The organism is Companilactobacillus sp. FL22-3 (assembly GCF_054881455.1).
Genome location: NZ_JBTYYZ010000002.1, coordinates 1 through 57,671, shown reverse-complemented (window position 1 = coordinate 57,671; position 57,671 = coordinate 1). Strand labels below are relative to the sequence as shown.

Sequence of the window (57,671 nt, the reverse complement as noted above, 5' to 3'; positions counted from 1 at the left end):
CTTTGGCGTGACTGTCTTCAAATCATTAGCATTGAGAAAATGGGCTAATTGATAACGATGAATGATACCAGGTGTATCAATCAAATAATGACCATCATCCAAAGGAATATCAATCTGATCTAAAGTTGTTCCAGGGAATCTTGAAGTAGTGATCAAATCTTTTACTTCTGTTCTGGCACTGATGATCCGGTTGATTAAAGTCGATTTACCAGTATTCGTTGTTCCGACGACATAAACATCTTTTCCATCACGGTATTTTTCAATCAAGTCCATCAACTTATCAACATTAGTACCTTTAACGGCTGAGACCATGATCTGATCAACTGACTTGATTCCATTCTCTTTACTCTTTTGTTGTAACCAGTTCAAAAGTCGATTTTGGTTAACGGAATTTGGCAAAAGGTCAACTTTGTTACCGACTACTAAGATCTTCTTATCGCCGACAAAGCGTTGAAGACCTGGGATAACACTGCCTTCATAGTCAAAGATATCCACCACATTTACGACCAAAGCATCCTCATCGCTGATTGAATCTAGCAATTTCAAGAAATCATCGTCAGAAACATCTACATCAGTGATTTCATTGTAATTACGCAATCTGAAGCAACGTTTACAGAATAATTCTTTAGTTTCATCCCCGTCGTCTTCAAGATATTTTTTCAAAGTCGAAGCTTGAACATAACCAGGTTTGTCTTGGTCTGTGGTTTGAATTTGTGCACCACAGCCCATGCAGTACAATGTTTCATTATTTTCTGTCATTTAATGAATCCTTCCAATATAAGTTCTTATCATGCTTTTGCATTGTTTTTAGAATCGGACGTTCAAAAAATCTATTGATACGGGTCTTTTTGGCATCAGTCTTCACCAATGGTCTGACTAAAACAGTCTTTAACCCAGCCATGTTACCAGCTAAGACGTCAGTCATTACTTGGTCGCCCACAAACAAAACTGTTTTGGGGTCGATTCTTTCTTCTCTAAGATGTTCCATGATCACGAATGGCAATGGTTTAACAGCCCGGGCCACGATGCTGACGGGTAACTCGTGAACTGCTTTTTCCACACGTTCATAACTGTTGTTAGAAACGATCATAACTTCAATTTCATTTAGGGCCATTTGATTAAGCCATTTACGGAGTGATAAATCATATTCATTACTGTTCCAGGGCAAAAGTGTATTGTCCAAATCTGTCATGATAGTTGTAATACCGAGTTCTTTTAAGTCTTTAACTTCGATATCTGTGATCTTATCAAGCATAATATACGGTTTAAACATCAATTTAATCCTCATCTCTGCTAATTAGTAAAAAAACGTAATTTGGGGTTATCCAAATTACGTTTTAAAAAATTAAGCTAAAGCTTTCTTAGCTGTATCTACTAAACTTGTGAATGCCTTTGGATCTTCAATAGCGATTTGAGCCAACATCTTACGGTTGATGTCAACGTTAGCTAACTTCAAGCCATGCATCAATTTGCTGTAGCTGATTTCGTTCATTCTTGCAGCTGCATTAATTCTAGCAATCCAGATCTTACGGAAATCGCGCTTAACTTGGCGACGATCACGGAATGCATAACGGTATGAAACCATGATTTGTGTATGTGCTGCTTTAAAAGTGATATGTTTTGAACCACGATATCCCTTAGCTAATTTTAAAACTTTCTTACGACGTTTGCGAGTTACTGTTCCACCTTTTACACGTGGCATAATGACTCCTCCTTTTGATTAAAAAAAATAATTGAATTAGTATGTAGCTAACATTTGTTTGATACGTTTCATATCACTTGAGCTGACCATACCTGGCTTAGCCAATTGGCGACGTTGTTTCTTTGTCTTACCGTGGAAACGGTGACTTGTATAAGCGTGCATTCTCTTCCAACCACCATTAGCAGTCTTCTTAAATCTCTTTGCTGATGCGCGGTGTGTCTTTTGTTTAGGCATTGAAAATCCCTCCACTATTTCTTCTTTTTGTTATCTTTTGCATTAATTGGATCAAGCATTAAGAACATACTACGACCGTCCATTTTAGGCTTAGTAGTTACCGTAGCAACATCCTTAGTCTGTTCAGCAACACGGTCTAGGACTTCCTTACCTATCTCTTTATGAGTGATAGCTCTACCCTTAAAGCGAAGAGAAACTTTGACCTTATCACCTTTAGCCAAGAACTTGCGAGCATTATTAAGCTTAGTATTAAAGTCGTTTTCTTCAATAGTAGGACTCAATCGTACTTCCTTAAGGCTAACTGTTTTTTGTTTTTTACGAGCTTCACGATCTTTCTTTTGAAGATCAAACTTATATTTACCATAGTCCATGATTCTGGCAACAGGTGGTTTAGCACCCGGTGACATTAGAACTAAGTCCATATTAGCTGCTTCAGCTAAACGTTGTGCTTCAGCTTTTGGCTTAACACCAACTTGATCACCATTTTCAGAAATTAATCGCACTTCTTTAGCACGTATTTGATCATTTATTAACAAATCTCTTGCTATGAGTAGTCACCTCCGGAGTAATTTAACCCACAAAAAAAGTGGGCTGCACAAGCCTGCCCACTATAATTATCTACGTAATCGTATTAACCTAGAGGCAATTGCATAGGTGAGAAGCGGGCGCTTCTGCTTAATCTCAACAGTTATTAACTATATCAAGAAAGTACTAGACTGTCAATACCTCTTGATAACTTTAATTTAATAACTGTCAAAACAATCAGTAGGTATAATTTAGCACCATTTTAGTCAATTGCCAAGAATTTAGACTTCAGAATATTTGATTAAGCTGTCAACTGCACTTAAGACAGCCTGAGAATTACTTGATTGTGGTTGCCAATTTAAAATGTCTTTGGCTTTTTGATTAGATACGTTTCGATTTACCCTTAACATTAATTGACCTTCTCTGGCCGTCTTATTAAAAGGTGCCGCTAAATTGATGATCCAATTTGGTAACCGTCTAGACGAAACCTTGTCTGATAATTGTGGTCTAGTTTGACGAATTAAATCGCCCATTTCTTGCATAGAGATCTGTCCATCTGCTGATGCGATAAACCTTTGGCCAGTGGCAGCGGGCGTTTCCATAGCTTTAATTTGCATACTGGCAACATCGCGGACATCAACCACATTTAACGGTAAATCCGGTAACCAAGTGTTCTTGCCGCTTAACAAATTTTTCAAAAGATTAAAACTACCTGATACGTGGGAATCGAGTGATGGTCCAAAAATGGCTACGGGATTAACAGTCACTAATTCCAGTTTAACTTTAGGATCCAACACATAATTCCAAGCCGCTTTTTCAGCTAAAAGTTTCGATTTCTCATAAATCGATAACCCAGCTTGATTTTCATCAGTCCAATCTTTTTCAGTTGTCACTCCACTAAATTTGCTGAAACCGACCCCACCAAAATTGGCCGTCATTACAACCCGCTTTACATCATTATCATTGGCCGCTTTAAGCACCCGGATAATTCCATTTAAGGCTGGACTGATAGCTTGAGACTCATTTTCAATTTTGCCAAAGAAAACTGGTGAGGCAACGCTGAAGACTCCTTCACGGTCCCGCATGGCTTCATTCCAATTCTCATCACTTGATAAGTCAGCTTTGACAAATGATAAATTATTAATATTTTTAACTCCATTATTTTCCAAAACTTCAATGATTCTTTGACGTCCTGAATCCTTACGAATTGTGGTTTTAACGTCATATCCTTGATTCAATAGTTGCATAATGATTTGTAATCCTAAAAAACCAGTTCCACCAGTTACTAATACCTTCTTCATAACTATACCTCTTGAATTATTCTTAAATATCATTTATCGTGATCATAAACCTTAAACCATGGTTTAAAGCAATAGGAAAAGGAAATTATTTTATGGAAAAAACATATTCAATTAAAGAAGTCGCTCAATACTTTGGTTTAGCGACCTCTACGATTCGTTATTATGATAAGCAAGGCCTTTTACCCTTTGTATCCAAAAATAATGCTGGTTATCGGGTTTTTTCGGAATCTGACTTTGGCTTTATTAAAACCATCTGTTGTCTAAAAAACACCGGCATGCCCATAAAAGATATCAAACAATATATTCAACTTTGTATGCAAGGTACTAGTTCCATTGATCAGCGCAGGAAAATGTTAAAACAACATAAGCAAAATGTTGAAGCTCAACAACAAGTTTTAAAGGATAACCTGCGAGAAATCGATACAAAAATTGAGCGTTATTCTGACCATAACGCCCAAAATATCATCAGTGCCCAAATTAAATTCGTTAAGCACGAAAAAAGAGATCTCAATTTAAGAGATCCCTTCATATGATAGAAGATATTTATAAAATAGCTGAAAGATGATCGGCGATAAATTGTCTTTGCAGACGCTTCCCCTCAACACTCTTGAGTGGAACGTCTTTTTTTATTTGTTGATAAATAGCTTCGATCTCCTGGGGAACTTTTTGATGCTGTGTTTGGTAACATTTGACCAAACCATGCGACAATTTTGCCACGACTTCAAAATAAACTTTATCATCGTTGTTGCCCATCAAGGATCTTGCACAATCACCAATCAATTCTTTTAGCTCCAAATTCTGCTTGATTGCCTGGTTCTTATAAGCTAAGCCCAGACTTTGAATCAAGTTATTGCTTTTTGCATCCATGATTATCATGCCTTCTTTGAGTACACATTCAATCATCCCTATTATAGACGCTTCCAAGCTTTTTGGTCAAAAATCTTCTTGATCAGCCGATACCCCCATCTGCCTTAACTGGTTTGAAGAAATGATCAATGATGTTAGAAACTCGACTCAAGTCAACGTTGCCTCCAGATACCATTGCGACAATCTTTTTGTTCTTCAACCAACGTTGGTCGATCTTGCGCGATTCCAAAGCTGCTACTGGCAATGCTCCTGCCCCTTCGGCTACCACTTTGGTTCTTTGCAACAAGTCTTTCATGGCTTGAGCAATCTCCGATTCATTGACCAAGACGATCTCATCGACTAACTGACTAACGATTGGGAAAGTAATATCTCCAGGAACTGCAACATCCGTACCATCAGCTAAAGTAAAGTCATCGTGATGTTTGGTAATGTGACCGGCTTCAACAGAAGCATACATTCCGTGAACGTTCTCTGATTGAACTCCAACGATATGAATATTAGGATTAAATGATTTCAAAGCGATGGCGATTCCCGAAATCAGTCCGCCGCCACCAACAGGTACGATCACGGTATCCACATCCCAAATATCATCCAGAATCTCCAAACCAATCGTTCCTTGACCAGCGATAACATATTTATCGTTGAAAGGATCGACAATTGTCTTGCCTTCCTTTTGAGCCCGCAGCTTCATCCATTCGTGAGCGTCGTCAAAAGTTGCCCCATGAATATCAACTTCTGCGCCATATCCACGAGTAGCATCACGTTTAGCTTGAGGTGCTTCATTGGGCATAACTACAGTGGTGTCGATTCCCAATAGATGTCCTGTCAAGGCTACTCCTTGGGCGTGATTACCTGCTGAAGCGGTGATAACGCCACGTTGACGTTCTTCTGGAGTTAAGTGATTAATTTTGTTGTTAGCACCTCTAAATTTGAATGAACCTGTCAGTTGCATATTTTCTAATTTCAGAAAAACATCCCCGCCAACGACATTTCTACTCAAAAACATTGATTGTACTAGTGGCGTTTTCCGAGCATATTTACCGACGATACTTTTAGCCTCTTCGATATCTTGGATATTGACAATGCTATCGATACTACTTTTAATCATTATTAATACCTCCCCGCCTTAGTAAATCTTAAGAGATCTACTTAACTTTTAAATCTGTAAATGGCAATTCCAATGAATCAGCAAGACCTTGATTGGTTATCTGTCCTTGATAAAGATTGACTCCAGAGGCCAATGCGTCGTCAGTTCTAATCGCTTCATCAATGCCTTTTGCCGCAATTTCCAAAAGATAACTGATATTGCCCTTTGCTAAAGCCATCGTTGCTGTCCGAGGAACTGCACCAGGTTGATTTGGAACTGCATAGTGAATAATTCCGTCTTTTACAAAGATTGGATCATCAATCGTAGTTGGATGATCGATTGTTTCCACGGTTCCGCCTTGATCGATTGCGACATCAACGATCACACTACCTGGTCTCATCGACTTAACCATATATTCCTTGACCAACTTAGGTGGTCTCGATCCTGGAATCAAAATCGTAGAAATAAAGATATCGGCATCTTTAATCTCACGAGCCAAGTTTTCTTCATTTGACTTCACAGCTCTGAACTTTTGACCGGCAAATTTATCTTCCAAGAATTTGAGACGGTTATCTTTTAATTCAATAATAACTACTGAAGCTCCCATTCCTAAAGCCAGTTCAGCAGCATTGACGGCAGCATTACCACCACCAAAAATAACTACTCGGCCAGCATCGATACCCAGAATTCCCGGTAGTAAGATTCCTTCTCCTTGATGTTGAGCTTCCAAATAGTAAGCTCCCATGATAACGGAACGACGGCCCGCAATCGCACTCATTGGTGCTAGTAATTCCAATTTGCCGTCTTTAACAATCGTCTCGCCACCAATGGCCGTTGTTTTGGCCTTCATCATCGCTTCAACAGTTGGTTTCGAAGAAGCTAAGTGCTGAAAGCCCCAAATGATTTGTCCTGGTTTAAAATATTGATACTCTTCAGCATCTGGCTCTTTGACTTTAATGATCAATTCAGCCTTCCAGCCATCTTGATGACTAACCAATTTACCGCCAGCAGCAACATACTCTTCATTTGTAAAGCCAGCACCGACTCCAGCGTCTTTTTCAACGAGGACTTCATTACCAGCATCTACCATCTTACGGACATTCTCTGGAGTTGCTGCGACACGTCCTTCTCCTTCTTTTTGTTCCTTAATTACAGCAATTTGCATTTTTAAGCACTCCTTTGTGAAGACTATAACTATCTGATTACAGCTAAATGGTAACGCTTACATATATGCTTGACAAGCGACTTAAGCCTTTCACAATCTTCAATAATTTGTAGAACCAGACCTGGCAAGCGACTTCATTGAAAAAGTTTTTTTAATTTCACAATTATCATTTTTCAAAAATAATCAGATCTCAAATATTGTTATATGATATTTAAACATCTGTTCATCAAGTGTGAACAAAGCTGATATATCAATCTTCTCAAACTAAAAATCTTTATATCTTTTCACAGGTGCTTTTCTTAGTTTAGTTTTATTTTGATTTTTGATACTTTTTATAAGAATAATTTGATTCAAAAAAATCCCAGTGAAGCGACCTTTTTCGTCAAGTGATTTTATAAGAAAATATACATCATTGATATATTTGACATAATAGACTAACAGGAATAGATTTAATGTGAAAGTATAAACAAAGTGAAGGGGGGGACTTTAATGCAACTTACATATTCTCATGTTCTACAACAAGGAAAAAGGATTGTGGATGTGCTGCAATATGTACATTGTTAAAATCACAAGGATTTAAAGTAAATACTTCAAAGTTTAATAGTTTATATTATGATGGTTTTGTTGGAATTAACGTTAAACGAATGTGTGAAATTCTAAAAGGTTTTAATATTAATACCACTTTGTTTAAAGTTAATAGTTTTAGCCAAAAAAGCAATTTATCAGTTTTAGGATTTCCATGTATTGCCTTATTGAAAAATAATGATGGATCAAATCATTATGTGCAGAGATGGAATGGACGTATTATCACCTTCATTTTTGATAAAAATTTGCTTAAATGGAATATCTAAGAATAATGGTGAATATCAACTGGGATTGATTGAAAATGTTATAAAGCTTTTTATTAAAATAGGACAATTCAAATCCGCTGATCGATATATTACGATGTTGCATGACGAATATCCAGAATGTATGGATGATATTTATTTCACGTATTTAATAAAAATTCAAAAAATAAAGATTCAAGTAAGGAATACTTTAGTAGAAATTCTACAGAATCGAAAGAAAACGGAAAACACTACAACCCAATTTAGTTTGATAAATGATAAAGGTTTGCATATTGATGCATTAATAGAAAATTTGCTGTTTATGAATGAGAAATACATGTCCGCATGCAAATTTGATAAATACCTAAATAAATATAACTACCCAAACTATTTTGATTCAAGTGCTTCTCAGTTTATGAATTATATTAATATGAAATTAAAGGATGATGGTAATAATGACTAGAAAATTTGGTAGAAAAATTAACTACATTCCGTTGTTAATATCACTAGTTATTGGAGTATGTATTGGCATGGTTTGTTATTTGATTTCAAGAGATCTTTTGATAGGATTTATCTTTGGGCTATTAAGTATTATAATTACTTCCAGTATTATCTCTTTGAATATCCAAAAGTATTTTGACTACTGGGAGATTTCCAAGAATGGTATTCAATATTGCGATTACAATAGTCTAAAAAAAAGAATACTGGCCATATTTTTCCCTGATTTCATTAAAACTATTTCAATTAATATTAATGATATAAGTTCAATTTCTCTTGAAGTCAATAAAGGTCTTTCTGATCCAAAAGGAATAGGCCCTGATGGTGCTATAGCTGCGAGTTATTATGTTGTTGGATCAGCACTGAATGAATTTACTGACAAGTACTTTTTCGATATTATTCTTACTAATGGTCAAAGGATTTATCTATCGGCATTTGATGATATCTATGATATCGATAAAACAATCTCGGATATTACCAATATTAGTGGAAGAAAAATAAGTATAAAGAATAACATGCATCTTTGATGATGTTTTTAATGAAGTACTCTAAATTCGTATAGACTTATTGCTTAGAGGCATCATTCAAATTCCTTTCATTGTGAAGCTGTAGAGGGTAGAACATCTAAAGGACAGAGTGATGTCTTTTTTGATGTTCTAAAATAACTATATTAATAAATGGTATACAAAAATAGAGTTGATGGCAAAGTGCCTATCAACTCTATTTATCGTACAGCCTTTAATGATCAATTCACTGGGAATCTTTGTTAATTTACTCTTTGTTTACTTATCTGTAACATCTTTACGACTGTAGTTAGCAATGTCTGCAACAACACTGTCAACGAACATCTTAGCGTTTTCTGATTCAGAATCATCTTCACCATATTTTCTAACAGAAACTGTGGCGTCTTTAGCTTCTTCATCACCGACAACGACTGTGTATGGAATCTTCATTGTTTGTGAGTCACGGATCTTATAACCCATCTTTTCATCACGGTCATCGACTTCGGCACGGATATTCTTAGCACGTAATCTAGCAAGAATGTCATTAGCATATTCTGCATGCAATTCTTGGTTAACAGGAATGATACGTACTTGTGTTGGAGCTAACCATGTTGGGAAAGCACCCTTGTACATTTCAATTAGGTAAGCGATAAATCTTTCCATTGTTGAAACGATACCACGGTGAATCATAACTGGTCTGTGATCTTGACCATCGGCACCAACATATGTTAATTGGAACTTCTCTGGTTGCATAAAGTCTAATTGGATAGTTGACAATGTTTCGTCATTTCCAAGAGCAGTCTTTGTTTGAACATCAAGCTTTGGACCATAGAATGCAGCTTCACCTTCGGCTTCGTAGTACTTGAGACCTAGATCATCCATCGCAGCTTTCAACATTGATTGTGATTCGTTCCACATTTCATCGTCATCGAAATACTTTTCAGTATTAGCTGGGTCACGATAACTGAGACGGAATGAGTAATCGGTAATATCGAAGTCTTTATAAACTTCAACCATCAATTGCAAAGTACGCTTGAATTCTTCTTGGATTTGGTCAAGTGCAACGAAAGTGTGACCATCGTTTAGAGTCATTTCACGAACACGTTGTAGTCCACTTAATGCACCTGATTTTTCATATCTGTGCATCATACCAAGTTCAGCGATACGTAGAGGTAGGTCTCTGTATGAACGGTTGTGATGTTTGTAAATTTGAATATGTGAAGGACAATTCATTGGACGCAGTTCAAGCATTTCGCCGTCACCCATGTCCATTGGTGGGAACATGTCTTCACGGTAGTGTGCCCAGTGACCTGAAGTCTTATAGGCATTCAAGTTCATCAAGATTGGTGTGTAAACGTGTTGATAACCCCAAGCAACTTCCTTATCGATGATATATCTTTCGATCACACGACGAATTGTTGCACCATTTGGCATCCAATATGGAAGACCTGCACCAACTTCAGGATCAACGAAGAACAAGTCAAGGTCACGGCCAATTGTTCTGTGATCACGTTCTTTGATTTCTGCACGGCGCTTCAAGTCAGCTTTTAGGCCGTCTTCTTTGTAGAAGGCTGTACCATAAATTCTTTGAAGCATTGGGTTACTTGACTTACCTTGCCAGTAAGCACCAGCAACAGAAAGCAATTCGAAGTGTTTAAGGTCTTTAAGACTTGGAAGAACTGCGTCAAAACCAAAATCAACAAAACCATCAAGTGTATAAACGGGAATTTGAACTGAGTCGATAGCTGAAACAAGTGATGACTTGTAAGGATCATCCTTGAACATTGCTTCAAGATCTTTCTTATCCATCATTGATCTTTCGATCTTGTCGTTGTTTTTGATGATCTTGTTCATCAAAGCAGTGATTTCTTTCAGTTCATCAACGCTGATTTGACCTGACTTGCTGTCAGTATCAACATAGAAACCATCGTCGTTAGCTTGCTTTTCACCAAAGTGAAGGTCAGCTTTGAAGTTTTTAGCAGCAGCTGCAAAGATTAAAGCAGCAGTATTTCTAAGAACCTTTTGAGCATCCTTTTCATCTTCACCTGTGATAATTTCGATCTTACCATCTTGTTTAATTGGACGTTCAAGATCAACTAGAGCATCGTTAAGTTTACCAGCAACAGCTTTTTTACCGAGTGATGTGCTAATTGATTTAGCAACTTCCAAGGTAGTTGTGCCTTCGTCAAACTCCTTAACTGAATCATCTGGGAATGTTAATTTGATTTTTGACATAGACTATTTCCTCCTAAAATTTGATAACAAAAAAATACGTCCCTGAAGTATATCCATATTCTCAAATATGTACATACTTCAGGGACGTATTTCTACGCGGTTCCACCCACATTAAAACTGTAAAACAAATAAACAGTTTTCACTCAAATGGTTATAAAGTAACCGTCAAATATACAGTTTTATGTGAAAGTGGTAGCTTCAGTAATGGGTAAGCTTTCAGTAATCGTACCCTCCCTGAATAGAACCGAAGTGTTATCTTTCATTGGTTTCATTGAAACATTTATTTCTTTAGATTGCAAGTCATTTAGAAAATCTTCTGTTACTTCCATCAACAATGACTTCTCTGGATAAGTATCTGACCCGCTCCATGATCCGCTTAGCCTTAACGGGCTCTTCTTCTCCCCGTTGATTAATGGCCAAATGTTTTTCTAATTCCTGCATTGAAAAGTTGGATGAAAAGAAGGTTGGCAAATTCTCTTGCATCCGATATTGCAAGATCACACCCAAAACTTCATCGCGAATCCAACTAGACATCGAATCAGCTCCGATATCGTCGAGCATCAAGATTTCAGCGCCCTTAATCTGATTGACTTTATCCAAAACACTATTGGAACCGATTGAGTTTTTCATTTCAACCGCAAAAGTGGGAAAATGCATCATGGTCGTATGAACATCGTCTTTGAACAATTCATTAGCAATAGCCCCTAATAAATAAGTCTTTCCAACGCCAAAGTCACCCGCCAAGTATAACCCTGGCACGAAATTCTTTTGGTGCAAATATTGGTCGATAAAGTCCAAAGCTTTGGCCAGTGCTTCTTGGCGGCCGTCGCCATCGTAATCGTCCAATTTGGCATTGCGGATATCGGCAGGCATATCCATTAAAACAAACCCAGTTTCATACTGCGAGCGCTTCTTTTGATTGACGGTTTTTTCGTTAGGATAATAAGCCACTTCGATATTGTGATTATTGACGATCAGCTTAGGATAATAACCTTTGGACAATTCGCTGCTGTGATTCTTGTGATTATAAAATTCGTAGATACTAGCAGCACTAGTAGAAATCGCATCAGGATTGATCTGATCACTATTTTGCTTCAAAAATTCTTGGACGTCAGGATCCTTTAAGGCACCATTAAGCAAGCGACGATAGTCTTCCGTCAAATTCTTTGAATTCATATATTCTGCCAATCTGTTACCTAAATTTTCCATACTTAGTTGTCCTTATTTCTTAATTTTTTCAAACGTTCTTGGAGATCATCACGATTAACATTACTTGTCTTATTCGGTAATTTTGGCTTAACCTTGCTCCAGTCAGTTGCCTGTTCCACCCGGCGATTATTGTTGTTATTATACCGTCGCTTAGGATTTCGAGGTCGATTTTGGAAGTCGCTGATTCGTTGCAATGCCTGTTCAGGTGTCTTAACGCCATTTTGACTCCAATCATTAGCCACCGTTTCCATTAGGGGCAAACTTAAAGCTGGTGAATTTTGCAAAATATAGTAAACCAAGATATTCAAAACTGGAGCCGACAAGAATGCTTTCATCGACATATTACGTAAAGCTCTTGACTCAACACTACCGACGAACCCGCCATTTTTTTGCTTTTGGGCCGTTAAGAAGTCTGCCGGAACCATTGACTTGGCTTGTTGAAGTATCAATTGATCAGCTTGATTGAACTTAGTGACACTTTTATCTGCGGTCGATTCTTGAGCTTCAGTCTGAGCTTTAACTTTGATATTAGCATTTTTCTCAAAGAGATCTTGCACATGTTTTTTCAGACGTACTGGATCGATCTTTTCATTCACAATATCAGTCGTTGCATTGATTGCGCTAATGATCTGCATCTCGTCCAGCCCATAAAAAGACCGGAGACTCAAGATCAACTCTTGATTTTCTAGCAAATTGTCTTTACTGATCTTGGCCGACTGAGCGATACGATCACCAATCAATTCCCAATCTAACGGTTGAACCTTTTCGGCTGAAATTGCTGGTTTATTGGCCTTAGAAGTAACTTGAAAATTGTCACGCGCCGACTGTACTTCACTCGGAGTATTGATCAAGTCATTGTCGCTTAACTGAAATACTTCTAAAAAGTCCTTCGTGATCTCTTGAGAATTCTTCAAAATGAGATCTGACTGAGCATATTTATCGGCCAATAAATGATACTTTTTATCGCCAACTTGTTCGTACAAAAAGATACTCAACAAGTCATCTTTGAAAAAATGATTGGGAGTTAAAGGTTCAAATAACTGGTAAATATAATAAGTCCCTAGGTCATCCTTTTTTTCAAAAGTTCTGATCAATCCTAAAGCTTCATCTTTGATTCGAGCCTCATAAAAACGTTTTTGATCGATTCCCAAAAGACTGAATAATTCAGCATGCGACTTGCGTTGGGTAACCAATTCCTTATTCGGCAATTTTTCCCACAACAATAAATAGAGACTAAAGGCTTCAGTTCCTAAAATCGGTAAATATAAATCCGTCAAAACGTGACGATCGTCATCATTGAGATGGCCATTAGGCAAACACCAATAGCCAACTAGTGGTGTAAACTTTTCTGATTGAAAATTACTTGTTGACACTGGCATCCCTCTTATTTCTTGTCAATTTTATTTCCATTAGCCATCATCTCTTGAACTTCTTGCATGAAACTATTCATGTCTTTAAATTCACGGTAGACGCTGGCAAAACGAATGTAAGTTACATCGTCGACTTTAGCTAAAATCTTCATAACGTGTTCACCAATTACTTGTGAACGAACTTCACTCTCACCATTGGCTCTGATTTCATTTTCAACTTTGTCAACGATAGAATTCATTTGATCCATTGTTACTGGACGTTTTTCGGCTGCCCGAACGATTCCATGCAATAACTTCTCACGGCTGAATTCCTCACGGTTGCCGTTCTTTTTAATCACTAATAAAGGTGATTTTTCCAACCTTTCAAAGGTGGTAATTCTCGTACCGCAATATTCACATTCACGGCGACGACGAATAGCACGCCCTTCATCACTGGGGCGACTGTCGATAACTTTTGATGAATCATGATGGCAATGTGGACAAATCAAGATTCTAACCTCTTTTCTCAATTAAAGTTGCGATATTAACTTTTCGATTTCATTTTCAAGATGTGCTAAGTCAAAAGAATTATCAATCACAAAATCAGCTCGACTGCGTTTCTCATCCATCGACATTTGTGAATTGATTCGTTCTAAGGCGACTTTTTTAGTTAAATTATTTCGGGTCATTAACCGTTGCAACTGTACTTCTGGTCTTTCGTAAAGACTAATTATACCGTCAAAGTAGGTTTGATAACCACCCTCAAACAACAATTGAATTTCAAAAATAGAAATTGTCGAGCTGTTTGACCGTTTGACTGCCGCAATAGTCTTTAATATCTTCTCTTTGATCAATGGACGAGTAATCTGGTTCAATTTCTTTAGTTCTTGATGATCACTAAAAACAATTGCTCCCAATTTGGCACGATCCAAAGTCCCATCGGATTTGAGAACTTCGGTCCCAAATTGAGCTGTAATCTGCTGTAAACCGATTGATCCTGGTACGACTACCTCTCGTGCCACTGAATCAGCGTCAAAGACTTGAAAACCATGTTGGCGAAACATTGCTAAAACGGTTGACTTACCACTGGCAATTCCCCCGGTTAATCCATATATTTTACTCATTTGACGATCTGACATTTAGGACAAAAATGCGTCCCACGACCTCCAACTTTAATCTTTTCAATCTCTGTTTTGCAACGGGGACAAGGTGTTCCCTCTTTACCGTAGACTTTAAGACTATTCTGCATATTACCTTTGTGACCAGTCGCATCGATATACGAACGAACTGTTGAACCTCCGTTAGCAATAGCTGATTCCATCTCTTGATTTGAAGCAACAATAATAGCCTTGATATCCTCATCATTGAGGTGATTGGCTGGCGTTTGAGGATGAATCTTAACTTGCCACAATACCTCATCGACATAAATATTGCCCAAGCCACTCAAGCCTGACTGATCCAACAAGACCGTCTTAATATCTTTTCTATGACGCATAATTCTTGGCTTAAGTTTTTCAAAGGTAAAGTCAGGCGACAATGGCTCTGGTCCTAGCTTCATGATTGACTTGTTGGTCGACAATTCAGCCGTGGGCCACAGTTGCATGCGACCGAATTTACGCACGTCATTATAAATCATTTTTTCGCCATTATCCAAGCTGAAAATTGCATGAGAATGCTTATCAATCGCACTGGGATCAGCTGAAATACGGTAACGTCCTTCCATTCGTAAGTGACTGATTATCGTATAGCCATTATCTAAATGAATCAATAAAAACTTTGCTCGCCGACCAACATCAGTAATCGTTGCCCCAGTCACAAATTCACTAAACTGTTTGACATCACCCGTGATCAGATTTTGATAACGGATCTCTACATGAGTGATTTTTCGTCCTTTAACTTGAGAATTCAAACCACGTCTAACTGTCTCTACTTCCGGCATTTCTGGCATATTATCGACCTACTTTGCTTCGTACCAAGTATTGCCATGGGCTGTTTCAACTTTCAAAGGAACATCTAGTTTGACCGCTGAGTCCATCACACTTGGAACTAATTTTTCTAACGTTGCAATTTCAGATTTTGGTGCTTCAAAAATCATTTCATCGTGTACTTGTAATAACAAATTAGCTTGGAGCTGTTCTTTTTCTAACATCTTTTGCATATTGATCATGGCAACTTTGATAATATCGGCGGCACTACCTTGAATTGGCGTGTTCATTGCCGTTCTCTGGGCAAAATTTCTGATATTGAAGTTGCTGGAATGAATGTCAGGCAAATAACGACGACGATGCATGATCGTTTCCACGTAACCATTCTCACGCGCATATTTAACAATGTCGTCCATGTACTTCTTAACACCAGGATATTGTTCAAAATAAGATTCAATGAAAGCTGCCGCCTGTTTACGACTGATTCCAATATTTTGTGACAAACCATAATCACTGATACCGTAGACGATACCAAAGTTAGTAGCTTTAGCTTGGCGACGCATATCAGGGGTCACCTCATCAGTACTGTTCAAACCAAAGATCCGCATGGCAGTATGCGCATGGATATCATAATCTTCACGGAAGGCTTCTTGCATGTTCTCATCGCCCGAGATATGTGCCAAAACTCGCAACTCAACTTGTGAATAATCGGCAGAAAAGATCTCCCAGTCATCGTGTTGAGGTACGAAAGCTTTACGGATCTGCTTACCTTCATCGATGCGAATTGGAATATTTTGTAAGTTAGGATCGATTGAAGACAGCCGTCCAGTTTGGGTCAAAGTTTGTAAATAAATCGTATGGATCTTGTTGTCAGGTTGGACAAACTTCTGTAAACCAACAACGTAGGTTGATTGAATCTTCGAAATTTGACGATAATCTAAGACCATCTGGACGACTGGTGACTTATCCTTTAACTTCTCTAGGACATCCACTGAAGTTGAGTAGCCAGTCTTAGTCTTTTTGATTACTGGTAATTTCAAATCTTCAAACAAGACCACACCTAATTGTTTAGGTGAATTGATATTAAATTCTTTGCCGGCAGCTTGATAAATTTTTTGTTCAATTTCACTCAAACGGGTCGCAAACGTATTCTCCATCTCTTTAAGACGAGAAACCTCCACGGTAATCCCTTTGATCTCCATATTGGCTAAAACAATAGACAGTGGCAATTCAATCTCGTCATACAAGCTATCCTGGTCATTATCCTTTAGTTCTTTTAACATTTTGTCTTTCAAACTTCTAATAACCTGAGCCTTTTGGGCTAAGAAATTCAATAAGACTTCCGTATCTTCGGGAACCGCCTTTTTGACACCTTTACCGTAAAATTCTTCTTCAGAAGGTAAACTGACATTGTAATTCTTGGCAACTAACCCGATATCTTGCTTGTTGTCGTTAGTATCTAGCAAGTAGGCGACTAACAACATATCAAAGCTTACCCCTTCCAGTTGGCAGCCATAACGGTGCAATAACGCAATCGTTGCTTTATTATCGAACAAGTACTTCTCTTTGGTAGAATCAGCTAGCCAAGACTTCAAATCAGCATTTTCAAGAATCGAAATATCATTTGTTCCATAACAATTCTTACCATCAGAGACAACTAAACCAACGATGGGAGCCAAGTGATAATTTTCGCCAAAGCCTTCAACAATCAACGTCTGTGGTTGAGTATTATTGGCAATTTTCTTTGCTGCTGCAGCATCCAGTGGCAAAACTTTAATATCAGCTAAATCTTCTGCAGTATTCTCTTGAGGAATATCCATCCGATTTAAAAAGGTCTTAAAATTCATCTTTTGATAAAACTGGATCAGTTGTTCCTGATTGTCGCCATGATATTCTAAATCAGCTAAAGTTAAGTCCACTGGAGCGTCTAAATTAATTGTGGCCAACTTCTTACTTAAAAGCGCTTGGTCATGGTCATTAATTAAATGCTCTTTTAACTTGCTCTGCTTCATATCGTCGATATGCTCATAAATTCCCTCAATACTGCCGTACTGATTGAGCAATTTGATGGCTGTTTTTTCACCGACTTTTTCAACCCCAGGATAGTGGTCAGAACTATCGCCCATTAAGCCTTTCATATCGATGATCTGCTTAGGCGTAAGACCGAGTTTTTCTTGAACATGTTCTGGAGTATAAGCTTCCGTCTCAGTTACCCCTTTAACATTAACTTTGACAGTGATTTTATCAGTTGTTAACTGAGTCAGATCTCGATCGCCAGTGATAACCGTCACGTCGAAGCCATCCAATTGGGCCTGATGCGACATCGTCCCAATGATGTCATCAGCTTCATAATTAGGCAATTCGTAAGTCTTAATACCGCGATAATTCAACATTTCTTGAATCAACGGCAATTGTTCCATTAACTCTTGGGGCGTCTTAGCACGAGTACCTTTATAATCTTTAAACATTTCCGTTCTAAAAGTAGTCTTTCCAGCATCAAAAGCAACTAGAGCGTGCGTGGGCTGCTCCTCTTTTAGAACGATCTCTAACATATTATTGAACGCATAGAGTGCATTCGTATGGATACCCTCGCCATTGACAAATTTATCCAAAACGTTATGCATGGCGAAGAAGGCCCGAAACGACACACTATTTCCATCTATTAAAAGCAACTTTTTATTTTTTGACATATATTCTCCAATAAAAACGAAATTAACTAAATCTATTTTAACAAATCCCTACCACTTGTAACAGCTTCGTCAAGACGAAAAAGGTCCAGATTCCTTTAGAACCAAGACCTTTAAGTTAATTATTCGTTTTTTCATATTTATAGTGGATATAAACAACTGAACTCAATATCATCAATGATAAAACAGTCAAAACAATAAAGTCAATTTTTGTACCTAGAATAGTATTAACTACTGCATTGTGGGTTCCGCTCGTTAGTGCAACTGCTGAAATAACCACTGACAAAACATTGGTTCCTAACGACCCAGCATATTGTTGCATCATACTGTACAAAGAATTTTGATCGGCCTTTTTTGCACCTTGAACTTGCATACTGCCATCTGACAAGGAGACACCAAAGCCCATACTAAAACCGATTCGAACTAAAATATAAATCCAAATGATTCCCGCCATCGTTAAATCGGCACTGAAAAGCCAGAAACAAATGGAGCCTAAACTTACCAACAATCCACTGATCAAAAGTGGTCGATAAGCTCCGTTTTTGTCATACATCCAGCCAGCAATTGGCCCAACTGCCGCCCCAAGTAATGAACCTGGCAACAACATTAAACCGGCTTGAGCAGAATTTAATTTCAAAACGGTTTGTGCAAAAATCGGTAAGACAAATGACAATCCAATATTGATGAATTGCAAGCTAAAATAACCGAACAATCGAATTCGTAAGACAGGTATCTTTAGAATTGAAAAATCGATCAATTGGCGTTGGCTCTTGCGATTATACCAACCAAACAACAAACCGATCACCAAACTGATGACTATCCATTGCAAGAATTGACGAGAATTCCAACCATATCTTCCTGCTTGGTCAAACGTGAATAGGATAATTGAAAAGATTGCCGCTAAGAAAATGACGCTCAAATAGTCAAAAGAGATTCCTTTGGTTCCACTATTAGTCCCCTGAATCGTCAGGACACCGATCACAAACAATAAAACGATCAATGGCAAGACGCCAACGAAGATCTCCCGCCACGACCATAAGCCGTTGACGACACCACCATAAGTTGGCCCTAAAGCTGGTGCTAAAGAGATCACGATTCCCGCTAAGCCAGTATAAACGCCTAATTTTGAGACCGGAATCTCTTCAAAAATCAAACTGAACATTAAGGGCGTTGATAAACCAGTCGCAACCGCCTGCAATAATCTGCCACTCATTAAAATACTGAAATTGGGCGCGAACATGCAGATCAAAGAACCGATGAAACAGCACAAGGTCGCAAAGATAAAGATTTTTAACGGTGGAAACTTTTTCAAAATATAAGCCGTAGTACTCATCACGATCGTCGTCAACAATAAATAGCCCGTCGTCAACCACTGAACGGTACTCAAACTGACATGCAAGACTTTTACCAAGGTTGGAAAAGTAACATTCATGGACGTTTCGATCAAAATACCAGTAAATGACAACAATCCTACTGCTAAAATCGATAATTTAACTCGAGTCGAAATTGCATCTTTCAAAGCTTTAACCTCTCTTCGTGAAAAAAGGCCATGACAATCTGCTTTGTCATAGCCTAACTCTTACTTATTACTTTACTATTTTCACGATTTTAATTCTAGAAAAAAATACCTTTTGCTGCCAATTGGCTACAAAAGATATTTTCACTAATTATTATTGTTGATTAGGATTTAAAGTACTCAACAATTGTTCATAAGCAGTTTCATACTTTTGAACATCCCCGGCACCCATGAAAATCATCACTGAATTGTGATAATCCAATAGTGGTGAAAGGTCGTCAAGCGTAACAACTTTACCGCCCTTATGAATCTTATCTCCAAGATCTTTACTTGTAATATCGCCGTGGGCTTCACGAATTGAGCCAAAGATATTTGTCAAGTAAACTTCATCTGCTAAGTCGAGTGATTTAGCAAAATCATCCATCAAAGCTAAAGTTCTTGTATAGGTATGTGGTTGGAAAACAGCCACGATCTTTTTGTCAGGATATTTTTGTCTAGCAGCATCAATTGTTGCTTTGATTTCTTGTGGATGGTGAGCGTAGTCATCAATGATAACTTGGTCAGCCACTTTCTTTTCACTGAAACGTCTCTTAACACCACTGAAGGTTTGCAATTCACGGTTGATCAAAGCGTGATCAAGTTTTTCCATATGACCAACACCGATCACAGCTAAGGAATTCAAGACATTGTGTTCACCGAAGAGAGGAACTTGGAAGTTACCGATATTTTCACCATTGATAGAAACATCGAATGATGAACCTTTAACAGTTCGCTTGATGTTTGTAGCTCTGATGTAATCAGATTCATCCAAACCATAGGTATAGATCGGTGCATCGGCTTTGATTGACTTAGCATGTTTATCTTCACCCCAGATGAAGATACCCTTCTTTGTCTTTCTAGCTTCTGATTCAAAAGCATCGACAACATCGTCTATTCCACCAAAGAAGTAATCTGGGTGATCAAAGTCGATGTTCGTAATGATCAAGTAATCAGGTGAATAAGCTAAGAAGTGACGGCGGTACTCGTCAGCTTCAAAGACGAAGAACTTAGCATCTTTGATACCCTTACCAGTACCATCACCAATCAAATAAGATGTCTTGGCAATTCCACTCAAAGTATGTGCCAATAAACCAGTTGTACTTGTCTTACCATGTGAACCGGCAATACCGATCGAAGTATAGTTATCAACCAATTTACCGACCATTTCTGGATAAGTGATCACTGGCAAGTGCATATCGTTAGCTTTTTTAATTTCAACTTGATCATCATTAAAGGCATTTCCTTTAACAATCGTCAAACCTTCGTGAATATTTTCAGCGTCAAAAGGTAAAATTTTGATACCTGCTTGTTCAAGGCCACGTTGAGTAAATGTATATTTATCAATATCCGATCCTTGAACTTCATAACCAAGGTCCTTCAAAATAAGTGCCAATGCACTCATTCCGGTACCTTTAATTCCAACAAAATGATAGACTGTATTTTCCATAATAGCTCCTAATCAAACAAATTCTTTGCTGCTTCAAAATCAAATGCTTCACCAGCTGTACCCTGGTCAAGTACCAGAATACCACGCTTTTGCGGTGCATTTGGAATTCCTAGTTCTCTGGCTGAACAGATCATGCCATAACTATCGACCCCACGTAATTCACCAGGCCAAATTTCGTTGCCATTTGGCATCACGGCACCTGGAAGCGCGACAACTACTAGCTGTCCTTGATCGATATTGGGCGCACCACAAACGATTTGAACTGGTTCATCCAAACCGATATTAGTCTTTGTGATATGCAAATGATCTGAGTCAGGATGAGCTGAAATCTCATCAACATGACCAATCACAAACTTAGGTTCATTGTCGACAGCTAATTTGTCAGAAAAACCTGCTTTAGCAAGTGCATTATTTAAAACTTCAACTTGCTTTTCGTCAAGAAATACTTGACCTGATTGCTTTTGGATACCTAGTTCTTCACCAAGTCCAAAAAAATTGAAACCAATAGTTGTATCGGTTTCACTGTTAAAAATACGTACTACATTGTCTTTTTGAGTCGTGTCTTGAGTCGCTACATCTTCTGCAGTCTCAACGATCAAGACATCCCCCAAAACATCTGGATTATAAAAGCTTAATAGCAAGTTTTTTCCCTCACTTGATAAATTATTTGTTAATTACACTGTTCATAAAGGTCTCAACTTCTTCTTTAGTCTTTCGATCTTTATTTACTAGTCTACCAATTTCTTTACCATTTTCAATAACAACAAAGCTAGGAATTCCCATAATTCCTAATTCTTGAGCAATTTCCATATTGTCGTCACGATTGAAGCTGATCCAAGTGAAGTCGGAAAATTCACTCTCAAGTTCAGGCATTTTAGGTTCGATAAACTTGCAGTCAGGGCACCAGTCAGCATGCCAGCACATGACGTACTTTCCTGCTTTAGTCACTTCATGCCAGTCTTTTTCGTTATAGTCTTCAAATGTTTTCATATTATTCACCTCTTTAATTAAGATACTTTTAAATCTTTAAACGGTCAATTAAGTGCTCTTAAGTATTGGAATGATATATAATAGTGTTAATATATCATTAAATCGAAATCAAGGAGTGATTTTTATGAGTAAAAAAGGTATCGGTTCTTTAATCGTTGCTGGTACTGTACTAGTGGCATCCGCTGCAGCTACAGTTTTAGTAAAACACCATCTAGATAGCGAAAATATTATTAATAAGGTTAAGTCAGTTTTAGGCGAAGATAGTAAAGTGATCGGTTCATGGGTTGAACCCTTTTATCAAAGAGTTAACGTTAATGGACGAGCAACTTGGGGCATCGTCGGTGGCGTAACTACTATGGATGAGTTCGATGTGGCTCAATATCACTTCATTGCCGACGCAATTACTGGCGAACTATTAAACATCAAAAAAGTACAGTAGACACAATTAAATTATTTTTCAAAATGGGCTTTCAGAAAATTGATTCTGAAGCCTTTTTTTGAAAACTTTTCTTCATACTCGGTTTCGATATTGTTCAAATTGAGACCTTCGTTATTATGAAGATCTAAAGAAAGTTCGTCAAATTTCATTCCGTAGTTGTTCATACTGATCAATGAGTATTCGAACAAACCTTGGTTGTCAGTTTTGAATTGTAAATAACCATCAGCTTTTAAAATATATTGGTACTGTTTCAAAAACGACTTATAAGTCAAGCGACGCTTTTCATGACGAGTTTTAGGCCAAGGATCAGAAAAGTTTAAGTAAACTCCATCAATTTCATCTTCGGCAAAATATTCAGAAAGGTCAGCTCCATTAGCTAACAACAATTGCAAGTTGGGTAATTTTAACTCAACTTGCTTTTTTAGTACTAAGGCAATGGCCCCTTCTTGAACTTCCATCGCAATATAATTATTTTGCGGATTTTGCTTAGCTAATTCGGTAATGAATCTGCCTTTACCTGACCCCACTTCAATGAATAAAGGTTGTTCCTTAGCAAAACGGCTTTGCCATTTACCTTGCATATTTTCCGGCTGAATGGCGATCAAATCAAGATTGTCATTGATCATATCCTTAGCCCAAGGTTTGTTTCTTAGTCGCATAAATATTAATTCTCTCCATTAATCTAAATATTTTTTCAATTGTCGAGGCATGTAGAAATAGTTAACAAAAATCAAAACAGCCAATCCAGCTACGATGATGATCAAACTATTCACGCTAATGCCAAACTTATAAAAAATTGCGATCGCACTGATCAACCATTGAATCGCTAAAATTGTCGTACTCAACTTGGTAAAATCTGCGATTTTAGTCTTCCCACTTATTGGATAAAGCCGTTGCATCAAATTTTGCATAACCTCTTTGAAATAAGGTTTGAGTTGGAAACCAACTAAGTAGATGAACAGCATTTCCACGATCAATGAGATGTAGAAATTATCAATCAAGACTAACATAATAGCCTGAATAATCGTCAGACGCAAGAACAATCCAATATATTCATTATTTCTAATAAAACCACGTGCAAATAAATACAAGTAAGTATTGCTTGAAGATAACTTGATTGGACTCAGTAAACCATCCAGCCATTTACGACGTCTGATCTTGCTATTAACACCAGGTACGTCAGTAAAGAGATTGTAGAATCGCTTGATTCTAAACATTCTTTGATTTTCAGTAGCAATAGCATATTCCCACTGCAATTGACCACTAGTTTCCAAAGTCTTAACTTGTGTATTCAAAAATAAATAATATACCACGGCCACAATTAATATCGTCCAGCTAAAGAAATAGACTGATACGACTAAAGCAAACAACAGTAATAGATTCGTCACTAACCGCAGCTTGACACTACCTAAATGAACTCGACCATACAGTTCCAATAAATCGACATTCAAGAAAGCTAACTTGTAGACGATTAAACCAATCGCAATTGCCACGATGTCGATGACTTTCATCCCCGCACCACGGGAAGCAAAGGCTGACAACAAGAAATTAACCAATGCGACTGTCACGATTGGCAAAAAGATACTATAGTTTTTGGCAGCTTTCAAATAATTAAAGAATTCTTTTTCCTTCACTAATAGGAAAGTACTATCTGGTTCTTCCAATAAAGTAGCAATGCCACCCACTTGTAACGTCAAAAATAATAAGACGATCACAATTGGTTTTCCCAAGATCAAAGGTTGATGAATCGTCCCTAAAAGATTAGAATACCAAAATCCTAAAGCACCGATGAGGACGATAAAAGCCAAGACAAAATTGTCGTTGAAAATCAGTCGCAGATATTTGAACTGATCCAGTTGATGTCTTCTTAAACGTTCACTCCACAATTCTTTCATTAGAGATCCTCGTTAGACATCTTGATATAAATATCATCCAAATTGGAATCTTGACCCATATCAAATTTATTCTTCAACTGATCTAAAGTACCATCGGCTCGTACTTGACCATGATTGATCAAAACAAATTTATCGGCGTGATCTTGAACTGTTGCCAAAACGTGTGTGGACATCAAAACGGAACAACCGGCCTTTTTCTTTGCTTCAACAATCTTCAACAAATCATTGACCGCCAAAGGATCTAGCCCAGTAAATGGTTCATCGATGATGAAAAGTGCTGCATCAGTCATGAAGGCACAAACGATCATTACCTTTTGCTTCATACCTTTGGAAAAGTTCTGTGGAAACCAATCTAACTTATTATCTAATCGGAAAGTCTTCAATAATTTGTTAGCATTTTCCCAAGTTTGATCGTGATCCAGGTCATAAGCCATAATCGTCAGATCAATGTGCTCTTTTAAAGTCAATTCTGGATAAAGGATTGGCATTTCTGGTACATAAGCGATCTTTTTACGATATTTTTCCACATCGTCATGCAAACTTATTCCATCAATTAGGATCTGACCGCCACGAGGAGTCAATAAGCCAATGATATGCTTAATTGTCGTAGATTTACCGGCACCGTTCAGACCAATCAAACCTACTACTTGACCATTTTCAACTGTAAAGGTTTCTTTTTTTAAAACTGATACTTGACCATATCCACCGGTCAATTCTTTTACTTCTAAAGTCATGGTTTAAACCACCTATATCTGTTTTTAATAATGTTATTATGATAGCATTATAGTAAATATTATGCTGTTTTTTGAAAGGAGAAATTTTTTATGGATGACTGCATTTTTTGTAAAATTATTAACAATGAAATTCCTAGTACCACTATCTATGAGGACGATGATATCAAAGCTTTCTTTGATATTTCTCAAGTGACGCCGGGACACACTTTGGTTGTTCCTAAAAAGCACGTTCAAGACATCTTTGCTTATGACGAAGATCTAGCTGCTCGTGTCTTCAAAAAAGTACCGATGATTGCACGTGCCATCAAAGCTTCTAATCCAAAGATCATTGGAATGAACATTTGCCAAAACAATGGCGAGATCGCCTATCAAAGTGTAATGCATTCACACATTCACTTAGTCCCTCGTTATTCAAAAGACGACGACTTCTCAATGCACTGGGGCGATAATACTGGCCTTGCAAGCAATGAGGAACTGCAAGCACGTGCCGACAAGATCAAACAAAACTTGGAGGACTAATATGAAATTTTTTGCAGGTTTTACAATTGGCTCGATTTCTGGAATCGCCATTCAATTATTTCAATCAAAAGACAAACTTACTAATCTCAATGATACCAAGTTATTAAAGAATATTAAAGATTTTAAAGACATCTTAGCTGATCTGCAAAAAAACTCAGCCGTAGTTCCAGAAGTTATGTCAGATCTCAAAAATGATTTGACGGAATACACTCAAAGCATACAACCTGACGTCTTGGAGCTACAAAATTCTTTACAAGAGTTACATGAAAATCTCGATAAGTTCAACAAAATGTAGAACTAAATATGAATTTTTTATGATTTTTTCTTAAAATGATAAACTATTCACTTTATTTTATGGTAGTCTTTTCAGTTGTAGACATATTAATTAAGGATGTGTAAAGATGAATAAACGATTAACTAAATGGATCTTGGCTATTGCCGGTCTATTTATGATTACTGTTGTAGCAGGTTGTTCAAGTAATAAAACTGTTGCCACGCTTAAAGGCGGCAGAATTACTCAACAAGAATACTACGATGAAATGAAGACTTCTTCAGCTGGTAAGCAAACATTGCAAACAATGGTAATTACTAAAGCTTTGGAAGACCAATATGGCAAGGATGTATCCACAAAACAAGTAAATAGTGAATACAACAAGTACAAGAGCCAATATGGTTCATCATTTAGTCAAATTCTTCAACAAAACGGTATGACAACTGCCCAATTTAAGAAGAATATTCGTACTAACCTTCTTACAAAAGTTGCTTTGAAGAAGAACAAGACTGTTACAAACAGCGACCTTAAGAAAGAATGGAAGAGTTACCAACCTAAGATTACTGTAGCTCAAATTCTTGTAAGTAAAGAAGACACTGCTAAAGAAGTTATTACTAAACTTCAAAACGGTGAAGACTTCAGTAAGCTAGCTAAAGAATATTCAACTGACTCAGCCACAAAGAACAATGGTGGTAAGATGGATGCTTTCGATAACGACAGCACAAGCGTTGATACAGACTTCAAGAAGGCTGCATACAAACTTGACAAAGTCGGCGATTACACAGAAACACCTGTTAAAACTTCATACGGTTACAGCGTAATCAAACTTCTTAAGAAACCTGCTAAGGGTAAGATGAGCGATCACACTGCTGAACTTAAATCTAAGATCTATGCTTCATGGATGCAAGATTCAACTGTAATGCAAAAAGTTATTTCTAAAGTCTTGAAGAAGGCTGATGTTTCAATTAAGGACAAAGACTTGAAGGATGTTCTTTCTGGTTATGTCTCATCATCTTCATCAAGTAAATAATGATGATTAACTTAAGATACCCAAAACTGGGTATCTTTTTTTTATCCTGAATATTAAAAATCGTCTGGCAAAGATTTTTTTATCCGACTATTAACTATTGATGAATGAAAAAGTTTGTTTTTTCTAAGATTATTTTGCAATAGCCCGATACAATTTGATCAATAATAATTATAATTAGAAGGGACATTAATAAGACGTGACTCAAGACGATTGCACCCTTTTTACCAAATAATCGTCTTTCAGGTCATGCTTTTATTAACCATAACTAATTATCTTTTGAAAAAGTCTTAACTTTTTTTGGGCGAATTATCCTTCAATAATTGCTGGCATCAGCCTTTTTAGACGAAACTATAGCTTGTTTTATCTTTGGCAACAACGCTATTATATGAGTGGAACAATATTCAGCTTTTATTAGGAGGACTATTTCTATGGCAATTAAACGAGTTAAAGATCCCTTAGTTTACAGACGAATTTTACTAGCTGTCGATGAGGATGACCAAGCTTCAACTACCAAGGCTTTTCGCTTTGCGATGACACTGGCTCAAGATTACGACGCTAACCTAGGAATTGTTTCTGTAATGGAAAGTGAAGATATAAATATTTTTGATTCTTTAACACCAACTAAAATTGATGAAAAACGAAAAGAATTAAATAAAACTATTGATTATTATGTCCAAGCTGCAAAAGATAATGGTTTGAGTAATGTCGAATCGCTGCCTTATGAGGGGGGCGACATCGACGATGTTATCTTAGATCGTGTGATTCCAGATTTTAATCCAGACTTGATCGTAACTGGTGCCGATACGCAAGCTCCTCACTCGAAAATTTCTGGTGCAATCGGACCTCGTTTAGCTAAACATGCACCTGTGTCAGTCATCGTCGTCCGTTAACGGGAACCTCACTAGTAGGATTAACATACTACGAAAAGAGGCCTTGTCACTTTGAAACACCAAAAGGATTCAGAACAAGAGAATAAATTCATTGAAGATACCGGAACGACTCGTAAAAGTCTCGATGAAATCAATGGATCCATTGAAGTACCCGACAATGCTGGCTACTTCAAAACACTTTTAGCATATACCGGACCTGGTGCTTTAATTGCCGTCGGTTATATGGACCCCGGAAATTGGATCACCTCGATCGGTGGTGGTGCTCAATTTAAGTACACTTTATTGAGCGTTGTTTTACTGTCCAGTTTAATTGCAATGCTCTTGCAAGCCATGTCAGCCCGCTTAGGTATCGTAACCGGACGAGACTTAGCCCAATTGACCCGAGACCGAACTTCAAAGACTGGTGGTCTAATTCTCTGGGTAATAACTGAACTAGCTATCATGGCGACTGACGTGGCCGAAATCATCGGTTCTGGTATCGCTTTGGAATTATTGTTTGGTTTCCCACTGATTGTCGGAATTACTATTACTGCCTTTGATGTCTTGATTTTATTATTCTTAATGCGTTTAGGATTTCATAAAATTGAAGCCATTGTGGCAACTTTAGTGGCGGTGATCTTATTTGTCTTTGCCTATGAAGTTTTCCTATCTAAACCTGATGCATTAGGCGTTTTAGGTGGTTACGTTCCTCGGGCAAAGATTTTGACCAACCAGCCAATGCTTTACATGGCATTAGGTATTGTTGGTGCAACCGTTATGCCCCACGATTTATACCTTGGTTCGTCAATCTCACAGACACGTAAATATGATATTCACGATGAAGCTTCGGTCAGAAAAACGATCCGTTTTACCATTGCTGATTCCAATATTCAACTGACGATTGCTTTTGTCGTTAACAGCCTCTTATTGATTTTAGGAGCTGCCTTATTCTTTGGTACCCACAGTGAATTAGGACGTTTTGTCGACTTGTTCAACGCTTTAAGCAATCCTAAAATCGTCGGTGCAATTGCCAGTCCGATGTTGAGTATGCTATTTGCAATCGCGCTGTTAGCATCTGGTCAAAGCTCAACTATTACTGGTACTTTAGCCGGACAAATGATCATGGAAGGTTTCATTCACTTACGGATGCCATTGTGGGCTCAACGTTTGCTCACTCGTTTGATCTCTATCACCCCTGTTTTGGCTTTTGCCATCTATTACAAAGGAAATGAGGCCAAAATTGAAAGCTTATTGACCTTCTCACAAGTATTCTTGTCTGTTGCCTTGCCATTTGCCATGATTCCGTTAATTCTCTTTACTAGCGATAAGAAACTAATGGGACCTTTTGCCAATCGCCCTTGGGTCAAATATTTATCTTGGATCATTGCTGTTATCTTAATTATTTTAAATATTCAGTTGATTTGGCAAACTTTATTTTAAATTCTAGTGGTTAAAACACAATTCTAGACCTAAAAATCCACCTGATTCTAAACCTTAGAATCAGATGGATTTTTTATTATGCTTTATTGTGATTATAAAATGAACGGTTATCTAAACCAAAGATTCTCTCAGAGAATTGACCTTTATCAGTCTTTTCCAAGGCTTTAGTGATCATGTTGATTGAAGCATCCATCATATCAATTTCATGCAAAACTTCTGCTTCCAATAACTTAGGACGCTCTGGTGAACCATATTCTAACAAGCCATGATGCGAGAGGATCATGTGCCGCAAAAGAATCATATCTTCACTATCTAAGTTGATTTTCAAATCCTCTGCCGCCTTAACGATCTCCTCGTCAACAATCGTAATATGACCTAGCATATTACCCTCAAAGGTATATTCGATATCCAAATTGCCTGTCAATTCAATAATTTTGCCAAAATCGTGCAAGCAGGCTCCTGCAATCAATAAGGCTCGGTCAATTTGAGGATAGAGGTCAGATATTTTTTCAGCTATCCGAACCATGCTCAAAGTATGATAGGCTAAACCACCCTGAAAATCATGATGATTGACTTTGGCTGCCGCACTTGTAAAGAAGCGGTCATGATACTTTTTGAATAGATATCTCACAATTCGATTCCAGGCACCATTAGTGATCTGTAAAAAGATGTCATCAAACTCAGCTTCCATTTCAACTCGTTTTATAGGTGCTGTCTGCACAAACTGTGACATGTCTACCGTATTAGGATCTAATAGTCCTAGACGAGTGATATTGACTTGAGGCTTGCCTTGATACAAGTCACGACGTCCTTCTAGTTGTACCACGGTACCAACTTTAAAGCGCTTGGCGTCCTCTTCACTGGCATCCCAATATTTCCCAGGGATTTGACCAGTCTTATCTTCAAAGACTAATGACAAGAAGTTTTTACCATTTTTAACCAAACGAAAGTCTGATCGTTTGATGATCACCTCTAAACTCATATCGTCGCCCTTATTAAAATCAATTATATGCTTCAACAACTTCTGGTTCCTCCAACTTCAAAATATGGTCATCAGGAATTTCCTTAGGTTGGTTCGCAGTTACGTAAATTACCTGATTAGTCTTGGCGATTTCCTTAATTAATTTGAAAACATTCTCGGTTCGAGAGAGGTCAAAATCAACAAAGGCATCGTCGATCAATATTGGCAATTTGATCAAGTCAGAAATTTCGGTCACAAAAGCCAATCTCAAGGCAAGATACAACTGAATCGTAGTCGCCTTTGATAACTCATGGACGTCAAAATTATTCTTGGTCGCACTCATTACAGCAATATTCTTATCTTTAAAGTTAATTTTGACATAGTGACCATCGGTCAACAAGTTGAAATATTGCGTAGCTTGAGCAATCATCTTAGGATAACGGTTTTCTGTAGCAATATTGAGCATATTCCGAATCCATTCACTGGCTAACTTGTGCGAGATCCATTCGTCATAATTATCAATAATATCTGCTTTATTCTGAGCCAACTCGGCCACAATATGTTGATATTGCTGATTATCGAAGATCTGTTGCATCTGTTCTTTCAGGGAACCCATCTGTCGACTCAACTGGTTATTCTTGTCAGATAAAGCATCTTTTTGAGCCACCGCCTGATTTAATTCACTCAACAACTGATCATGCGTAGCATATTTTTGTAATAATTCCAGATCATTGCCCAAAAAGGCTTGATCTTGCTTGATTTCAGTCAGGAATTTTTGATTTTCAACTTGTTGGGTATGCATGCGGGTAAAAGCATTCATATTGACAGCTTGGTACTTTTGAAGAATGGCAAAAATCTCTTGATTTAACTCTTTCAAACGAACTGTCCGTTCTTGATCGACCCGCTCATTTTCGGCTTTATTTTGTTCTGCTAAATCAGCCTTAGCTTTGATCTGATCCAAACGGTTAAAGTATTTTTCAATTTGTTCATTGTAATTATCGTCACGATAAGATTCATCGATCACATTCAATTCCAATAAAATCTTCCGCCATTTATTCAAGTCAACTTCAATTGATTTGATACCGTCAACCAGACCATTTTGGGTCGTATGATAATTATCGAGGGCAATTACCGTACCTTGAATGCCTAAAATAACTTCCCGTTTTAAACCTTGATAGCCTTTTTGTTTGATAAAGTCATACTTTTCAAAATCATCAGTTCCATTTTGTTGTTCTTGATACCAGTACCAGACACCACCAGCAATCGCGGCAATGATGAACGGCCAGCGAAGTGGATTGACGATAAAGGCCAGAATCACAGCAACCCCACAGACTATTAGCGGCAAATTGTTGCTCTTTTTAGCACTTGGGGTCAGTTTTTCGATCTCATCCCCAGTCAATGGCAACATGTGCTCTGTCAATTCCGGATGATTTTGGAACAATTGATCAACTTGTGTATCAACTTTCAACAGCTTGGAATTCATATCATCGCGGTGAAATTGCAGATTCTGCAACTCAAACTTCTGGTTACGGACATAGTCCAAACGTGTTTGATTGATCTGGTAATTATTTAAAATATTCTTCTCAACATTATCCAAATCGGCTAATTTGTTAGTTGTGGATGTCTCTTTCAATGTACTTAGTTCTTGATTGGCTTGAAGAACCCGCTCCCAATCCCCACTATCGATCACTGGAGTGGCGGTTTGTTGAAAATGATTATTTTGTTGAAAACGCTCGTACCGAAGCCACTTCTTATCTAAATTACGCAGATTATTTTCAGTTGCACTCGCCTGTTTTAACGATTGTTCATTCTTTTCAAACTCATTCTGGGTTGCTTGCAACTCTTGTTCAACTCTTTGATAAGCTACCTGCTGATTTTCAATTTCAGATTTTTGGCTCAACAGCTCGTCTCGACGTTTCAAGTCAACTGTTAGCGTTTGCTTTTGACCACGTGGTTTGTATATATCGTCAGCAACGTGCTCAATGTTGTCAGCGGCGACTAACCATTCCTTACTCCCGACCGCTCCAATCGACATGATCTCTGTTTCAAGCTTCTTTTCATCGAGACCATAAATCGACAAAATATTCTTATCATCAAAGAGATGAGTACTTTCGTAATCTTCCTTATTAAAACTGCCAACAATTTCTGTCAGCAAACTATTAGGAACTAACTGATCGTCATGGTATAAGGTCAACTCTCCGTCGCCTTTACCATCAACTCTTTTGACCGTCCAAAAGCTGCCATCTGAAGCCTTAAAAATCAACTCGCCGCCATACTTACTGCCATTATGGGGTTTATATTGTAAAAACTTGTTCTCGCCTCGTGCGGAGGCAAAGCCAAACAAAATACTCTCAATAAAATGCAACAATGTCGTTTTACCGGCCTCGTTGGCTCCAAAAATAACTTGATAATCTTGTTCAAAGTTAAACTTTTGGTCGACCCATTTGCCGAAGCCATAAATATTCGCCTTAACTAATTTCACGATTATTCTCCAGTATATTTTTGATTAATTGTATTGCGAGTCATTTCCGTTATAACTTTCAAGAAATCCGGATCGTTGATATGATCACGAATGATACTTGATGAATACAATTTAGTATCTAAATCTTTGATTTTGTCTAAATCAATTGTCATCCTTTGGGCTTCATCCCAATATCGTTGATCAATTTGAGCCAATTGTGGATTGTCATTAAACTTCAAATAAATTTTATAGAGGACACTTGCAGTCTCCATTTGATTGAAATGCTGCAAGACTTCATTTCGTTCTACCGTCTTTAGAACATCGCTATTTAAGTTTTGAGCATTGTTGATCGTCAACGTCAATAGCACATTAGACGTCACTAACAAATCTGAGATCCGAGTGATCAAAGAATCAACAGTATCATCGCTCTTAGCATTCAAGACAGCCTTATCCCACGTATAAACGCTGCTCTTAACGAATTTTAATTCAGTTTGATGATTTGCTTGTGAAACAATATAAAAGCCCTTAGGAGTCGTATCGTTTTGATTACGGCCTTGAATATCGCCAGAATATACTACAAGAGGATTTTGGTGAAGGATCTGCCGTTTATGAATATGGCCTAAAGCCCAGTAATCATAACCTTTAGCTAACAATTCACTGACTTGAAAAGGTGCATAATTATCGTCACCAACACCAGCATGCAAAATCCCAATCTGATAATCGAAATCCCCACGCTGTGGATACTCTTGAATCATCGCCTGATTAACATGTTGTTGATGATAGCTAAAACCAGTCAAACCAACTCTTTGACCATCTTGAGTCACCTGTTCAAAAGTCTGAACTTCTTCACCAAAAACTTTTACATTGCTTGGAAACTTTACGACAGCAAAATTATTCCGATAATAATCATGATTACCGTAAATTAAATAAACCTTAATATCGGCCTGATTCAACTTTTCAAATTCATCACGCAAAAACATCTGGGCTTTTAATGAGCTGTCCGTATCATCAAAAATGTCCCCCGCTAGAATCACAAAATCGACCTTCTGTTCGATCGCAGTGGTAAACATTTGCTTAGCAGCTTGATAAGTCGATTGTTGTAACTGTTTTTGCAGATCTTTTGAAAAATTGCTAATGCCGACAAAAGGTGTATCTAAATGTAAGTCTGCTGCATGCAAAAATTTCATTTTAAAGCTCCCTTGTAAAAGAAAAGGACTTGAGCAAATTACTTAAGCCCTAAGTCCTTGTTATTAATTTTGATAAATTTCAGCGATAGGTTTTGAAATGATCTTGTTCAATTCATCCATCATTGAGTTCATCTTTTGCTCTTTTTCCATTAAGTTTTGGATTTCAGTGTAATTTGAAAGTTGGTCTGTTAATTCACGCATTGCATTAATGTCTTCGTCAGTAATTTCTTGACCTTGCATTTGCTTTTGTTGAAGTTCAAATTGTTTATTTTGTACTTTGTCAAAAAGCTTGTAAGCGAGGTCGTTGGCTTTAACAGCTTCGAAAGCAAGCTTTAATTCAGCAACCTCTGTTGTCTTTCTCAAATCTTGTTCGAGTTGATTAGCACTATCGTAAATGTTCATAAAGTCCTCCTATTGACCAAAAAAGTTCTTAATATCATTATACCATTGTGAAGCTTTATTTTTAATGTTGTTTACTCCATCTTGAATAGATTTAGTAATATCTGAATTGCCACTATCGGAATTATTGTCCTCAGCTAATTTAGCTGCATCTTTAACTCCAAAATCAGTTTCTTCTGTATCTGGTAAAATACCCGTCATCTCATCTTTGAACAAGGCAGATAAACCATTTTCACTTGCTCCAGGCAAGAAATGATCTTTATCCGTCTTGTCAAAACCGATCCAACTGGCAACAACTACGTCTGGCGTGTAACCGATCATCCACTGATCTTTAGTTCCAGCATAGCCGTATGAATCAGGAACTTCGGTACTACCAGTTTTACCAGCAATCTGATAGTTTAATGGCTTCGCTAGTTTACCAGTTCCCTCGTTATAAACGCCTAGCATCATACTAGTCATTTCTTTAGCAGTATTCTTACTAATAATCTGTTTGTTTGATGTGTCGGTATTATTCACGATCACAGTTCCCGTTGAATCAACGATTTTAGTAATAAAGTGAGTATTGGCCAACTTACCTTCATTGGCAAAGGCCGTATAAGCTCGTGCCATTTGTAAAGGATTGACCCCTGTCGTCAACCCACCCAGTGCCAAAGCTAAGTTTTGGTCATTTTTATGAACTTTGATACCGAAGTTCTCGACTGAATCCACACCCTTTTTCACACCGATCTTATCGAGTAAAGCCACGGCAGGAATATTCTCACTTTGATAGAGGGCTTTATACATTGGGATAGTCTTTGAATACAAGCCATCCGCATTAGTTGGGGCATACTTATTCTTACCAAAAGTCGTGATTTCATTAGGAAGCTCTGAATCATAACTGTAACCATTCTCAATTGCTGGCGTATAGACAGCTAATGGTTTGATAGTTGAACCAGGTTGTCGTTGCATTTGACTTGAGGTAGCACGATTATAACCACGGAAAGTATGGTCGCCTCGACCACCAACAACAGCCAAAATACCGCCATTCTTAGGATTGACCGCAATAGAAGCCCCTTGGACTTTAGTACCATCGCTGGCATTAGATGGGAAGAGATAACTTTTATCAAACGTCGACTGCATTGAACTTTGCATTTTTTGATCAAGCGTCGTGTAGATCTTATAGCCCTTGTTCAAAATATCGTCTTCCTTTAAGCCATACTTGTTGACCGCTTCATCGATGACGGCGTCAAAGAAATAAGGATATTTGTACGAACTGCTGACTTCATAATTGTCATTCACACTGATAGGCGTATTCTTATAATATGAGGCCTGTGAAGCTGTCAATTTCTGATTTTGGACCATCAAATCGAGAACCAAATTACGTCTGGCAGTTGAATTTTTCAAACTATCGATAGGATTATAAGCATTTGGTGCTTTCAATATCCCGGCTAAAACCGCAGCTTCAGCTGGATCAAGTTCAGAAGCATTTTTCCCAAAATACTTTTCGGACGCATCTTGAACGCCCCAGACTCCGTTACCAAAGTATGCGTTGTTCAGATACATCGTGATGATTTCTTTTTTAGAATACACATGATTGATTTCAATCGATAAGAAAAGTTCCTCACCTTTTCTTGAAAGTGTCTGTTTTTGTGTCAAAAGCGAATTCTTAGCCAACTGTTGGGTCAAAGTACTACCACCACCGGAAATACCATGATGGATCAAATATCCCAAAGCAGCTCTAATATAACCTTTGATACTGAATCCTGGATTGGTCCAAAATGTTCGGTCTTCAGTTGAAGTAACAGCATTTTGGATATTTTTGGAAATCTTGTCGTAACTAACATACGTACCTTTGTTAGCGTATAATTGACCGGCATTATCGCCGTCTTTATCGATAATTGTCGTCTTTGTTTGTAAAGATGACTGTAAATCTTGAACGTTGCTAGTTTTAGCCTTAAAAGTCCAGTAACTACTCAAAACTAAAATTAACGTTAAAACCAGTAAGATTATCCAACGAGTTAATTGGAATCTCTTCCAGTATTTCTTGATAAAGGACCAAGCAACTAGTAATTTGGGTTTTAACCAATCCCAAAAACCATTGTTATTATTCATTGTTTAAATACCTCTGTATAAGAACAAATTTTATCACATTATTGCTCTATTTTATAAATTACTCGCAGAATCTTTAAGGAGTCGACACCAAATGTACCAAAAAATTGTGACCTATCACCGCGAAAACAATGAAGTTCTTACACTTCGAGAGCTCTTAAAAAAATGGCTCATTCCCAAAAAATGGCAACATTTTTTTAGAATCCAACAAGACGTTTTGATCAACGGACATTACCAGCCTTTCAATACAATTGTCAATGACCGCGACCAAATTACGTTGAATTTTAATTTTCCACCACGAAGCGCCCAAACTTATTTACCGGGCAACGACAATGTAGACATAGTCTATGAAGATAACGACATCCTAATAGCTAATAAACCGGCGGGAAAAAAGACTCACCCCAATCTTGCTAGTGAAAGTGACTCCTTAATGAACGATGTTGAATCATACTTAAAGAATGGTCATCCCTATATGGTCCATCGCATCGACATGGAGACCTCAGGTTTAGTCTTGATCAGTAAAACTCCTTACCTGGTCCCTATCTTTAATCGCCAGCTCAGCACTAAGACGCTCCATCGAGAATACCTGGCGTTAGTAAACTTAGACAGCCCCATCCAAAACAGTGGCACGATCGACCTTCCCATTGCTCAAGACCCGACCGACGTCCGCAAAAGAATTGTCGCAACAGATGGTCTCAGCGCCCAAACAGATTTTCAAGTCATCAAAAAAACCTCAAAATTTGCCTTACTAAAATTGAATCTACACACGGGTCGAACTCATCAGCTACGAGTTCATTTAGCATTTAATCACTGGCCGATCGTCAATGATCCACTCTACAATCCTCATCCAAAAAAAGGTGAAATGGCTCTTTTCGCCCACAAATTAACCTTTCAGCAACCTTTCTCCAATCAAAATAAAATTATTCAAGCAAAGTTATCAGAAAATATGTATAATTTAATATGTGCTGATTTAAAGCAACCAAAAAGCTCACCTAATCCCGACAATTAGGTGAGCTCTTCTTTTATGTTCAGAAAGAAGTTTTAGGAGTGATTTTTTCATGACTCTTTCTGAGATAAACTATCGTTAAAAGACTGACATAACTAGTTTGATAATCGCCCCGACAGCAATTAAGAAAATATACGTTACGGAGAATTTACCGACAGCTTTGATTACTAAAGGATAAGTTTTGGTTTTCACTTGTTCCTTCAGATAAGGACGAAAGTCGTCCCAGATGTTTGGATAAAGCAGCACGATCAATAGTGTAATGTAAGGTACTACTTTTGTTAAAGCTAAAATTGGCACTAATAGGAAGGCTAATGACCAACTAGCTTTGAATAAACTCAAAGCGTTGGCTCTACCAATTCTAGCCACCAAAGTATGGCGACCATTTTTTACGTCTGCTTCAAGGTCCGAAGTGCCATTACTCAACTCTGCACAGAAAAAGGCAAAAGTATTAGGTAAACTGACTAGGATTACCGAAATGGCAGTACTTGAATCAAACTTAGCTGTTCCCCCTAGCCCTAAATAAGTATAGGCTAAAGGAATTAGCTGGCTAATGGCAATAGCCACCGCTGCTTCCCCAAAGATAGTTGAGTTCAGTGGCTTAGGACCTGCTGAATATAACAAACCGATTGCTACCCCAATGACACCAATCACAAGAGTAACCCAACCCGTCCGATAAATCAGAAAAACCCCAATAATTAATGGAAAAATGGCCAAACCGAGCATCCATTTTTTGACTATTGCCAGTGATTCACGATTAATACCAATAGTGCTGATTTTTTGGCGATACTCTTCACTTTTTGAGTTCTTATAATCCATATAATTATTGTGAAAGTTAATAAATAAATGAATAAAGAAGACGGCCACAAAACCTAAAATTCCGTTTAAAAAATTGAAGGTTCCGTAATTTAAATAAGTAAAACAGATTGCTAATATAAACCACGCCACGTCTAGCGTGGTCGTTTTTATCTCTGAAAGTTCGTCAAAAAGTTGTCTATTCAAAACTAATCCACCTTACATTTCTTCTGGAGCTTTAACCCCTAGAAGTCCCAATGACATTTGTAAGACGATTGAAACTGATTTAACTAAAGCTAATCTGGCTTGTAGACCATCATCGTCTGCCAAAATCTTGCTGTGAGCATAGTATTGGTTAAAACTCTTGGCAAGTTTGAGAACATATTTGGCAACTACAGAAGGTTCATATTCTTTAGCAGCACGTTCTACGACATTTGGGAAATCTTGGAGTAATTTGATTGTATCCCAAGCTTCAGGATCTGTCACTGCAAGGTCTTTTCCGTCACCAAAGTTAACTTCTTTTGCTTTTCTCAAAATACTCAAGGCACGGGCATTTGTATATTGAACATAAGGACCAGTTTCACCTTCAAAACGAACAACTTCTTCAAGATTAAAGTCGAAACTATCACGACGGTCATTCTTCAAATCATGGAAGACAACCGCACCGACACCAACTGCTTCGGCCACGGCATCTTTATTCTTAAGATCTGGGTTCTTTTCTTCGATTTGTTTCTTAGCAAGATCTACCGCATCGTTAAGCACGTTTTCGAGCAAGATAACACGACCAGAACGCGTTGAAAGTTTCTTACCGCCAGTTGTGATCAAACCAAATGGGATGTAATCAATATCATCTGACCAATCGTAGCCCATCTTCTTCAAAACGATCTTTAATTTCTTAAAGTGTTCTGCTTGTTCTGAACCAACAACGTAAAGTGATTTAACAAAGTCGAAGGTGTCTTTACGGTACTTAGCAGCAGCCAAGTCACGAGTGATGTAAAGTGTGGCACCGTCAGTCTTCTTGATCAAAGCTGGTGAGAGATCGTATTCTGACAAGTCAACGATTTCAGCACCACGACTTTCTTTGAGCAAACCTTTTTCTTCAAGTGTATCAACGATGGCATCCATCTTGTCGTTGTAGAATGATTCACCAGTAAAGTGGTCGAATTGAACATCTAGTCGATCGTAGATCTTTTGGAATTCCTTTAGTGAAAGATCTTTGAACCATGACCACAATGCCAAAGCTTCTTCATCGCCATCTTCCATCTTCTTGAACCATGCACGAGCTTCATCGTCTAATTCTGGTTTCTCTTCAGCTTCCTTGTGGAAACGAACGTAATACTTCAAAAGGTTATTGATAGGATCAGCTTCAACTTCTTCAACTGAACCCCAAAGTTTGTAACCAACGATCAATTTACCGAATTGAGTTCCCCAATCACCCAAGTGATTGATCTTAACTGGTTGATAATTTAGTTTTGAAATAATCTTAGCAATGGAATTACCAATTACAGTTGAACGTAAGTGACCCATTGACATTGGTTTAGCAATATTAGGTGATGACATATCGATTGGCACATTACGGCCTTTACCATCATCAGCATTACCATATTGATCTTTTTGAGTTAAGACTTCGTGTAAGACGTCTTCTGAAAAGGATTTTTTATCAAGGAAGAAGTTGATATATGCTCCAGTGTTAACTACCTTTTCAAAATCAGTGGCATCAATTTTGCCAACTAATTCTTCAGCGATCATGTTAGGAGCCTTGTGCATTGTCTTTGCCAAAATAAAAGTTGGGAATGCGTAATCGCCAAGATCAGATGTCTTAGGTTTTTCAATCAAATCAGCAACTTGTTGCTCTGTAATTTCTGCTGGTAAAACTTGCTTTAATGCCTTTACTACTTGTTGTTTAAAATCCATATTTTCCTCCTTTAGATAAAAAAAACGCCTCTTTTAATAAACAATTCGTTTATTAAAAGAGACGAGATTTCCCGCGGTACCACTCTAATTGATTAATATCCACTCATTAATTGTATTATTTAAATTTAAGAAGAAGGGTGCGACTCGATCTTAAAATTGACTAACTCTCACCAACCATAGTCTCGCTGAAATTCTACTGATCAATTAATCCTTCTTTTGCAAAAATATGATAGCACATAAAATTCACAATAACAATAATTATTTGTGAATAACTGTTCCCTTGTTACCGGCAATAATCTCTTTAACATCATCAAGAGCACCGATAACTGCAGGCTTACCAGTAGCTTTTACAAAGGCTACAGCAGCTTGTACTTTAGGCATCATACTGCCTTTAGCAAATTCATCATTGTCAATATGTTTTTGAATCTCATCAGCAGTTACATCAAAAATCTCTTCTTGATCAGGCTTGCCAAAGTTATAGAATACCCCACCAACAGAAGTTAAGATAATCAATTGATCAGCATCGACCAATTGAGCAATCTTAGAAGCACCAAAATCTTTATCGATAACTGCTTCTTTACCGATCAAACGGTCGCCATCTTTAACAACAGGAATACCGCCACCACCAGCAACGATTGGAATAACACCTGCTTTTGAGATAGCTTCAATGGCTGGATATTCATTGATTTCAACTGGTTTTGGTGAAGGAACAACACGACGATATCCACGACCAGCATCTTCAACGATCGTCCAGTCAGGATGTTCAGCTTCTAGACTAGGAACTTCATCCTCTGTATAAAATGGTCCAATTGGTTTTGTAGGATCGCTGAAAGCTGGATCATCTTTATCAACAATTGTTTGTGTGATCAAAGTTACGACTTGTTTGTCGATATTATTCTTCAACATAACTTCTTTCATAGCGTTTTGGAACCAGTAACCGATACTACCTTCAGTCATTGCTCCACAAGTATCTAGTGGCAAAGCTGGATTCTTTTCACTATCAGCAGCTGCTTGTTGCAATAGCAAATTACCAACTTGTGGGCCATTACCGTGAGTGATGATCAAATCTTTGTCACTCTTAACAAATTCAACTAGTGATTCACAAGTCTTTTTAACAGCAAGTTGTTGAGCTTTGGCACTTGCGTCAGTACTCAAAATAGCATTGCCACCTAGGGCAACAACGACACGTTCTTTTGTCATAATATCTTTCTCCTCAAAACATCGTAAGTTTTAATTTTTTTGTAAGTAGTCTCCCAAAATTGCTAATCCCTTAGTCAAAGTTTCATGAGGTGCACAGTAACCTAGTCTGGCATAGCCGGGCACATCGAAAGCTTCACCTGGCACTAATAGAACTCCAGTATCCTTCAATAGATCACGACAGAAATCTAAACTCGACTTCTTAGTCTCTAGTTTGACGAAAGAAGTTGAAACACCATTTGGAAAGACGCAGCTAATTTTTGGAGTCTTTTCGACCCAATCTTTAAAGTAAGCTAAATTATCCAAAACGATTTTCTTATTTCTTGCCAAGACTTTATCTCTATTTTCCAAAATCAAGCAGGCCATTTGATCACTGAAAACACCTGAACAGATCATCGTATAATCACGATACTTACGGAAAATATCCGCTAATTCACTATTGGTAGCTGTCCATCCTACACGAATACCTGGCATTGAATATGTTTTTGAAAGGGAATTTGTTGAGATTCCTTTATCATAGAGATCAATGATTGGTGCAAAATCAACTGAATCATCGAAAGGCAAGTAAACCTCATCGACTAAAATATATGCGCCAACTGACTTAGCAACTTCCACGACTTGTTCCAAGAACTTCTTATCGAGGATCGTTCCAGTCGGATTATTGGCATTATTGATACAAATCATCTTGGTATTTGGTCGAATCAAGGATTTCAGTTCCTCAATATCGGGATACCAATTTTTATCTTCACGTAATTTCCAAAAGCTGACTTCTGCGCCAAGAGAACGTGGAATATCATACAGCTGTTGATAACTTGGATAGACACTGATGACATGATCGCCTGGTTCGATCAATGAGTAAATGGCCAAAAGATTGGCTCCAGTTGCACCATTGGTCTGCAAAATATTATCAGGGTCAACATTCTTATAGAGTCGACTGACCTCTTTTTTAAAAGTTGGTGATCCTTCGATCCAACCATAATTCATTTTCTGTTCATCAAGTTGTTGATAAATATCAGCTTGAGTCAACTGTTGAATTTCATTCATTGAAAATGATGTAATTGTACTTTGAGCTAAATCATACTTAGCTTCTCTTTCATGAACATTTAACCATTCTTCGACGCCAAACCCTGGTATCTTCATAAAAACACTTCCTAAATTTTGATTGATCCAGTAGCAACCATAACGATACTGATGATTGCAAAGGCTACTATCAAGATAGACCAGATTATTTCTGAAGTTGTTAGTTTTCCACCATCAAGGTTGTAATCTTTCTTAGCCCGATAATAGAAATAAATTCCTGGTAAATAACCGATACAAACTAACATCAAGAAATGTAAACCAGCTAAGATGATCGCAATAATTTGAAAGCCGGCTGTGAATATACCAATCCACAGTTGCTTAGTTTCTTTTCTTTCCCATGAGAATTTGATTTGGAATAAACCAACAAAAATATAACAAACAACGATTGCAGCTGTACAAAGTGATAACGCAAAATTATACGCTTCACTTGAGAACAAAAGAATGACCAAGAAGACTTGAATCAAACTGGCTGTTAGGATTAACGAGAACGTTGGTGCACCATTTTTATTCTTACGTCCAAACGATGCGGGTAACATTTTCTCTTCCGCCATTAACATTGTCGTATCTGCTGGCAACATCGTCCATGATAGCCAAGAACCCAGAATGGCAATAATTAGACCTATACCAATAAAGGCACCGCCCCATTTACCGACCATATCTTGGAAGATATACAACATTGCTGGTTGATTGATTTTTGCCAATTCATTTTGAGACATATAACCGTATGGTAAAACTGAAGCCAAAACATAAATTACTAACAAACTGATGATACCAATGATTGTAGCTTTACCAGCTTCGCTCTTATCACGAGCTCTGGATGAAAGCATACTTGCACCTTCAACACCAACGAAAACCCACATCATGATCATCAAACATGATCTAAATTGAGTCGTCAAATCGGCTTTTCCAGCCACGCCACTAGCCACATTGGACCAGAAGTGAGCGGTAAAGATACCGCCTTTGAAGACGAAAATGGCAACGACGATGAAAGCGAATAATGGGATCAACTTACAGATTGTAATAATTGTGTTCATTGCCGCAGCTGATTCAACACCACGATTTACGATAAAGGTCAAAGACCATGAAACGATACTGGCAAAAATAATTGATGGTATGTTTTGACCACCTTTAAATATAGGAAAGAAGTAGCCCAGCGAACTCATCAAAACAGTCGCAAAAGCCACGTTTCCTAACCAAGCACTTAGCCAATAGCCCCAGCCACTGACAAATCCGGCAAAATTACCGAATCCAGCTTGAGCGTATGCTTGGATACCTTCTGACTCTGGTTTTTTCAATAATAGATTGTTTAAAGACATGGCTAACATCATAATTCCGAAGCCAACAACGATCCAAGCCAAAAGGACAGGTCCTGGAGCTGCTCCACCAGCAAGTGAACTAGTTAAAGTAAAAACTCCTGATCCAATCGAACTAGTGACTACCGCAGCCGTTAATGCTCCAAGTGATAGACCCTTTTTTTCTTCCATATTAATCATTCCTTTTTTTATTTACAGAATGAAAAAAGAGCCAACCATTAAGATTAGCTCTTCTCCAATAACTGATTAAACCTTAGGGATGAACAAGTTACCTAGAGTTGCCGCCATAATGGCTTTAATGGAGTGCATTCTGTTTTCAGCTTCTTCAAATTGACGTGCATATTTGCTTCTGAAGACTTCGTCTGTGACTTCCATTTCACTAAGACCATACTTAGCCTTGATGTCTTGTCCATACTTAGTATTTGTATCATGGAAAGCTGGTAGACAGTGCATGAAGATGATTTGATCATCTGGTTGACCTGTCTTTTTAATCATATCCATATTTACTTGATATGGTTTGAGCAATTTGATTCTTTCGTCCCATTGACTCTCTTCACCCATTGATACCCATACGTCAGTGTAAAGAATATTTGTGCCTTTCACACCTTCATCGATATTGTCAGTGATCATGAACTTGCTGCCAGACTTATCTGCATAAGCTTTAGCAGTATCGATCACGCTTTGATCTGGGAATAGTTCCTTAGGTGCAACGATGTGAATGTTTACACCAAGCATTGAACCCGTAACTAAGAAACTGTTAGCCATGTTGTTACGACCATCACCAACGAAAGTCAAAGTCTTACCTTTAATGCTGCCGAATGTTTCCTTCATTGTCATGAAGTCAGCTAGCATTTGTGTTGGATGCCATTCATCAGTTAAACCATTCCAAACTGGAACGCCTGAGAACTTAGCCAAATCTTCAACGGCTTTTTGTGAAAAGCCACGGAATTCGATTCCGTCAAACATACTGCCCAATACACGAGCTGTATCTTCAACACTTTCCTTACCACCAAGTTGAATATCATTTGCACCTAAGAATTCTGGGTGAGCACCCAAGTCGATAGCTGCTGTTGTAAAGGCTGAACGTGTACGAGTTGAATTCTTTTCGAATAGCAAAGCAATGTTCTTGCCTTCTAGGTAGTGATGAGGAATGCCCTTTTTCTTAAGAGCCTTCAAGTGAATTGCAAAATCAATTAAATATTCTAATTCAGCTGGTGTGTAGTCTTTTTCTGCTAAAAGACTTCTGCCTTGAAATACTGAGTTTTCTTTACCTTTATAGTCCAAAATCATTCCTCCTAGAGAATTCTACTTATTTAAGTCTTCACGAACGAGTGGCATACTCATGCAACGAGGGCCCCCACGACCACGTGATAATTCACTTGAAACAGTCTCCAATACCTTTAAGCCATGCTTTCTAAGGATTTCATTTGAGACGTAGTTTCTATCATAAGTAACAACAACACCTGGGGCAATTGCCAAGGTATTTGAACCATCGTTCCATTGTTCTCTAGGCGCGATGATTGGATCTGCATTACCTGTTGGGATCAAATCAAGATCGTCCAAGCCTAATTCTTTCTTCAAGACAGCTTTAAGATCTTGGTTGTGTTCGTATGTTAGTTCGCCATCTTTACCTGGATGAATTGTCCAAGTATCGATCTTGCCACCTTCACCAAGGATTCCTGGATGAACTGTAAATTGATCGTAATTGATCATTGTAAAGACAGTATCCAAATGCATCATAGCGTGGTTATGTGGAATCTTGATAGCAATAACAGTATCGTAATTGCTGTCTTTGAATAAGTTACGGGAAATATCTTCAATAGCTGTTGCTGATGTTCTTTGAGAAACACCAATAGCTAGAACATGATCACTAAGAACTAATTCGTCTCCACCTTCGATACGATGTGTGTGGTTTCTGTCGCGCCATACATGAAGTCCCTTATTAGCAAAACGTGGGTGATAATCAATAATTGCTTCCATAAACATTGATTCACGTTGTCTTGCAGCAAAGGTCATATGGTTAATGCTCAATCCATCACCAATTGAAGCAGCCGGGTCTCTAGTGAAATAGAGGTTTGGCATTGGATCCATGAAGAATGGATAATCCTCATCTTCAGCAGCACTAACTAGATCTGTTGGTTTGAAATCTAGATCGTTTTTACGAACACCGATCATCAATTGATTTACTAAAGCTTTAGAATCAAGACTCATCAAAAATTCTTTCAATGCATCATGATCTGCACCCTTAGCATAGTCGGATTCGCGAAGCATCTTTTCAACGAAGGCATCTTTGATATTGCCAGCGTCGATTGCTTCAGCAGCGAGATCTTCAAGATAAAGGACTTCGGTTCCGTTATCTCTTAGAATGTTTGCAAAATTGTCATGTTCCTTTTGAGCAATTGGTAAGTATGGGATGTCATCGAACAATAGTCGGGGCATTGTATCGGGGGTAATGTTTTCAACTTCCTGTCCGGGACGTTTCAACATTACTACATCCAATTTTCCAATTTCTGAAGTAACATGGATTGGCTTTGTCATAAAAAATCACTCCTTATTTTGAATTCCGTTACCAACACCCACTATATCTGACAGCCCTTACATTTGCAAGCGTTTCCAGTAAATTATTCCATTCTGAAATATTTTTTAATTTTATAAATTGTCATGATTGCTGCTATATTTGACAAGGACTAGCGCCAATTAAAATTTTTTTAATCTAAAATAAATTTTAAAAACTGCAATTTCCACCACTAAATTTTATAAATTATTTTCTGAAATAATAATTATTATAAAATATTGTTCAAAATAAAGATCATGAAATGCCTAAAAATAGTTGATAAATATTTAAAGAAACAAAAATCCCCAATAACTTCAGTGTTATCGAGGATTAAAGTTAAATTATCAGTAGTTAAAAATTATCGTTCTATAATCTCATTCTTATCCGAATTTTGATCACAAAAAGAGCCTAGGAAAAGTTCCTAAGCTCTTTCAAATTTCTATTTTCCATTCTTTTGAACAGCCTTAACAGCTTGTTTATGTGTACCGTTATATAATTTCCACTTCTTGCCATCAGGAGATTTGATTGTTGTCTTGCCAACTTTAACGAAGTTCCATTCAAAATCAGGCTCTTTGATAATTCTGAAACCATCAATCTTGAACTTCTTTGGATCCTTCTTGTTAAGAACTAACTTAGCCTTCTTGAAATCAGTAATAGCCTTTTGTGAACCACTCTTGCTTACACGAACGAATTGAACCGTCTTATGATCTTTACCAGTAAAGAAAGTAATGTACTCGTCCTTGTTATCACTACTTACACCAACGTAATCATGATTTTTGATTTCGTCTTTTGTAACTTTCTTAGCAGAATGTTGTTCAACTTGTTTCGTACTGTTTGTATTTGAGCAACCAGTAGCAACAGTTGCAAAACCACCCATCAATGAAACAGCAGCCAAAAAAGTAACCAATGTCTTTTTCATTCTAATCTTCTCCTTGAAGCATTTTATTGATAGAAATCTATCATCAACTCTGATTTTATGGTAATGAAAACCAAAAATCAATTTATATTGTAAATTCTACGTGTAAATTTAAATATTCTTTATCTTTTCGACAAAAAATATTGTATAATATAAGGGTTGTCAAATGCGAACTTAGTTTAATGGTAAAATACCAGCTTCCCAAGCTAGTGTCGCGAGTTCGATTCTCGTAGTTCGCTTTATTGGATTTTGATACGTTTCGATAAGCTCTGAAGCATTGATAAATCAATGTTTTTATTTTTAAAAGTTACGATGTATCACAGATAGTTATGAAAAAAGTGTGTCACGAAAAAAATATAGTAAGAGCATAAATATATAATCGCCAGTCTGAAATGACTAGCGATTTTTTCGTACCTAAATAAAAAGACTCCTACTCTAAAGACAATCAGAGTAGGAGCTATTTTTTATACATTGGGTGTTCATCTAATATCTTTCTTTCAACTTCAAACCTGGCGGTTTTAGCTTTTTCAAGCATTTTTAAAACTTCCTAAAAATGTCTTAACATGATTAATTTTTATTTCAGCATTATATTTCTTTCTTTGCTTTCTGAACCACACACCTGTAACGCCAGTTATGTTTCTTTTAGACTGTTTAATTTTGGTACTGTCAATTCTTCCGACCGCCACATCATCAATGTAGAACTTGTCTTTAAGAGATTTCAGCGCCAACTTTGTGTGAGCACCACAAGACGTTCTTACACCCCTAGTCAAAGCACTAGAAATAACCTTGGTTGTGTTACCACAATCGCACTTGCAAAGCCACCTGCTGTTATTTCTACTATCATAAGGGAGCTTACTTAAAGCGGTCAAGTATCCAAATTTTTGACCAGTTAGATCTATGAGACTGCTTTTTTTAACGTAATGAGTTTTTTCCTTAGGACGAAGTTTTTCTAATGCTTCTTGTCTAAACTTATAAGCATAGTTAAAATTATCAAAAGTATCCAAGTGATGATACTTACCATTTATAGAAATTATAGCCTGATATTTATAGCCATTTTTCCTTTTGATTTTTTTGATTCATGTAGTACTCTTTTTAGAATTATTAACCATTAAAATCACCATTCATTTTCAATTATAATAAAAGGGTCCTTACACATGAGAATATCTATGATTAATTTTTTAGCGTAAGAACAATTTAGTTATTCTCTGAATAATCCTTAATATCATCAGTAATGGCCTCTTTTGTTTCTTTAAGATCATCGAAATATGTTAGTTACACCATCATCCTCGTTTACCAATACATCGTAATTCTTAGCTCTTACTTCATCAAATTTAACATCATTTTTATGTCCTCCTTTTCTTTTTTATCTTATCTCTTAACAGCCATTATTAATGTACTACACGTAGTGCAAAAGCAATACAATTTTATAATTCTTCTAATCTTTTTTTCATGACATCTTTTAACATTTCTATATCCTCTTTAGTAGCTTTATTTTTAATAAAACTTTTAGCACTAGAGCGGGATCTTAAATAACTTGCTCGTTCTTTGTTTTTTTCATCCCACTTTTTATTAGCTTTTATTCTTGCTTCTGATAATTTTCCAGTCATAAAATTCTCCTTTTAAAATATCTCTACTAGCTTAGTAACTATTGAGATAATAGTTGTTATTATTAATATAACTAACCTACACTTATTAATTTATACTTATCTTTTTTCATTTTAATTTTATGAAAAGCGTGTTAAAGTTTGGGTACATAAAGAAAAGGGGCAATCTTAATATTCAAAAGCTTTGACATTATTGAAAGTAGCTTATCAATTACATCTAGGACAACTGCTAGGATGGCTAGACGTTTTACTACTTCCTTTGAATCAGAGCTTTTTTGTGTTTATCTTTCACTTCCTTACCTGCTTTCCATACTTATCATATTACACTACACGTAGTTTGAAGCCGATGCTTTTTAGACAAAATATAAAAGCTCTCACCAATTAGAGTGAGAACCATTTTAAAATATTTAGAATTATCTATTCTTGCAGTTCTATTATTTTCACAAAAAAATGATTAAAAAACAAAAAGGTAAATTTAAAGGATTCCCATTTACATTCAATTGAAAATAATTACTACCTAAAATTGCAAAAGAACATGACTCCAACAAAATGTCAGAACCATGTCCTTCGATAAACTATTTACATTTTTATATTGATGATTGTTTCATTAAGCGGTCTTTAGTTTACTGACGGCTTCTTCGATTGTTTTACCGTCTGCAAAAACATGTGTGTTTTTATCTTCAACGGTAAACAACTGAGACTTTGTATTTAACGATACACGATATTCCATTTGTTTACCTCCATTATTTATTTCTTTATACCTTGTCAACAGATAATAAATGAAATTATATGCTTTAAAAATTAAAATGCAAGCCCTTTCTTTTTAATTTTTCTGCAAAAAGACAATTTTTATAGTGGCAAATAACTTCAATCCTAGATATAATGAAGTACATAGTATAAGGAGAAGATGCAAAATGAAGAACATGTCCAAAAAAGAATATCCGTCGTGGAACCCTCGTAAATGGGGGCATAATACAGTAGAGTTTAGAAAGCCAGACAAATGGTACGAATGGTCGGCCATTCTGGATGTTATCTTTTTTGCGATTTTTTTACTTATCATCACACATTAAAAAAACTAGACACATCGTCTAGTCATACATATCTTGAGAGTCTAAAATAATTAGCTGCTCTCAATCATTTAAAATAAATACCCGCTGATTCTAAAAAGTCAGCGGGTATTTATTTTGGGCTAAAAAGTCTTACATATCAAATTAGACATCATATTGTGTCTCATGGATTCCTGCATTCATCAAATCATACGGTGTTTTCATCGAATCATCCCATGAAGCAATTCCTATCACCATTGAAATGGCCATCGTATTGAGTGAGACTTCTGCTCGAACATTCTTTTCAAAGCCAGCTTTGATTCGATCGGTCGCAATGGTAGCTCCTTTTTTATCAGTATACAAAAGAATGGCCCAGGTAGGATCTTCGTTATTTAACAAGTAAGTTATATCGTTGGTCCGGGTCTGTTCCTTGATCGTATCAGTAGTTAGTTTTAGAAGCGTCTTCAACTGATTAGAACTCATCATTCTTCTTAAATCGTTGAAATAGCGAATTTTTATAATCGCTGTCGTAACCGGTATTTCAAAACGACGATTAGTTTCAGCAAACACTGCGATATCCTCTATATAAGCAACTGTCGTCCGTAGGTTAGTTTGTTCATCAAAGGCCCCACGTTCGATCAGTGCTGTACGAAGTTCCCCATTCGACTTCTGCAGTGCAACACTATTTTTGACCATCAGATACAAGGATGACGATAAAAAGATAGGCATCAACAGCCAAAAACTCATTTGCCAAGGAATTTCATAGGTTTTAGTAACGAACTGATAAGTCATAATGATGACTTGAATGCCGATAAAAACAATATTTGAAATTAAGCTGGGTAAAATCCCATAAAAATATGTGATCATCAACAAAAAAACAGTACAACATAAATAGATGACATTTAAGAGTAAATTACCTGATAAAACCATAAAAACTGCAGTGGCGCCAAAAAGTGCGATAAAAACTAGCAAACCGATATCTTGTAATAACGAATCTTTTTCATCGCGGTTATTTTTCATCTTTATGACCGCCTCCATTCAAATGTGCTTGTTTTCTTGCAGTGAAGATCACGCCAATGATTATCATAATGACAATTAAACTAGCTATTCCCAGATATAAAATCAGCTGTGAATTCTTGGCGAATTTACGTTGGTTGTCTAATGATTGATCAATAGCCTTATTCTTCTTAAAACGATAGCCAAAATGATTGTTATTCATATCAACTACGATTGCATCACCATTATATTGTTGAATGTTCTTTTGAAAATTGATTTGTGTCGATGCCAAGTATACATCCTTTGAAGAACTACCTGTAACGACTAGTAAACCTTTTTTATCGTTATAAGGTGAACGTAGTAACTGATTCGTACCAATATTTTTACCGTAATTATCTTCAATACTCAATTTTTCATTTGAAACAAGTCGTTGATAATCACTGGAATACTTAAAATACAACTTCGAATTCAACCGCTTGATCATGGGATTATTTTGCGGTGTACCAATGACAATCACATTGTCATTTTTTAATACTTGTTGACTGGGCAGCTGGTTGTAAAACTGTATATCTCCCGTATTACTCTTAGAAAAGTTTCCTATCAAGTTAAAAATATTGGTTAACGTTTTAAAATCATTATAATCGATTGTTTTAGGCGTTATAACGGCAATGTTATCATAAGTCTCATTGTTAATAAATAAGGTTGGATAATTTGTAAAGAGCAAATCATTGCTTCTTTGCGAACGAACCAACATTTTTGAGGCTGGCATAACTTGAGCCCACGGGGTATTACTATTATCAGAAGTATTGCTACCTGACATCTCCAAATCAAAGGACACCCGTACAGTAAAACTACTCCCTAAAGAAAGGTTTCGTGGTACGTCTAAAGTCAAACTGTCATTGTCCGCTTTAGCACGACTCAATTTCTTACTCCCTACAACTGTGTTATTAACATAAACTGTTACTAAAGAGCGATTGAAGTTGAGATTCTTACTATAATTAAATGAAAGTTTAATCTTCGAGCCATCGGCATTGGCACGGTCATTAGGCAATTGGACTAAATAACTTGTCTCTTTATGACCTGCACCCTCTACTCGATCTGTAGAATTTGTTAAAATATGAGTTCCATCGTCATGTAACGATGAGCTAAAGGTATCGGTGTTGGCATTAATAAACTCTTGAGCCTGATCAGACTCTTTCATCAATTCCTCATTAGCAACAAAACGGGCGGCTTTTTTCAACAGACTTGCCCGTTTGGACGTCACGATTAAATAATGCTTATTGTCATTGTAATAAGTCTTAATTATCGCTTGATCAGTCACATCGTTTGCAGCAACTTGTTTCTTTAAATCTGCTGGCAATTGGTCATACTTGGCAATAACCATTAAATAATCGTTAGCTTGAGCTTTCATTTCACTAATTGGAACAACTTGAATTTGATCATTTTCTGTAGTGATGATACGAGATTGGCCGGATAGAGCAATCATGCTGGCAGTTAATTCATCAGTGCTAGGATTATTGCTTGTAACGATACGAGATCTCTGATAAGCAATCGTGTCCTGACCTGTGAAATGACTGTAGAATGAATTTACTTTATTCTCAGCTTCCTTAAGTTGATAATCAAAATTGATATTCGAAGCTTGACCGATAGTAAGCCAATTAGCCGGTGTTTGTTGTAATTGATAGTTCTTGTCGCTAGTTTGATTCAAGATTTGACCACTGATCGTCAACTGATTACTGCCACTGACCAAATTAACTGGAATATCAATTTTTTCAGTCTGAAAACCTGACTTATTCTGCGGACGGAACGAATAAAACTTCACTCCATTGATTGCAACGGTAATATCAGATGTTTGTTGATTAGCTAACTGTGAAACTTGATAGTTAAGATTAAAGGTAACTTTTTTCAAGTCCCAGTAATCCATTTTTGTAAAGTACATATTTGACTCGACTGATTTTCCAGATAGAGTCGTGGTCGTGTTTTGAAATTGTTGGGTATAGGTCTGATTATCAGCTGCTTGAACAGGTACAGCTTGAAAGCTTAAGATAACCAACATCATTCCAGCTATGAAAAAAGTAATCCAACTATTTATAACGCTTTGTTTTATACCATTTTGCTTGTTGATGAAAGACTTGTTCACGGATATACCCCACCATTCCATAAGCGGCTACTGCTAGCCACATTTGACTATAAACTAAATACATAAAGACGATTAACAATAAATTACTAAAAGTCAGTTCTCCTCGTTCGGTTGTAATCGTCACGAAAGTACTGATGACAAACATTAAAACTGCAAATAGCCACAAATAATTACTGAAACCTTGCAGATTAGAATGCACGACTCCCGCGACTGATAAAATGAAAACTGAATCAGACAAGATCAATGATGTCATCAATAAGAAATATATCGTTAGGAAATACAACAGATCGAAACGAATATAACGGCCCTTTTTTTGAAAGAGCAATTTAGCATTTTTAATAATGACATAAATATTTCCCTTGACCCAACGAGTTCGCTGGTGAAACCAAACATCTAAAGTCTGAGGTTCTTGTTCCCAAGTAACTGCCCGCGGTTGAAACTTGATTCGATAACCCATCTGATAGACTCGAAAACTAATTTCAGTATCCTCAGCTAAAGCTTTAACATCCCAGCCTCCAACTTTTTCAATCACACTGCGACGAATGACATAGTTAGTCCCTGGAATTGTACAGAGATGGAATAATTGTTGCCGCCCTGCTTGGGCCATCCACTGAAATGATAAGGTCTCAATATTGATGAAACGGGTCAATAACGAAGCATTCTTATTTCTAGTCCGAAACTTGCCAATTACAGCGGCCAATCGATCATCAGACAACAATTCCGCTACTAAAATTCGCAAGGCTTGGTGTTCCGGTGTATTGTCGGCATCGTAAATCGAAATTAGACTGCCCTTTGCTTTAGTTAAACCAATATTCAAGGCATTGGATTTACCCTTTCCACCAGTGACCTTATCAGTATTGATTACCTTCAGGCGGGTATGACCAAATTGTTCCTGTAAATTCTTCAAGAGTTCGGCTGAATTATCACTTGAATTATCATTGATGACAATCACTTCGTAACGATCCTGTGGATAATCAAAACTTAACAGCGACAAAACGGTTTTAACAATTACAATTCCCTCATTATGTGCTGGTACTAAAATCGAGACAAACGGAACATCCTTACCAAGCTTAGGATCAGGCTGATTAACATGCCTTAGATACCACGTGTAGCCAGCAACGGTCAAAATTAAATTAACAACCAAAGTTCCCCATATGGAAACCACGGCAATCATCAAGAAAAAATCTAAGACTGAAATAAAAATCCCCCCTATTTACGTTTAAATCGATTCCAATAAATTCTTTGCCCAATGTAGATAAATACAGCTAAAATTACCGTTATGATACCAAAGAAGATGGCTAAAATACCACCTTGGATCTTAAAATATTTACTAAAGAGTGTCTTTTGCTGACCATCTGAAAATGACTTTCCAAAAACATTATTCGAAGTTTGAATCTCTTCACTAGCACCATTTGCAAAATAGTCTCCGTGTCGAAACTGCAGAATAGTAGTATCGGTTTTGATGGTCGTTTGCAGATTATCCTCGACGGGATCAAACCAAGTCAACGATTGATCCTCAATACTGTTTTCGATACGCTCAAGCTTTTCTTGAGAGTCAGGCATTACATAAGTTAATGCTGTTGGCACAAGAAAACGTGTAGCGTTATTACGTTTTACACCATTTAACGAATCAGCCGACATAGCGAAGAAACTTTCTTTCGCAATTCCCGCATTCTGATCCTTTTTTACATGTGTGACAGTACTAGCATTGGGTAATAACAGCCAATGATCGGCCAACTCTAACGAATGAGTCCGCAAAATCTTATCCTGATTCCAAAAGCCGCTGCTACTTATACCCACTGGGAAAACTTGATGTCTAGCCAAACTGACTAAATAAGTGGACATATTATCGGACAACAATGTTCCGGTATTATCAGCATCGCTAGTTACTTTAGGTGTCTGTAAAAAAATGACCCCACCGCGATTTTCAACGTTACGTAACGCCGCTGTGAAGCGACTAAAGGCTTTCATTTCAGTATTTTTGCTCACAGAAACTGTACTGATAGCGAAAGGAATATCGTGATCATAAAAGAAACGGCTCAATTGCTCCAACAATTTCAAATCGCTATAAGGTGTGACATCAGTAATTGTCAACAGTGGTTTAAACGTTTCTTGTTTACCTATCAATTTGGCTATCAGTTGTATTTCCGTCAATAATCCTAAACCGTCGGTCGAGAAGAACGGCAAATAAGCATTCTTGCCATTAATATATCCAAAGGGATACTCTTTTTGATTAGCTTCTTGTGTCGAAAGGATTCCGACAACATTTTTATCCTTTGAATCAACATTCACTACATCCAAGCTCTTTGTATAATGCAGTAATTGTTCTTGATTGGTATTCTTCAAAATAAATTGTTGTTGGTATAATTTATCAACTTTTACACCTAACTGATTGATCTCGTCTTGACTGAGATTCTGACCGATATGCAGTTTTAAACCATTATAATGCTGCCGGTCTTTAACAAATTGTTGATTTATCAGATTGGCCTTGGCCCAATTAATTAAAGTAATTACCGCAATGTAACGCTGACTTAGCATGCCAGTTTTATATTGCGACTGGGAAATAGTTTTGACGTGTAAATTCATCCCGCTTAAAACTCGCTGAAGCGTATCAATCTTCTCTTGACCATTTTCAGTTGTATTCAAAGAATCATAAACCAACAATACCGAATTATTTGCCTTATCAGTTGACGCTGCTTTGACATCTAAGGTTTGGCCGAACAGTGGCAGACACAACAATGCTAATAAACATAGCTTCCAAAGTTTATTCACCTCGGTCCACCTCCCTTATTTCAGTATTCCAAAGGGTATGATTCATAATATCAGAGACAAAAATCAAGGCTGCAATATTCAAGCTGACTGGAATCAAGAAAAGATGTTTAGCTAAGTCAGCATCACCATCTCCTACGATTGAAACAATCGGCACAAAGACAACGATCGTCATCAAGCCGAATATTAAAAAGAAGCGTAAGATTCCTAAATGTCGTTTAGATTTCAAGTCTAAATAAAACCCTACCGCATACACCGCAATAAATCCTACGGCCAGCAAACAGTCAAAAGCAAACTTCCCTGGGAAAAAAGCGGCCATAAACGAACTGTACAGTGTAAAGTACTTAGTCTGTTCTCCTGGTTTATGACCAGAATTTTTTACAAAATCACCAACTGCCCTTGGCTGGACTGCCGTGACATCAGCTGCAGCGACATCAAGCAAATTATTAAATTGTTTTAAATTACCTGCATAATAACGGATGGTTCAACCAAATCCGGTCTTATCAATCAGATGTTTTTTAACATATTTACTACTTGGATCAAGGGTCGTGTAGGCTTTTGCATAGTAATTTTCATTTCTCATCAATGCAAACTGGCCGTCTACTCCACCTTTTTCAATTTTCTTGGTCGGATCACCAGTCTCTAAAAGTACTCCGTGAGAAAAGGTCTGAAAGGAATTTGCTCCAACAATTTCTGAACCAATTGACTCATAAATACCAATTCCTGCTAACATCACGACGGTGATCCCTAATCCGACAGCTAATTTTCTAGCTTTAAACTTCGGTAGGAACATTAATCCTACGGCAACGACGATAAAGCTCAAAGCCAAGGGTGCATTCTGCTGCTTATTAGTAATCAAGAGTACCGTACTGACAAAGAATAAACTGATCATCGTCCATTTCTTTTGATAGACATCGCGAGCTAAAGAAATAATTGCTGCACAGAGATAAAGCATGCAGATCAACATCCCTGGCTCAGCAAAGAAAGAGTTAAAGTACAAGGTATATGCTGAGTCGGCAAAGATGAAGACAATCAACAAACCTAATACATAACTACTTATCTTTCTAAAAGGATGCACTAAGGCCTTCGTCAATAAATAAATTCCGCCTAAATAAAATAGATAATAGACCAATCCCATGAAACGAATATCAAAAATCGTCCGACTATAAAATAGTTTATTTAAAAATAAAGCAATTTGGATAAAAATTGACTGTGATGATAAAACTGAGACTTGATTTTCATTAAAGTATTGCATAATGCCAAATTTAGGTATGACATAATCGCTATACTGACTATAACTTGTATGCAATCGGTAGATTCCATTGCTAAGTATTGACCGGTAAAAATCGCCATTATCAGCCAAGCCGTTAATTGGAGGGACAAAGAGCAAGATACCACTAATAATGGCGGCTAAAATCACTGCTAACAAAGCTGGTGAGACTCTGTTAGTAAATTTTTTGATTGAACGAGCAAAAAAATGTTTCATCTCTTTGCCTCAATACTTTGCTGCCAATAAGGCAGTCAAATTATTATATGAATAAGCGAGTTGTTGTCGTTTTATCCCAATTCCACCATAAATTGGCGACGACTCGTCTCCTACTTGATATTTCCAAACTAAATCCATCGCTTTGCGATACATCGTTGGATCTTTTTCAGTTGCAAAAATCATTGCCGCCACTGCATAACTACCAGCGGACTGATTTTTATCAATAACATTACCGTTAACAGAATAAATATTATAAAGCGTCTTGTTATTTACTTGCCGCTTTAACCAGTTCACTGTGACTTTTTTAGCTTCGCCGATCTCTGACAAATGTAAAATGGTTTCCAAAGCTTCAGAAGTATTCAAATTTTGATTGCTATAAGTTTTACTCTGCCAATTGTAACTCGCTGCATACAGTGGAAAGGCATCACCTAAAAAGCCATGTTTCACCACTGCTTTTTG

At 37.2% G+C, this 57,671-nt stretch carries 55 protein-coding genes, 1 tRNA gene and 2 pseudogenes (1 of these 58 running past the window's edge); 12 read left to right on the top strand and 46 right to left on the bottom strand.

From position 1 onward, the window contains the following. The 6 genes from yqeH to ACYT32_RS02235 form a co-directional block, all read right to left on the bottom strand. Positions 1–759, bottom strand: partial view of a ribosome biogenesis GTPase YqeH gene (gene yqeH, locus ACYT32_RS02260; RefSeq protein ID WP_395264222.1) — the 5' portion only. Its footprint begins 366 nt before the window's first position; the window shows 759 of its 1,125 coding nt (coding positions 1–759); its start codon is at positions 757–759; its stop codon lies beyond the left edge, outside the window. Beyond that, positions 746–1,273 carry a YqeG family HAD IIIA-type phosphatase gene (locus tag ACYT32_RS02255; RefSeq protein WP_395264221.1) on the bottom strand — a complete coding sequence of 176 codons (528 nt, stop codon included), beginning with the start codon at positions 1,271–1,273 and terminating at the stop codon, positions 746–748. Before ACYT32_RS02255 ends, yqeH begins: the two co-directional genes overlap by 14 nt. Positions 1,274–1,345: 72 nt before the next feature. Then, positions 1,346–1,702: a 50S ribosomal protein L20 gene (rplT, locus tag ACYT32_RS02250; RefSeq protein WP_057892750.1), complete on the bottom strand. Its 357-nt coding sequence runs from the start codon at positions 1,700–1,702 to the stop codon at positions 1,346–1,348. A 36-nt stretch (positions 1,703–1,738) separates the two neighbouring features. Beyond that, positions 1,739–1,936: a 50S ribosomal protein L35 gene (rpmI, locus tag ACYT32_RS02245; protein ID WP_025084493.1), complete on the bottom strand. Its 198-nt coding sequence runs from the start codon at positions 1,934–1,936 to the stop codon at positions 1,739–1,741. A gap of 14 nt (positions 1,937–1,950) precedes the next feature. After that, positions 1,951–2,484 carry a translation initiation factor IF-3 gene (infC, locus tag ACYT32_RS02240; RefSeq protein ID WP_395264471.1) on the bottom strand — a complete coding sequence of 178 codons (534 nt, stop codon included), beginning with the start codon at positions 2,482–2,484 and terminating at the stop codon, positions 1,951–1,953. A 258-nt stretch (positions 2,485–2,742) separates the two neighbouring features. Then, positions 2,743–3,762, bottom strand: a complete 1,020-nt coding sequence (locus ACYT32_RS02235) for an NAD-dependent epimerase/dehydratase family protein (RefSeq protein ID WP_395264220.1) — start codon at positions 3,760–3,762, stop codon at positions 2,743–2,745. 92 nt (positions 3,763–3,854) lie between these two features. On the opposite strand from ACYT32_RS02235, the gene ACYT32_RS02230 reads away from it, so the two are divergent. Beyond that, on the top strand, positions 3,855–4,295 hold the full coding sequence (locus tag ACYT32_RS02230) for a MerR family transcriptional regulator (RefSeq protein ID WP_395264219.1): 441 nt from the start codon (positions 3,855–3,857) through the stop codon (positions 4,293–4,295). A 10-nt stretch (positions 4,296–4,305) separates the two neighbouring features. Here the strand turns inward: ACYT32_RS02230 and ACYT32_RS02225 are convergent, their stop codons facing one another. The 3 genes from ACYT32_RS02225 to ACYT32_RS02215 form a co-directional block, all read right to left on the bottom strand. After that, complete coding sequence (locus ACYT32_RS02225; RefSeq protein ID WP_395264218.1) at positions 4,306–4,629, bottom strand: hypothetical protein; 324 nt, start codon at positions 4,627–4,629, stop codon at positions 4,306–4,308. 82 nt (positions 4,630–4,711) lie between these two features. Then, positions 4,712–5,737, bottom strand: a complete 1,026-nt coding sequence (tdcB, locus tag ACYT32_RS02220) for a bifunctional threonine ammonia-lyase/L-serine ammonia-lyase TdcB (RefSeq protein WP_395264217.1) — start codon at positions 5,735–5,737, stop codon at positions 4,712–4,714. 37 nt (positions 5,738–5,774) lie between these two features. Then, positions 5,775–6,881 carry an alanine dehydrogenase gene (locus tag ACYT32_RS02215; protein ID WP_395264216.1) on the bottom strand — a complete coding sequence of 369 codons (1,107 nt, stop codon included), beginning with the start codon at positions 6,879–6,881 and terminating at the stop codon, positions 5,775–5,777. Between the two features lie 500 nt (positions 6,882–7,381). Between ACYT32_RS02215 and ACYT32_RS02210 the strand changes: the two genes are divergently transcribed. The 3 genes from ACYT32_RS02210 to ACYT32_RS02200 are packed head-to-tail and all read left to right on the top strand — an operon-like array spanning position 7,382 to position 8,733. Beyond that, complete coding sequence (locus ACYT32_RS02210; protein ID WP_395264469.1) at positions 7,382–7,732, top strand: cysteine peptidase family C39 domain-containing protein; 351 nt, start codon at positions 7,382–7,384, stop codon at positions 7,730–7,732. Beyond that, positions 7,677–8,171 (top strand): hypothetical protein, encoded by a 495-nt coding sequence (locus ACYT32_RS02205; protein WP_461793351.1) that lies wholly within the window; start codon positions 7,677–7,679, stop codon positions 8,169–8,171. The genes ACYT32_RS02210 and ACYT32_RS02205 overlap by 56 nt, the downstream gene beginning before the upstream one ends. Next, the gene (locus tag ACYT32_RS02200; RefSeq protein WP_395264214.1) at positions 8,164–8,733 is read left to right on the top strand and encodes a hypothetical protein; all 570 of its coding nucleotides are present in this window, start codon (positions 8,164–8,166) and stop codon (positions 8,731–8,733) included. Before ACYT32_RS02205 ends, ACYT32_RS02200 begins: the two co-directional genes overlap by 8 nt. Before the next feature lie 255 nt (positions 8,734–8,988). Here the strand turns inward: ACYT32_RS02200 and thrS are convergent, their stop codons facing one another. The 12 genes from thrS to ACYT32_RS02140 all read right to left on the bottom strand — a co-directional run bounded on the left by thrS (position 8,989) and on the right by ACYT32_RS02140 (position 22,106). Then, a complete protein-coding gene (gene thrS / locus ACYT32_RS02195; protein WP_395264213.1) occupies positions 8,989–10,944 on the bottom strand; it encodes a threonine--tRNA ligase in 1,956 nt (651 codons plus the stop codon). Between the two features lie 179 nt (positions 10,945–11,123). Continuing rightward, positions 11,124–11,273: a hypothetical protein gene (locus ACYT32_RS02190; RefSeq protein WP_395264212.1), complete on the bottom strand. Its 150-nt coding sequence runs from the start codon at positions 11,271–11,273 to the stop codon at positions 11,124–11,126. Beyond that, positions 11,245–12,153, bottom strand: a complete 909-nt coding sequence (dnaI, locus tag ACYT32_RS02185; RefSeq protein ID WP_395264211.1) for a primosomal protein DnaI — start codon at positions 12,151–12,153, stop codon at positions 11,245–11,247. The genes ACYT32_RS02190 and dnaI overlap by 29 nt, the downstream gene beginning before the upstream one ends. Before the next feature lie 2 nt (positions 12,154–12,155). Continuing rightward, a complete protein-coding gene (locus ACYT32_RS02180; protein ID WP_395264210.1) occupies positions 12,156–13,526 on the bottom strand; it encodes a DnaD domain protein in 1,371 nt (456 codons plus the stop codon). A gap of 11 nt (positions 13,527–13,537) precedes the next feature. Further along, positions 13,538–14,011 (bottom strand): transcriptional regulator NrdR, encoded by a 474-nt coding sequence (gene nrdR, locus ACYT32_RS02175; protein ID WP_395264209.1) that lies wholly within the window; start codon positions 14,009–14,011, stop codon positions 13,538–13,540. Positions 14,012–14,032: 21 nt separating this feature from the next. Further along, positions 14,033–14,641, bottom strand: a complete 609-nt coding sequence (gene coaE, locus ACYT32_RS02170; protein ID WP_395264208.1) for a dephospho-CoA kinase — start codon at positions 14,639–14,641, stop codon at positions 14,033–14,035. Next, complete coding sequence (gene mutM, locus ACYT32_RS02165) at positions 14,623–15,450, bottom strand: DNA-formamidopyrimidine glycosylase (RefSeq protein ID WP_395264207.1); 828 nt, start codon at positions 15,448–15,450, stop codon at positions 14,623–14,625. Before mutM ends, coaE begins: the two co-directional genes overlap by 19 nt. Positions 15,451–15,459: 9 nt before the next feature. Further along, positions 15,460–18,117: a DNA polymerase I gene (gene polA, locus ACYT32_RS02160; RefSeq protein WP_395264206.1), complete on the bottom strand. Its 2,658-nt coding sequence runs from the start codon at positions 18,115–18,117 to the stop codon at positions 15,460–15,462. A 115-nt stretch (positions 18,118–18,232) separates the two neighbouring features. Further along, positions 18,233–19,633 (bottom strand): MFS transporter, encoded by a 1,401-nt coding sequence (locus tag ACYT32_RS02155; protein ID WP_395264205.1) that lies wholly within the window; start codon positions 19,631–19,633, stop codon positions 18,233–18,235. Between the two features lie 151 nt (positions 19,634–19,784). Then, on the bottom strand, positions 19,785–21,116 hold the full coding sequence (murC, locus tag ACYT32_RS02150; protein ID WP_395264204.1) for a UDP-N-acetylmuramate--L-alanine ligase: 1,332 nt from the start codon (positions 21,114–21,116) through the stop codon (positions 19,785–19,787). Between the two features lie 8 nt (positions 21,117–21,124). After that, positions 21,125–21,757: a YtpR family tRNA-binding protein gene (gene ytpR, locus ACYT32_RS02145; RefSeq protein ID WP_395264203.1), complete on the bottom strand. Its 633-nt coding sequence runs from the start codon at positions 21,755–21,757 to the stop codon at positions 21,125–21,127. Between the two features lie 22 nt (positions 21,758–21,779). Next, complete coding sequence (locus ACYT32_RS02140) at positions 21,780–22,106, bottom strand: thioredoxin family protein (protein ID WP_395264202.1); 327 nt, start codon at positions 22,104–22,106, stop codon at positions 21,780–21,782. Positions 22,107–22,230: 124 nt separating this feature from the next. On the opposite strand from ACYT32_RS02140, the gene ACYT32_RS02135 reads away from it, so the two are divergent. After that, positions 22,231–22,545, top strand: a complete 315-nt coding sequence (locus tag ACYT32_RS02135) for a hypothetical protein (protein ID WP_395264201.1) — start codon at positions 22,231–22,233, stop codon at positions 22,543–22,545. Positions 22,546–22,556: 11 nt separating this feature from the next. On the opposite strand, the gene trmB is transcribed toward ACYT32_RS02135, so the two are convergent. Genes trmB through ACYT32_RS02120 form a run of 3 tightly spaced genes read right to left on the bottom strand, consistent with a single transcriptional unit; the run spans position 22,557 to position 25,174 of the window. Continuing rightward, positions 22,557–23,204 (bottom strand): tRNA (guanosine(46)-N7)-methyltransferase TrmB, encoded by a 648-nt coding sequence (gene trmB / locus ACYT32_RS02130; protein WP_395264200.1) that lies wholly within the window; start codon positions 23,202–23,204, stop codon positions 22,557–22,559. 18 nt (positions 23,205–23,222) lie between these two features. Continuing rightward, positions 23,223–24,440, bottom strand: coding sequence for an ABC transporter permease (locus ACYT32_RS02125; protein ID WP_395264199.1), 1,218 nt, complete (start codon positions 24,438–24,440; stop codon positions 23,223–23,225). Next, positions 24,440–25,174, bottom strand: a complete 735-nt coding sequence (locus ACYT32_RS02120) for an ABC transporter ATP-binding protein (protein ID WP_395264198.1) — start codon at positions 25,172–25,174, stop codon at positions 24,440–24,442. Before ACYT32_RS02120 ends, ACYT32_RS02125 begins: the two co-directional genes overlap by 1 nt. 90 nt (positions 25,175–25,264) lie before the next feature. Here ACYT32_RS02120 and ACYT32_RS02115 point away from each other — a divergent pair, with 90 nt between their 5' ends. The 5 genes from ACYT32_RS02115 to ACYT32_RS02095 all read left to right on the top strand — a co-directional run bounded on the left by ACYT32_RS02115 (position 25,265) and on the right by ACYT32_RS02095 (position 29,303). Then, positions 25,265–25,693 (top strand): HIT family protein, encoded by a 429-nt coding sequence (locus tag ACYT32_RS02115; RefSeq protein WP_395264197.1) that lies wholly within the window; start codon positions 25,265–25,267, stop codon positions 25,691–25,693. A gap of 1 nt (position 25,694) precedes the next feature. Continuing rightward, positions 25,695–25,988, top strand: coding sequence for a hypothetical protein (locus tag ACYT32_RS02110; RefSeq protein WP_395264196.1), 294 nt, complete (start codon positions 25,695–25,697; stop codon positions 25,986–25,988). A gap of 106 nt (positions 25,989–26,094) precedes the next feature. Continuing rightward, positions 26,095–26,994 carry a peptidylprolyl isomerase PrsA gene (locus ACYT32_RS02105; RefSeq protein WP_395264195.1) on the top strand — a complete coding sequence of 300 codons (900 nt, stop codon included), beginning with the start codon at positions 26,095–26,097 and terminating at the stop codon, positions 26,992–26,994. A gap of 428 nt (positions 26,995–27,422) precedes the next feature. Then, positions 27,423–27,884: a universal stress protein gene (locus ACYT32_RS02100; RefSeq protein ID WP_395264194.1), complete on the top strand. Its 462-nt coding sequence runs from the start codon at positions 27,423–27,425 to the stop codon at positions 27,882–27,884. Between the two features lie 51 nt (positions 27,885–27,935). Further along, positions 27,936–29,303 carry an Nramp family divalent metal transporter gene (locus ACYT32_RS02095; protein ID WP_395264193.1) on the top strand — a complete coding sequence of 456 codons (1,368 nt, stop codon included), beginning with the start codon at positions 27,936–27,938 and terminating at the stop codon, positions 29,301–29,303. A 76-nt stretch (positions 29,304–29,379) separates the two neighbouring features. Here ACYT32_RS02095 and ACYT32_RS02090 read toward each other — a convergent pair whose 3' ends face one another. The 5 genes from ACYT32_RS02090 to ACYT32_RS02070 all read right to left on the bottom strand — a co-directional run bounded on the left by ACYT32_RS02090 (position 29,380) and on the right by ACYT32_RS02070 (position 36,402). Next, positions 29,380–30,285 (bottom strand): 3'-5' exoribonuclease YhaM family protein, encoded by a 906-nt coding sequence (locus ACYT32_RS02090; RefSeq protein ID WP_395264468.1) that lies wholly within the window; start codon positions 30,283–30,285, stop codon positions 29,380–29,382. Between the two features lie 19 nt (positions 30,286–30,304). Beyond that, entirely contained in the window at positions 30,305–32,746 is a 2,442-nt protein-coding gene (locus tag ACYT32_RS02085; RefSeq protein ID WP_395264192.1) for an AAA family ATPase, read from the bottom strand. Between the two features lie 2 nt (positions 32,747–32,748). Continuing rightward, a complete protein-coding gene (locus ACYT32_RS02080) occupies positions 32,749–33,912 on the bottom strand; it encodes a metallophosphoesterase family protein (protein WP_395264191.1) in 1,164 nt (387 codons plus the stop codon). A 63-nt stretch (positions 33,913–33,975) separates the two neighbouring features. Further along, positions 33,976–34,314, bottom strand: coding sequence for a YlbF family regulator (locus ACYT32_RS02075; RefSeq protein WP_395264190.1), 339 nt, complete (start codon positions 34,312–34,314; stop codon positions 33,976–33,978). A gap of 9 nt (positions 34,315–34,323) precedes the next feature. Beyond that, the gene (locus ACYT32_RS02070) at positions 34,324–36,402 is read right to left on the bottom strand and encodes a PBP1A family penicillin-binding protein (protein ID WP_395264189.1); all 2,079 of its coding nucleotides are present in this window, start codon (positions 36,400–36,402) and stop codon (positions 34,324–34,326) included. Positions 36,403–36,493: 91 nt separating this feature from the next. Here ACYT32_RS02070 and ACYT32_RS02065 point away from each other — a divergent pair, with 91 nt between their 5' ends. Next, on the top strand, positions 36,494–37,408 hold the full coding sequence (locus ACYT32_RS02065) for an RluA family pseudouridine synthase (RefSeq protein ID WP_395264188.1): 915 nt from the start codon (positions 36,494–36,496) through the stop codon (positions 37,406–37,408). Positions 37,409–37,483: 75 nt separating this feature from the next. On the opposite strand, the gene ACYT32_RS02060 is transcribed toward ACYT32_RS02065, so the two are convergent. The 8 genes from ACYT32_RS02060 to ACYT32_RS02025 all read right to left on the bottom strand — a co-directional run bounded on the left by ACYT32_RS02060 (position 37,484) and on the right by ACYT32_RS02025 (position 47,174). Then, on the bottom strand, positions 37,484–38,404 hold the full coding sequence (locus ACYT32_RS02060; protein WP_395264187.1) for a prenyltransferase: 921 nt from the start codon (positions 38,402–38,404) through the stop codon (positions 37,484–37,486). 12 nt (positions 38,405–38,416) lie between these two features. Then, entirely contained in the window at positions 38,417–40,111 is a 1,695-nt protein-coding gene (gene argS, locus ACYT32_RS02055) for an arginine--tRNA ligase (RefSeq protein ID WP_395264186.1), read from the bottom strand. A gap of 258 nt (positions 40,112–40,369) precedes the next feature. Then, the gene (gene arcC / locus ACYT32_RS02050; protein ID WP_395264185.1) at positions 40,370–41,311 is read right to left on the bottom strand and encodes a carbamate kinase; all 942 of its coding nucleotides are present in this window, start codon (positions 41,309–41,311) and stop codon (positions 40,370–40,372) included. A gap of 30 nt (positions 41,312–41,341) precedes the next feature. Beyond that, a complete protein-coding gene (locus ACYT32_RS02045) occupies positions 41,342–42,448 on the bottom strand; it encodes an aminotransferase (protein ID WP_395264184.1) in 1,107 nt (368 codons plus the stop codon). An 11-nt stretch (positions 42,449–42,459) separates the two neighbouring features. Further along, complete coding sequence (gene arcD, locus ACYT32_RS02040) at positions 42,460–43,872, bottom strand: arginine-ornithine antiporter (protein WP_395264183.1); 1,413 nt, start codon at positions 43,870–43,872, stop codon at positions 42,460–42,462. 75 nt (positions 43,873–43,947) lie between these two features. Further along, positions 43,948–44,991, bottom strand: a complete 1,044-nt coding sequence (gene argF / locus ACYT32_RS02035; RefSeq protein WP_461793350.1) for an ornithine carbamoyltransferase — start codon at positions 44,989–44,991, stop codon at positions 43,948–43,950. A gap of 15 nt (positions 44,992–45,006) precedes the next feature. After that, positions 45,007–46,239, bottom strand: a complete 1,233-nt coding sequence (gene arcA, locus ACYT32_RS02030) for an arginine deiminase (RefSeq protein WP_395264181.1) — start codon at positions 46,237–46,239, stop codon at positions 45,007–45,009. 455 nt (positions 46,240–46,694) lie between these two features. Next, positions 46,695–47,174: a hypothetical protein gene (locus tag ACYT32_RS02025; RefSeq protein ID WP_395264180.1), complete on the bottom strand. Its 480-nt coding sequence runs from the start codon at positions 47,172–47,174 to the stop codon at positions 46,695–46,697. Between the two features lie 165 nt (positions 47,175–47,339). Between ACYT32_RS02025 and ACYT32_RS02020 the strand changes: the two genes are divergently transcribed. After that, positions 47,340–47,410, top strand: a tRNA-Gly gene (locus ACYT32_RS02020). A 288-nt stretch (positions 47,411–47,698) separates the two neighbouring features. Here the strand turns inward: ACYT32_RS02020 and ACYT32_RS02015 are convergent. The 9 genes and pseudogenes from ACYT32_RS02015 to ACYT32_RS01975 form a co-directional block, all read right to left on the bottom strand. Next, complete coding sequence (locus tag ACYT32_RS02015; RefSeq protein WP_395264179.1) at positions 47,699–48,175, bottom strand: hypothetical protein; 477 nt, start codon at positions 48,173–48,175, stop codon at positions 47,699–47,701. 420 nt (positions 48,176–48,595) lie between these two features. Then, positions 48,596–48,778, bottom strand: coding sequence for a hypothetical protein (locus ACYT32_RS02010; RefSeq protein WP_395264178.1), 183 nt, complete (start codon positions 48,776–48,778; stop codon positions 48,596–48,598). Positions 48,779–49,382: 604 nt separating this feature from the next. Next, positions 49,383–49,505: a hypothetical protein gene (locus tag ACYT32_RS02005; RefSeq protein WP_395264177.1), complete on the bottom strand. Its 123-nt coding sequence runs from the start codon at positions 49,503–49,505 to the stop codon at positions 49,383–49,385. A 481-nt stretch (positions 49,506–49,986) separates the two neighbouring features. Further along, positions 49,987–50,841 carry a GGDEF domain-containing protein gene (locus tag ACYT32_RS02000; protein ID WP_395264176.1) on the bottom strand — a complete coding sequence of 285 codons (855 nt, stop codon included), beginning with the start codon at positions 50,839–50,841 and terminating at the stop codon, positions 49,987–49,989. Beyond that, positions 50,831–52,873 (bottom strand): cellulose biosynthesis cyclic di-GMP-binding regulatory protein BcsB, encoded by a 2,043-nt coding sequence (locus tag ACYT32_RS01995; RefSeq protein WP_395264467.1) that lies wholly within the window; start codon positions 52,871–52,873, stop codon positions 50,831–50,833. Before ACYT32_RS01995 ends, ACYT32_RS02000 begins: the two co-directional genes overlap by 11 nt. Positions 52,874–52,901: 28 nt before the next feature. Next, entirely contained in the window at positions 52,902–54,131 is a 1,230-nt protein-coding gene (locus ACYT32_RS01990) for a glycosyltransferase family 2 protein (protein WP_395264466.1), read from the bottom strand. Positions 54,132–54,166: 35 nt separating this feature from the next. Continuing rightward, the gene (locus ACYT32_RS01985) at positions 54,167–55,729 is read right to left on the bottom strand and encodes a hypothetical protein (protein ID WP_395264175.1); all 1,563 of its coding nucleotides are present in this window, start codon (positions 55,727–55,729) and stop codon (positions 54,167–54,169) included. Continuing rightward, positions 55,722–57,212 (bottom strand): annotated as a pseudogene (wsfD, locus tag ACYT32_RS01980) (glycan biosynthesis hexose transferase WsfD). Before wsfD ends, ACYT32_RS01985 begins: the two are co-directional and overlap by 8 nt. Positions 57,213–57,221: 9 nt before the next feature. After that, positions 57,222–57,671 (bottom strand): annotated as a pseudogene (locus ACYT32_RS01975) (hypothetical protein); the annotation flags it as partial.

Excerpts from the sequence above, each read along its gene's own strand:
- ACYT32_RS02255 (WP_395264221.1), bottom strand. The coding sequence starts at position 1,273 with ATGTTTAAACCGTATATTATGCTTGATAAGATCACAGATATCGAAGTT.
- rplT (WP_057892750.1), bottom strand. The coding sequence starts at position 1,702 with ATGCCACGTGTAAAAGGTGGAACAGTAACTCGCAAACGTCGTAAGAAA.
- rpmI (WP_025084493.1), bottom strand. The coding sequence starts at position 1,936 with ATGCCTAAACAAAAGACACACCGCGCATCAGCAAAGAGATTTAAGAAG.
- ACYT32_RS02235 (WP_395264220.1), bottom strand. The coding sequence starts at position 3,762 with ATGAAGAAGGTATTAGTAACTGGTGGAACTGGTTTTTTAGGATTACAA.
- ACYT32_RS02230 (WP_395264219.1), top strand. The coding sequence starts at position 3,855 with ATGGAAAAAACATATTCAATTAAAGAAGTCGCTCAATACTTTGGTTTA.
- ACYT32_RS02225 (WP_395264218.1), bottom strand. The coding sequence starts at position 4,629 with ATGGATGCAAAAAGCAATAACTTGATTCAAAGTCTGGGCTTAGCTTAT.
- tdcB (WP_395264217.1), bottom strand. The coding sequence starts at position 5,737 with ATGATTAAAAGTAGTATCGATAGCATTGTCAATATCCAAGATATCGAA.
- ACYT32_RS02215 (WP_395264216.1), bottom strand. The coding sequence starts at position 6,881 with ATGCAAATTGCTGTAATTAAGGAACAAAAAGAAGGAGAAGGACGTGTC.
- ACYT32_RS02205 (WP_461793351.1), top strand. The coding sequence starts at position 7,677 with ATGGACGTATTATCACCTTCATTTTTGATAAAAATTTGCTTAAATGGA.
- ACYT32_RS02200 (WP_395264214.1), top strand. The coding sequence starts at position 8,164 with ATGACTAGAAAATTTGGTAGAAAAATTAACTACATTCCGTTGTTAATA.
- thrS (WP_395264213.1), bottom strand. The coding sequence starts at position 10,944 with ATGTCAAAAATCAAATTAACATTCCCAGATGATTCAGTTAAGGAGTTT.
- ACYT32_RS02190 (WP_395264212.1), bottom strand. The coding sequence starts at position 11,273 with ATGGAAGTAACAGAAGATTTTCTAAATGACTTGCAATCTAAAGAAATA.
- dnaI (WP_395264211.1), bottom strand. The coding sequence starts at position 12,153 with ATGGAAAATTTAGGTAACAGATTGGCAGAATATATGAATTCAAAGAAT.
- coaE (WP_395264208.1), bottom strand. The coding sequence starts at position 14,641 with ATGTCAGATCGTCAAATGAGTAAAATATATGGATTAACCGGGGGAATT.
- mutM (WP_395264207.1), bottom strand. The coding sequence starts at position 15,450 with ATGCCAGAAATGCCGGAAGTAGAGACAGTTAGACGTGGTTTGAATTCT.
- polA (WP_395264206.1), bottom strand. The coding sequence starts at position 18,117 with ATGTCAAAAAATAAAAAGTTGCTTTTAATAGATGGAAATAGTGTGTCG.
- murC (WP_395264204.1), bottom strand. The coding sequence starts at position 21,116 with ATGGAAAATACAGTCTATCATTTTGTTGGAATTAAAGGTACCGGAATG.
- ACYT32_RS02140 (WP_395264202.1), bottom strand. The coding sequence starts at position 22,106 with ATGAAAACATTTGAAGACTATAACGAAAAAGACTGGCATGAAGTGACT.
- ACYT32_RS02135 (WP_395264201.1), top strand. The coding sequence starts at position 22,231 with ATGAGTAAAAAAGGTATCGGTTCTTTAATCGTTGCTGGTACTGTACTA.
- trmB (WP_395264200.1), bottom strand. The coding sequence starts at position 23,204 with ATGCGACTAAGAAACAAACCTTGGGCTAAGGATATGATCAATGACAAT.
- ACYT32_RS02125 (WP_395264199.1), bottom strand. The coding sequence starts at position 24,440 with ATGAAAGAATTGTGGAGTGAACGTTTAAGAAGACATCAACTGGATCAG.
- ACYT32_RS02120 (WP_395264198.1), bottom strand. The coding sequence starts at position 25,174 with ATGACTTTAGAAGTAAAAGAATTGACCGGTGGATATGGTCAAGTATCA.
- ACYT32_RS02115 (WP_395264197.1), top strand. The coding sequence starts at position 25,265 with ATGGATGACTGCATTTTTTGTAAAATTATTAACAATGAAATTCCTAGT.
- ACYT32_RS02110 (WP_395264196.1), top strand. The coding sequence starts at position 25,695 with ATGAAATTTTTTGCAGGTTTTACAATTGGCTCGATTTCTGGAATCGCC.
- ACYT32_RS02105 (WP_395264195.1), top strand. The coding sequence starts at position 26,095 with ATGAATAAACGATTAACTAAATGGATCTTGGCTATTGCCGGTCTATTT.
- ACYT32_RS02100 (WP_395264194.1), top strand. The coding sequence starts at position 27,423 with ATGGCAATTAAACGAGTTAAAGATCCCTTAGTTTACAGACGAATTTTA.
- ACYT32_RS02090 (WP_395264468.1), bottom strand. The coding sequence starts at position 30,285 with ATGAGTTTAGAGGTGATCATCAAACGATCAGACTTTCGTTTGGTTAAA.
- ACYT32_RS02080 (WP_395264191.1), bottom strand. The coding sequence starts at position 33,912 with ATGAAATTTTTGCATGCAGCAGACTTACATTTAGATACACCTTTTGTC.
- ACYT32_RS02075 (WP_395264190.1), bottom strand. The coding sequence starts at position 34,314 with ATGAACATTTACGATAGTGCTAATCAACTCGAACAAGATTTGAGAAAG.
- ACYT32_RS02070 (WP_395264189.1), bottom strand. The coding sequence starts at position 36,402 with ATGAATAATAACAATGGTTTTTGGGATTGGTTAAAACCCAAATTACTA.
- ACYT32_RS02065 (WP_395264188.1), top strand. The coding sequence starts at position 36,494 with ATGTACCAAAAAATTGTGACCTATCACCGCGAAAACAATGAAGTTCTT.
- argS (WP_395264186.1), bottom strand. The coding sequence starts at position 40,111 with ATGGATTTTAAACAACAAGTAGTAAAGGCATTAAAGCAAGTTTTACCA.
- arcC (WP_395264185.1), bottom strand. The coding sequence starts at position 41,311 with ATGACAAAAGAACGTGTCGTTGTTGCCCTAGGTGGCAATGCTATTTTG.
- ACYT32_RS02045 (WP_395264184.1), bottom strand. The coding sequence starts at position 42,448 with ATGAAGATACCAGGGTTTGGCGTCGAAGAATGGTTAAATGTTCATGAA.
- arcD (WP_395264183.1), bottom strand. The coding sequence starts at position 43,872 with ATGGAAGAAAAAAAGGGTCTATCACTTGGAGCATTAACGGCTGCGGTA.
- argF (WP_461793350.1), bottom strand. The coding sequence starts at position 44,991 with ATGATTTTGGACTATAAAGGTAAAGAAAACTCAGTATTTCAAGGCAGA.
- arcA (WP_395264181.1), bottom strand. The coding sequence starts at position 46,239 with ATGACAAAGCCAATCCATGTTACTTCAGAAATTGGAAAATTGGATGTA.
- ACYT32_RS02025 (WP_395264180.1), bottom strand. The coding sequence starts at position 47,174 with ATGAAAAAGACATTGGTTACTTTTTTGGCTGCTGTTTCATTGATGGGT.
- ACYT32_RS02010 (WP_395264178.1), bottom strand. The coding sequence starts at position 48,778 with ATGACTGGAAAATTATCAGAAGCAAGAATAAAAGCTAATAAAAAGTGG.
- ACYT32_RS02005 (WP_395264177.1), bottom strand. The coding sequence starts at position 49,505 with ATGGAATATCGTGTATCGTTAAATACAAAGTCTCAGTTGTTTACCGTT.
- ACYT32_RS02000 (WP_395264176.1), bottom strand. The coding sequence starts at position 50,841 with ATGAAAAATAACCGCGATGAAAAAGATTCGTTATTACAAGATATCGGT.
- ACYT32_RS01995 (WP_395264467.1), bottom strand. The coding sequence starts at position 52,873 with ATGTTGGTTATCTTAAGCTTTCAAGCTGTACCTGTTCAAGCAGCTGAT.
- ACYT32_RS01990 (WP_395264466.1), bottom strand. The coding sequence starts at position 54,131 with ATGATTGCCGTGGTTTCCATATGGGGAACTTTGGTTGTTAATTTAATT.